At 71.3% G+C, this 55,887-nt stretch carries 54 protein-coding genes (2 of these 54 only partly in view); 26 read left to right on the top strand and 28 right to left on the bottom strand.

Annotation, left to right across the window (positions count from 1 at the left end; genetic code table 11):
* Positions 1-238, top strand: the 3' portion of a protein-coding gene (locus ACIPC1_RS01770) for a site-2 protease family protein (RefSeq protein WP_402512395.1). It extends 563 nt beyond the left edge of the window; 238 of the gene's 801 nt are visible here — the last part of the coding sequence; its start codon lies beyond the left edge, outside the window; it ends in the stop codon at positions 236-238.
* On the opposite strand, the gene ACIPC1_RS01775 is transcribed toward ACIPC1_RS01770, so the two are convergent.
* From ACIPC1_RS01775 to ACIPC1_RS01785, 3 genes are read right to left on the bottom strand one after another with little or no spacing between them, the layout of a single operon-like run.
* Positions 228-443, bottom strand: coding sequence for a hypothetical protein (locus tag ACIPC1_RS01775; protein ID WP_384384820.1), 216 nt, complete (start codon positions 441-443; stop codon positions 228-230). The genes ACIPC1_RS01770 and ACIPC1_RS01775 overlap by 11 nt on opposite strands.
* A gap of 53 nt (positions 444-496) precedes the next feature.
* Positions 497-1,216: an NADPH-dependent F420 reductase gene (gene npdG, locus ACIPC1_RS01780; protein WP_402512397.1), complete on the bottom strand. Its 720-nt coding sequence runs from the start codon at positions 1,214-1,216 to the stop codon at positions 497-499.
* A 54-nt stretch (positions 1,217-1,270) separates the two neighbouring features.
* Positions 1,271-2,422, bottom strand: a complete 1,152-nt coding sequence (locus tag ACIPC1_RS01785) for an exo-alpha-sialidase (RefSeq protein WP_402512399.1) — start codon at positions 2,420-2,422, stop codon at positions 1,271-1,273.
* 100 nt (positions 2,423-2,522) lie between these two features.
* On the opposite strand from ACIPC1_RS01785, the gene ACIPC1_RS01790 reads away from it, so the two are divergent.
* Complete coding sequence (locus ACIPC1_RS01790) at positions 2,523-3,125, top strand: hypothetical protein (protein ID WP_402512401.1); 603 nt, start codon at positions 2,523-2,525, stop codon at positions 3,123-3,125.
* Between the two features lie 250 nt (positions 3,126-3,375).
* Entirely contained in the window at positions 3,376-4,677 is a 1,302-nt protein-coding gene (locus ACIPC1_RS01795) for an MFS transporter (RefSeq protein ID WP_402512402.1), read from the top strand.
* Positions 4,678-4,820: 143 nt separating this feature from the next.
* Here the strand turns inward: ACIPC1_RS01795 and ACIPC1_RS01800 are convergent, their stop codons facing one another.
* Positions 4,821-5,057: a hypothetical protein gene (locus ACIPC1_RS01800; RefSeq protein ID WP_384384805.1), complete on the bottom strand. Its 237-nt coding sequence runs from the start codon at positions 5,055-5,057 to the stop codon at positions 4,821-4,823.
* A gap of 58 nt (positions 5,058-5,115) precedes the next feature.
* Here ACIPC1_RS01800 and map point away from each other — a divergent pair, with 58 nt between their 5' ends.
* Positions 5,116-5,973 (top strand): type I methionyl aminopeptidase, encoded by an 858-nt coding sequence (gene map / locus ACIPC1_RS01805; RefSeq protein ID WP_402512405.1) that lies wholly within the window; start codon positions 5,116-5,118, stop codon positions 5,971-5,973.
* 190 nt (positions 5,974-6,163) lie between these two features.
* Positions 6,164-6,823, top strand: coding sequence for a heme oxygenase (biliverdin-producing) (locus tag ACIPC1_RS01810; protein WP_402512406.1), 660 nt, complete (start codon positions 6,164-6,166; stop codon positions 6,821-6,823).
* Between the two features lie 162 nt (positions 6,824-6,985).
* On the opposite strand, the gene ACIPC1_RS01815 is transcribed toward ACIPC1_RS01810, so the two are convergent.
* The 3 genes from ACIPC1_RS01815 to ACIPC1_RS01825 all read right to left on the bottom strand — a co-directional run bounded on the left by ACIPC1_RS01815 (position 6,986) and on the right by ACIPC1_RS01825 (position 10,796).
* On the bottom strand, positions 6,986-7,633 hold the full coding sequence (locus ACIPC1_RS01815) for a PhzF family phenazine biosynthesis protein (protein WP_384384798.1): 648 nt from the start codon (positions 7,631-7,633) through the stop codon (positions 6,986-6,988).
* A 112-nt stretch (positions 7,634-7,745) separates the two neighbouring features.
* Positions 7,746-9,227 carry an HtaA domain-containing protein gene (locus ACIPC1_RS01820; protein WP_402512408.1) on the bottom strand — a complete coding sequence of 494 codons (1,482 nt, stop codon included), beginning with the start codon at positions 9,225-9,227 and terminating at the stop codon, positions 7,746-7,748.
* A 138-nt stretch (positions 9,228-9,365) separates the two neighbouring features.
* Positions 9,366-10,796, bottom strand: a complete 1,431-nt coding sequence (locus tag ACIPC1_RS01825) for an HtaA domain-containing protein (protein ID WP_402512410.1) — start codon at positions 10,794-10,796, stop codon at positions 9,366-9,368.
* A gap of 148 nt (positions 10,797-10,944) precedes the next feature.
* On the opposite strand from ACIPC1_RS01825, the gene ACIPC1_RS01830 reads away from it, so the two are divergent.
* The 7 genes from ACIPC1_RS01830 to ACIPC1_RS01860 all read left to right on the top strand — a co-directional run bounded on the left by ACIPC1_RS01830 (position 10,945) and on the right by ACIPC1_RS01860 (position 18,489).
* Positions 10,945-11,970 (top strand): hemin ABC transporter substrate-binding protein, encoded by a 1,026-nt coding sequence (locus tag ACIPC1_RS01830; RefSeq protein WP_402512411.1) that lies wholly within the window; start codon positions 10,945-10,947, stop codon positions 11,968-11,970.
* 107 nt (positions 11,971-12,077) lie between these two features.
* Positions 12,078-13,205: a FecCD family ABC transporter permease gene (locus ACIPC1_RS01835; protein ID WP_402513358.1), complete on the top strand. Its 1,128-nt coding sequence runs from the start codon at positions 12,078-12,080 to the stop codon at positions 13,203-13,205.
* On the top strand, positions 13,202-14,029 hold the full coding sequence (locus ACIPC1_RS01840; RefSeq protein ID WP_402512412.1) for a heme ABC transporter ATP-binding protein: 828 nt from the start codon (positions 13,202-13,204) through the stop codon (positions 14,027-14,029). The genes ACIPC1_RS01835 and ACIPC1_RS01840 overlap by 4 nt, the downstream gene beginning before the upstream one ends.
* A gap of 187 nt (positions 14,030-14,216) precedes the next feature.
* Positions 14,217-15,356, top strand: coding sequence for an iron uptake system protein EfeO (efeO, locus tag ACIPC1_RS01845; RefSeq protein WP_402512414.1), 1,140 nt, complete (start codon positions 14,217-14,219; stop codon positions 15,354-15,356).
* Between the two features lie 13 nt (positions 15,357-15,369).
* Positions 15,370-16,626 carry an iron uptake transporter deferrochelatase/peroxidase subunit gene (gene efeB / locus ACIPC1_RS01850; RefSeq protein ID WP_402512416.1) on the top strand — a complete coding sequence of 419 codons (1,257 nt, stop codon included), beginning with the start codon at positions 15,370-15,372 and terminating at the stop codon, positions 16,624-16,626.
* Between the two features lie 2 nt (positions 16,627-16,628).
* Entirely contained in the window at positions 16,629-17,519 is an 891-nt protein-coding gene (gene efeU / locus ACIPC1_RS01855; protein ID WP_402512418.1) for an iron uptake transporter permease EfeU, read from the top strand.
* The gene (locus ACIPC1_RS01860; RefSeq protein WP_402512420.1) at positions 17,467-18,489 is read left to right on the top strand and encodes a hypothetical protein; all 1,023 of its coding nucleotides are present in this window, start codon (positions 17,467-17,469) and stop codon (positions 18,487-18,489) included. Before efeU ends, ACIPC1_RS01860 begins: the two co-directional genes overlap by 53 nt.
* An 18-nt stretch (positions 18,490-18,507) precedes the next feature.
* On the opposite strand, the gene ACIPC1_RS01865 is transcribed toward ACIPC1_RS01860, so the two are convergent.
* The gene (locus tag ACIPC1_RS01865; protein ID WP_402512422.1) at positions 18,508-19,236 is read right to left on the bottom strand and encodes a bifunctional DNA primase/polymerase; all 729 of its coding nucleotides are present in this window, start codon (positions 19,234-19,236) and stop codon (positions 18,508-18,510) included.
* A gap of 188 nt (positions 19,237-19,424) precedes the next feature.
* Positions 19,425-20,102, bottom strand: a complete 678-nt coding sequence (locus ACIPC1_RS01870; protein ID WP_402512424.1) for a TetR/AcrR family transcriptional regulator — start codon at positions 20,100-20,102, stop codon at positions 19,425-19,427.
* A 103-nt stretch (positions 20,103-20,205) separates the two neighbouring features.
* On the opposite strand from ACIPC1_RS01870, the gene ACIPC1_RS01875 reads away from it, so the two are divergent.
* Positions 20,206-20,385 carry a DUF6243 family protein gene (locus tag ACIPC1_RS01875; RefSeq protein WP_384384776.1) on the top strand — a complete coding sequence of 60 codons (180 nt, stop codon included), beginning with the start codon at positions 20,206-20,208 and terminating at the stop codon, positions 20,383-20,385.
* A 56-nt stretch (positions 20,386-20,441) separates the two neighbouring features.
* On the opposite strand, the gene ACIPC1_RS01880 is transcribed toward ACIPC1_RS01875, so the two are convergent.
* From ACIPC1_RS01880 to ACIPC1_RS01890, 3 genes are all read right to left on the bottom strand, one after another.
* The gene (locus ACIPC1_RS01880; protein ID WP_402512426.1) at positions 20,442-21,425 is read right to left on the bottom strand and encodes a small ribosomal subunit Rsm22 family protein; all 984 of its coding nucleotides are present in this window, start codon (positions 21,423-21,425) and stop codon (positions 20,442-20,444) included.
* A gap of 265 nt (positions 21,426-21,690) precedes the next feature.
* Entirely contained in the window at positions 21,691-22,854 is a 1,164-nt protein-coding gene (locus tag ACIPC1_RS01885; protein WP_402512428.1) for a serine hydrolase domain-containing protein, read from the bottom strand.
* Positions 22,851-24,200: a multidrug effflux MFS transporter gene (locus tag ACIPC1_RS01890; RefSeq protein WP_402512430.1), complete on the bottom strand. Its 1,350-nt coding sequence runs from the start codon at positions 24,198-24,200 to the stop codon at positions 22,851-22,853. The genes ACIPC1_RS01885 and ACIPC1_RS01890 overlap by 4 nt, the downstream gene beginning before the upstream one ends.
* A gap of 129 nt (positions 24,201-24,329) precedes the next feature.
* Here ACIPC1_RS01890 and ACIPC1_RS01895 point away from each other — a divergent pair, with 129 nt between their 5' ends.
* Positions 24,330-25,358: a Gfo/Idh/MocA family protein gene (locus tag ACIPC1_RS01895; RefSeq protein ID WP_402512431.1), complete on the top strand. Its 1,029-nt coding sequence runs from the start codon at positions 24,330-24,332 to the stop codon at positions 25,356-25,358.
* Between the two features lie 113 nt (positions 25,359-25,471).
* On the opposite strand, the gene ACIPC1_RS01900 is transcribed toward ACIPC1_RS01895, so the two are convergent.
* Positions 25,472-27,118, bottom strand: a complete 1,647-nt coding sequence (locus ACIPC1_RS01900) for an alkaline phosphatase D family protein (RefSeq protein ID WP_402512433.1) — start codon at positions 27,116-27,118, stop codon at positions 25,472-25,474.
* A gap of 144 nt (positions 27,119-27,262) precedes the next feature.
* Between ACIPC1_RS01900 and ACIPC1_RS01905 the strand changes: the two genes are divergently transcribed.
* Positions 27,263-28,021 (top strand): SDR family oxidoreductase, encoded by a 759-nt coding sequence (locus ACIPC1_RS01905; protein WP_402512434.1) that lies wholly within the window; start codon positions 27,263-27,265, stop codon positions 28,019-28,021.
* 397 nt (positions 28,022-28,418) lie between these two features.
* Here ACIPC1_RS01905 and ACIPC1_RS01910 read toward each other — a convergent pair whose 3' ends face one another.
* Entirely contained in the window at positions 28,419-29,570 is a 1,152-nt protein-coding gene (locus ACIPC1_RS01910) for a D-alanyl-D-alanine carboxypeptidase family protein (protein ID WP_402512435.1), read from the bottom strand.
* Positions 29,571-29,969: 399 nt separating this feature from the next.
* On the opposite strand from ACIPC1_RS01910, the gene ACIPC1_RS01915 reads away from it, so the two are divergent.
* The gene (locus tag ACIPC1_RS01915; protein ID WP_402512436.1) at positions 29,970-31,412 is read left to right on the top strand and encodes an ABC transporter permease; all 1,443 of its coding nucleotides are present in this window, start codon (positions 29,970-29,972) and stop codon (positions 31,410-31,412) included.
* 128 nt (positions 31,413-31,540) lie between these two features.
* A complete protein-coding gene (locus ACIPC1_RS01920; protein WP_402512437.1) occupies positions 31,541-32,266 on the top strand; it encodes an ABC transporter ATP-binding protein in 726 nt (241 codons plus the stop codon).
* Between the two features lie 24 nt (positions 32,267-32,290).
* Here the strand turns inward: ACIPC1_RS01920 and ACIPC1_RS01925 are convergent, their stop codons facing one another.
* Both ACIPC1_RS01925 and ACIPC1_RS01930 read right to left on the bottom strand, forming a co-directional pair.
* Entirely contained in the window at positions 32,291-33,286 is a 996-nt protein-coding gene (locus ACIPC1_RS01925; RefSeq protein ID WP_402512438.1) for an aldo/keto reductase, read from the bottom strand.
* Positions 33,287-33,472: 186 nt separating this feature from the next.
* The gene (locus tag ACIPC1_RS01930) at positions 33,473-33,799 is read right to left on the bottom strand and encodes a nuclear transport factor 2 family protein (RefSeq protein ID WP_402512439.1); all 327 of its coding nucleotides are present in this window, start codon (positions 33,797-33,799) and stop codon (positions 33,473-33,475) included.
* Positions 33,800-33,920: 121 nt separating this feature from the next.
* Between ACIPC1_RS01930 and ACIPC1_RS01935 the strand changes: the two genes are divergently transcribed.
* The 3 genes from ACIPC1_RS01935 (at position 33,921) to ACIPC1_RS01945 (ending at position 35,492) form a co-directional block, all read left to right on the top strand.
* Complete coding sequence (locus ACIPC1_RS01935; protein WP_384384014.1) at positions 33,921-34,466, top strand: DoxX family protein; 546 nt, start codon at positions 33,921-33,923, stop codon at positions 34,464-34,466.
* 71 nt (positions 34,467-34,537) lie between these two features.
* Positions 34,538-34,918, top strand: a complete 381-nt coding sequence (locus tag ACIPC1_RS01940; protein ID WP_402512441.1) for a MazG-like family protein — start codon at positions 34,538-34,540, stop codon at positions 34,916-34,918.
* A gap of 64 nt (positions 34,919-34,982) precedes the next feature.
* Complete coding sequence (locus ACIPC1_RS01945; RefSeq protein WP_402512443.1) at positions 34,983-35,492, top strand: AAA family ATPase; 510 nt, start codon at positions 34,983-34,985, stop codon at positions 35,490-35,492.
* A 24-nt stretch (positions 35,493-35,516) separates the two neighbouring features.
* Here the strand turns inward: ACIPC1_RS01945 and ACIPC1_RS01950 are convergent, their stop codons facing one another.
* From ACIPC1_RS01950 to ACIPC1_RS01960, 3 genes are all read right to left on the bottom strand, one after another.
* On the bottom strand, positions 35,517-37,187 hold the full coding sequence (locus ACIPC1_RS01950; RefSeq protein WP_402512444.1) for a thiamine pyrophosphate-dependent enzyme: 1,671 nt from the start codon (positions 37,185-37,187) through the stop codon (positions 35,517-35,519).
* Positions 37,184-38,014 carry a FadR/GntR family transcriptional regulator gene (locus ACIPC1_RS01955; RefSeq protein ID WP_402512445.1) on the bottom strand — a complete coding sequence of 277 codons (831 nt, stop codon included), beginning with the start codon at positions 38,012-38,014 and terminating at the stop codon, positions 37,184-37,186. The genes ACIPC1_RS01950 and ACIPC1_RS01955 overlap by 4 nt, the downstream gene beginning before the upstream one ends.
* A 193-nt stretch (positions 38,015-38,207) precedes the next feature.
* The gene (locus ACIPC1_RS01960) at positions 38,208-38,966 is read right to left on the bottom strand and encodes an SDR family NAD(P)-dependent oxidoreductase (protein ID WP_384384024.1); all 759 of its coding nucleotides are present in this window, start codon (positions 38,964-38,966) and stop codon (positions 38,208-38,210) included.
* Between the two features lie 271 nt (positions 38,967-39,237).
* On the opposite strand from ACIPC1_RS01960, the gene ACIPC1_RS01965 reads away from it, so the two are divergent.
* From ACIPC1_RS01965 to ACIPC1_RS01990, 6 genes are all read left to right on the top strand, one after another.
* Entirely contained in the window at positions 39,238-40,089 is an 852-nt protein-coding gene (locus ACIPC1_RS01965; protein ID WP_402512447.1) for a hypothetical protein, read from the top strand.
* 575 nt (positions 40,090-40,664) lie between these two features.
* On the top strand, positions 40,665-41,600 hold the full coding sequence (locus tag ACIPC1_RS01970) for a fumarylacetoacetate hydrolase family protein (protein ID WP_402512448.1): 936 nt from the start codon (positions 40,665-40,667) through the stop codon (positions 41,598-41,600).
* A gap of 65 nt (positions 41,601-41,665) precedes the next feature.
* The gene (locus ACIPC1_RS01975) at positions 41,666-42,250 is read left to right on the top strand and encodes an NADPH-dependent FMN reductase (protein WP_402512450.1); all 585 of its coding nucleotides are present in this window, start codon (positions 41,666-41,668) and stop codon (positions 42,248-42,250) included.
* Positions 42,247-43,794 (top strand): MDR family MFS transporter, encoded by a 1,548-nt coding sequence (locus tag ACIPC1_RS01980; protein WP_402512452.1) that lies wholly within the window; start codon positions 42,247-42,249, stop codon positions 43,792-43,794. The genes ACIPC1_RS01975 and ACIPC1_RS01980 overlap by 4 nt, the downstream gene beginning before the upstream one ends.
* A 36-nt stretch (positions 43,795-43,830) precedes the next feature.
* Positions 43,831-44,262, top strand: coding sequence for a heme-binding protein (locus tag ACIPC1_RS01985; protein ID WP_402512453.1), 432 nt, complete (start codon positions 43,831-43,833; stop codon positions 44,260-44,262).
* 167 nt (positions 44,263-44,429) lie between these two features.
* Positions 44,430-45,926: an MFS transporter gene (locus tag ACIPC1_RS01990; RefSeq protein ID WP_402512455.1), complete on the top strand. Its 1,497-nt coding sequence runs from the start codon at positions 44,430-44,432 to the stop codon at positions 45,924-45,926.
* A 75-nt stretch (positions 45,927-46,001) separates the two neighbouring features.
* Here the strand turns inward: ACIPC1_RS01990 and ACIPC1_RS01995 are convergent, their stop codons facing one another.
* From ACIPC1_RS01995 to ACIPC1_RS02035, 9 genes are all read right to left on the bottom strand, one after another.
* Entirely contained in the window at positions 46,002-46,754 is a 753-nt protein-coding gene (locus ACIPC1_RS01995; protein WP_402513360.1) for an endo alpha-1,4 polygalactosaminidase, read from the bottom strand.
* Positions 46,755-46,795: 41 nt separating this feature from the next.
* Positions 46,796-47,491, bottom strand: coding sequence for a spherulation-specific family 4 protein (locus tag ACIPC1_RS02000; protein WP_402512456.1), 696 nt, complete (start codon positions 47,489-47,491; stop codon positions 46,796-46,798).
* On the bottom strand, positions 47,488-48,402 hold the full coding sequence (locus tag ACIPC1_RS02005) for an NAD-dependent epimerase/dehydratase family protein (protein ID WP_402512457.1): 915 nt from the start codon (positions 48,400-48,402) through the stop codon (positions 47,488-47,490). Before ACIPC1_RS02005 ends, ACIPC1_RS02000 begins: the two co-directional genes overlap by 4 nt.
* 9 nt (positions 48,403-48,411) lie before the next feature.
* A complete protein-coding gene (locus ACIPC1_RS02010) occupies positions 48,412-49,125 on the bottom strand; it encodes an NDP-sugar synthase (protein ID WP_402512459.1) in 714 nt (237 codons plus the stop codon).
* A 109-nt stretch (positions 49,126-49,234) separates the two neighbouring features.
* On the bottom strand, positions 49,235-50,248 hold the full coding sequence (locus ACIPC1_RS02015; RefSeq protein WP_402512460.1) for an SDR family NAD(P)-dependent oxidoreductase: 1,014 nt from the start codon (positions 50,246-50,248) through the stop codon (positions 49,235-49,237).
* A 49-nt stretch (positions 50,249-50,297) separates the two neighbouring features.
* Positions 50,298-51,794, bottom strand: a complete 1,497-nt coding sequence (locus ACIPC1_RS02020) for a hypothetical protein (RefSeq protein ID WP_402512461.1) — start codon at positions 51,792-51,794, stop codon at positions 50,298-50,300.
* Positions 51,791-52,162 (bottom strand): hypothetical protein, encoded by a 372-nt coding sequence (locus ACIPC1_RS02025; protein ID WP_402512463.1) that lies wholly within the window; start codon positions 52,160-52,162, stop codon positions 51,791-51,793. Before ACIPC1_RS02025 ends, ACIPC1_RS02020 begins: the two co-directional genes overlap by 4 nt.
* Entirely contained in the window at positions 52,159-53,784 is a 1,626-nt protein-coding gene (pelF, locus tag ACIPC1_RS02030; protein ID WP_402512465.1) for a GT4 family glycosyltransferase PelF, read from the bottom strand. The genes ACIPC1_RS02025 and pelF overlap by 4 nt, the downstream gene beginning before the upstream one ends.
* 95 nt (positions 53,785-53,879) lie before the next feature.
* Positions 53,880-55,887: the 3' portion of a hypothetical protein gene (locus ACIPC1_RS02035; RefSeq protein ID WP_402512466.1), read on the bottom strand. The gene runs 8 nt beyond the window's last position; only the last 2,008 of its 2,016 coding nucleotides appear in the window; its start codon lies off the right edge, out of view; its stop codon occupies positions 53,880-53,882.

The following is a 55,887-nucleotide window of genomic DNA, read 5'->3' on the forward strand; positions in this document are numbered from 1 at the left end:
CGGCGTCATCGAGCCCTGGCTGTCGTACGGCGTCCGCCGCCAGGTGGAGCCGTTCGCGCCGTTCGGTCTGCTCGCCGTGTTCGCGGTGCTGTGGATCCCGTCGGTGAACACCGCGTTCTTCGACGCGATCTACTGGATCCTCGGCGGCCTGGGCATCGACGACGTCGAGCGCTACTGCGGTCAGAACCTGTACCGCTTCTGGGACGGCGTCAACGAGTACTGCACCGTCACCCAGTGACGGACCCCGATCCCGTACGCGCCTTGCCGCGCCGCGCGTAGTACCACGTCATGTTGGACGACAGTCCGGCCAGCAGCACCCACACGATCCCCAGCAAGCTGCCCTGGACGAAGGAGACCACGGCCGCGGCGACGGCCAGGACGCAGACGGCGAGTGCGTAGAAGGCGAGTCGCCGGGCCGGGGCGGGTGGGGGCAAGAGGGACATGGGATCGGCTCCTGTCGGGGGACACTGATGGCCACCAGTGTCCCCCACGTGACTTATACGTCCGTCACCCGCAGGCCCGCGTGGGCCTTGTAGCGCCGGTTCACCGAGATGAGGTTGGCGACCAGGGACTCGACCTGGTGGGCGTTGCGCAGCCGCCCGGAGAAGACGCCGCGCATGCCGGGGATACGTCCGGCGAGCGCCTGGACGATCTCGACGTCCGCGCGCTCCTCGCCGAGGACCATCACGTCGGTGTCGATCTCCGCGATCTCCGGGTCCTGGAGGAGGACGGCCGAGAGGTGGTGGAAGGCCGCGGTGACCCGCGAGTCCGGCAGCAGGGTGGCGGCCTGTTCGGCGGCGCTGCCCTCTTCCGGCTTCAGCGCGTACGCGCCCTTCTTGTCGAAGCCGAGCGGGTTGACGCAGTCGACGACGAGCTTGCCGGCCAGTTCCTCGCGCAGGGACTCCAGGGTCTTGCCGTGTCCGTCCCACGGCACCGCGACGATCACGATGTCGCTGCGCCGCGCGCACTCGGCGTTGTCGGCGCCCTCGACGCCGTACCCGAGTTCCGCGGCGGCGCTCTGCGCACGGTCCGCGGCACGCGAGCCGATGATCACCTTCTGGCCGGCCTTGGCGAGCCGGTAGGCCAGGCCCTTGCCCTGAGGGCCGGTGCCGCCGAGTACGCCGACGACGAGCCCGGACACGTCGGGAAGGTCCCAGGGGTCCTTGGCGGGGGCCTTCTGTGCGCCGGCGGTGGAGGCGCTGTCGGTAGAGGTCATGAGCCGACTTTACGTGCGCGGATCCCTGGCGCGGATCCCGGGCATGCATGGGGGTCAGGTGAGGGCCGTCAGGGGGATGCGGCGGAAGACGATCGTCTCGTACGCGCCGAAGTCGCCCGTCTCGTAGAGGAGTCCGAGGGTCGTGGCGTCGACGCGTACGAGATCGGAGTACGCGGCCGGCAGTCCGTCGACCGTGTGCGCGGGGCGCCAGGTGACGCCGTCGTCGGTGGAGGCGCGGACGGTCATCAGGGCGCGGAAGCCGGGGTCGGCGGGACCGGAGTAGAGGAGCAGGTCGGGGTCTCGGAGCTGGAGGACGCTGCCCTGGACCACGGGGGCGGTGAGGCCTGCCTGCGGGCGGAAGGGCTTGACCAGGCTCTCGCCGCCGTCGTGGGAGTAGGCGTCGGCGCGGGTGCCGGGGGCGGGTGAGTCGTTGCGGGTGTTGAAGTAGACGCGTCCGTCGGGGAGTTCGGCGGCGGTGGTCTCGTTCGCGTTGATGTAGCCGCTGGGGTTGTCGTCGACGTATCCGATGCGCCAGGTCCGGCCGTCGTCGTCGCTCAGCAGGCAGTGGCCGCCGTCGTACTTGCCCTCGGTGCCAGTGTCCGTGCCGGTCGGCGGGAGGGAGTGGTTGGCGGGGACGACGACCCGGCCGGAGGTCAGCCGGAGGGCGTGGCCCGGCGTGGTGGCGTACCACCGCCAGGTCTCCACCTTGGTCTGCGCGGTGATGTCCGTGGGGCTCGACCAGCTGAGGCCTTCGTCGTCGCTGTGCTGGACCCAGACGCGGCGGCCGTCGGCGGCCGACACCTCGCCGCGGCGGATGGCGGCCTCGGTGGCGGCAGCCGCGTTGCGGACGTGGACGAGCAGGACGCGGCCGCTGTCGAGGACGACGGGGGCCGGGTTGCCCGCGAGGTGCTCACCGTTCTCGGCGGCGACCCGGAGCGGGCCCCAGGTGCGGCCGCCGTCCGTGGACCGCTTCAGCACGATGTCGATGTTCCCGAAGTCCTCCCGGGAGCCGACCCTCCCCTCACAGAAGGCGAGCAGGGTCCCGCCTGCGGTGGCGACGACGGCCGGGATGCGGAAGCTGGCGTAGCCTTCCCGGCCCGCCTCGAAGGGGACGGACGTCTCGATGCCCTCGGTGACCTCAGCGTCCTCGGTGACCTCTGCGTCCTCGATGCCCTTGGTGTCCTCGGTGCCCTTGGTGCTTGTCATGCGTCTCTTCTTACCGCTTGATTCGGCACCTTGCCCAACTTGGGCTAATTCGGGGTGAACTCCGTGTCCCGGGGGGCCGGTTGCGGCAGGATGCGTCCCCATGGATGCCGTACGGGTCGCGTTGCTGCGTGAAGTGCTCGCCGGGACCGAGTGGTTGGGGGCCACGCGGCGGTTCGCGGGGGTGCTGCGGGGGTCCGTGGTGTCGTACGGGGGCGGGTTGTTGCTGGTGGGGACGGAGGAGTACGAGCCCTGGCATCTCGCCGCGCATCTGGTCGACGAGGCGGCGTGGTCGGGGACGCCGGAGCTGTCGCCGACGCTGGTGCGGCATGCGGCGCGGGGGTCGGATCCGGCCCACCTGGCGGTGGGGCTCGGGCGTATCGAGGCCGCGCGGCGGGGGGAGACCTTGCTGGTGGTGTCGCCGGGTGCGACCGGGGCGCCGCTCCTGGAACGGGTTCATGACGCCCGTCGGGCCGGGGCGACGGTGCTGGCGCTGTCCGCGGGGGGTTCTGAGCTGTTGGGGCTGGCCCACGAGTCGCTTGCCGTGCCGGCCGATCCCGAGCTGGATCTCGATACCGTGCAGCATCTTGTGAGTGCGGGGGCTGGGGAGTGTGCGTTGCCTGCGCCGCGGGGGCGGCGCCGCTTTCGTGACCGGTTGTCCCGGCTGGCGGACCAGTTGACGGCTCCGCCGTCTGCGCGGTGGTGATCTCTATCCCGCCCGCCCGCTCACCACCCGCCCGACTCGGTCTCCCATCCCGCCTGCGGCGGCCACCCTCGAACCACCCTTCCCGACCGCCCACCCGACTCGCCACTCCTTCCCGCCTGCGGCGGCCACCCTCGAACCACCCTTCCCGTCCGCCCACCCGACTCGCCACCCCTTCCCACCCGCGGCGGGCCGGCTCCCGTAGCCGAAATGCAGTTGCCTCACACCGGGGCGTCGCCCAGCATGGCCCGTCGTGACTGATGACGACCTCGCACCGCTCCGTTCGCTGCTGCCGGATCTCGCGCCCTGGCGGGCCTCCGCCGAGTTCCGTCGGGTGTGGGTGGCCGGGCTGATCACGACGTTCGGGAGTTTCCTGACCTTCGTCGCACTGCCCGTGCAGATGAAGGAACTCACCGGATCCGTGGTGGCGGTGGGGGCGATCGGGGCCGTGGAACTGGTGCCGATGGTGGTGTTCGGGTTGTACGGCGGGGCGCTCGCCGACGCTCTGGACAAGCGGAAGCTGATCGTCTACACGGAGGCCGGGCAGGGGGTGCTGTGCGCCGCGCTGCTCGTCAACTCGGCTCTGCCGCACCCGACGGTGTGGCCGCTGTACGTGGTCGCCGGACTCAGCTCCGCGCTCGGCGCCGTCCAGCGCCCCGCGTTGGACTCGCTCCTGCCGCGGATCGTGGCGCACGAGCACCTGCCGGCCGCGGCCTCGCTCAACGCGCTGCGCTGGACCGTCGGCGGCGTCGCGGGCCCGGCGCTCGCGGGTGTCGTCGTGGCCTATGCCGGGCTCGGCTGGGCGTACGCCGTGGACCTCGTGACGTTCCTGGTGTCCGTGCTGCTGGTGGTCGGGCTGACGGCGTCACCCGCGGCGCGCGAGGCCGCGAAGCCGTCGCTGCGGTCGATCGCGGAGGGCGCCCGGTATGCGTGGAGCCGCAAGGAGCTTCTCGGCACGTACGCCATCGACCTCGCCGCGATGTTCTTCGCGATGCCGCTCGCCCTGCTGCCCTTCCTCGCGGACGAACTCGGGGCCCCGTGGTCGCTGGGGCTGATGTACGCGGCACTGCCGGCCGGGGCGCTGCTCGTGACCCTCACCAGCGGGTGGACCTCTCGGATCCACCGGCACGGGCGGATGGTGGTCCTCGCGGCGGCCGGCTGGGGATTCGCCATGGTCGCCGCGGGTGTGATGGGCAATGTCTGGCTGGTGTTGCTCTGCCTCGTCCTCGGCGGCGCCTTCGATATGGTCAGCGGGATCTTCCGGGCCGCCATGTGGAACCAGACGATCCCGGACGAGCTGCGGGGCCGGCTCGCCGGGATCGAGCTGCTGTCCTACTCCGCCGGGCCGCAGCTGGGGCAGGTCCGCGCGGGCGGGATGGCGGCGTGGACGAGTGTCCGGGCCTCGATCTGGGCAGGCGGGCTGCTCTGCGTGGGCGCGGTGGGACTGCTGGCGCTCTGCCTCCCCAAGCTGATGACGTACGACGTACGGACGAATCCGCATGCGCTGCGGATGCGGGACGCGCGGCGGTCGGTCAGCGGGGTTTCGTCAGGTTGACGCCGGTGGGGGGGGTAGACCCGGCCTACGGCCGGAGTCCTTTCCCACCCGCACGACCCATGACTGTCGGCCGACAGTCGCCGGCCCCCAGCGTCGGCCGAGCACCATGGGCGGCTGCTGCGGGTCACCAGCCGCCCGCGCGCTCAGTCCTCGTCAGGGCCCGGCTCCGTCCCCTTCGCGTCGTGCCACTTCGGGTCCGTCTCCCATTCGAGGTTGCGCTCGCGGGCGATTTCCATCGCGCGCTGGGCCTCGGCTCGGGAGGCGTACGGACCGAAGCGGTCCTTGCCGGGGCAGTCGGGGCCTTCCTCGACGGTCTTGTGTTCCAGGCAGTAGTACCACTCGCCGGGCTTGCCGACGGTGCGCTTCTTGAAGAGGGCCATGACCGGCTCCTTTCGCCACGGACATGGTCCCCCACGTCCGCTGGTTAGACTCGCTGGCATGTCTGGCCAGTCGCTGCTCGTACCAGGGGAGCTCTCTCCCACCCGTCCCGTCCCGGGAAACATCAGGCGCCCCGAGTACGTGGGCAAGCCCGCCCCCACGCCGTACACCGGCCCGGAGGTGCAGACGCCCGCGACGATCGAGGCGATGCGGATCGCCGGGCGGATCGCCGCGCGGGCGATGGCCGAGGCCGCGAAGCTCATCGCGCCGGGCGTCACGACGGACGAGCTGGACCGGGTCGCGCACGCCTATATGTGTGACCACGGCGCCTATCCGTCGACCCTCGGCTACCGCGACTTCCCCAAGTCGCTGTGCACCTCCGTGAACGAGGTCATCTGCCACGGCATCCCCGACTCCACGGTGCTGCGCGACGGCGACATCATCAACCTCGACGTGACGGCGTACATCGGCGGTGTGCACGGCGACAACAACGCCACCTATCTCGTCGGCGACGTGGACGAGGAGAGCAAACTGCTCGTCGACCGGACCCGCGAGTCGCTGGAGCGCGCCATCAAGGCGGTCAAGCCGGGCCGCCAGATCAACATCATCGGCCGCGTCATCGAGTCGTACGCGAAACGCTTCGGGTACGGGGTGGTCCGGGACTTCACGGGGCACGGGATCAACTCCTCCTTCCACTCCGGGCTGATCATTCCGCACTACGACAGCCCCCACGCGACGACCGTCATCCAGCCCGGGATGACCTTCACCATCGAGCCGATGCTGACGCTCGGTACGCACGAGTACGACATGTGGGACGACGGCTGGACGGTCGTGACGAAGGACCGCAGGCGGACGGCGCAGTTCGAACACACGCTGGTCGTCACGGACAGCGGCGCCGACATCCTCACGCTGCCGTAACCCCCGATCCTCCGGTACTTCCGAGCCTCACAGCCCGCCCTGTTCCCGGGGCGGGCTTTTTCATGTGGATCTGATCGGGATCCAGGGTACGTTTTTACCGACAGGACGTCGGGAACCAGTTGACTTAGGTAAGGCTAACCATAGAAAATCCGACTGCTGCTGTCTTCCCCTTCACCACCGGAGGTCCACCATGAACTCGTCGGGTACGGCGTTCTCGACGCTCATCCGCACCGCTTCGCACGAGCAGCACACGGAGGCGGAGACCTCGACGTTCATGAGCGACCTACTCGGCGGCAGGCTCGGTGTGGAGGCGTACGCGCGCTACACCGAGCAGCTGTGGTTCGTGTACGAGTCGTTGGAGACGGACGCCGGAAAGCTGGCGTCCGATCCGGTGGCCGGGCCCTTCATCCAGCCCGAACTGTCGCGCCGCGCCGCGCTGGAGGCCGACCTCGCCCACCTCCGTGGCCCCGACTGGCGCACGACCCTCACCGCCCTGCCGGCGACCCGGGCCTACGCGGCCCGCGTCGCCGAGTGCGCCCACACCTGGCCCGGCGGCTACGTCGCCCACCACTACACCCGCTACCTCGGCGACCTCTCCGGCGGCCAGATCATCCGCGGCAAGGCCGAACAGACCTGGGGCTTCGTCCGCAAGGGCGACGGCGTCCGGTTCTACGTCTTCGAGGACATCACCAACCCCGCCGCCTTCAAGCGCACCTACCGCGAACTCCTCGACGCCATCCACGCCGACGACCTGGAGAAGCAACGGATCGTGACGGAGTGCAAGCGGGCTTTCGCCCTGAACACCGATGTCTTCCGTGCCCTCGGGGAGGAGTTTCCCCTCACCGCGTGATGTTCCAGCCCGTCCGGCGTCTGAGGACGAGCGCGTTCGGCGCGTTCGGGGCGATCTGGGGGTCTGGGGGCGGAGCCCCCGGGGGACGGGCATGGGCAGGGGCGGAGGGGGCGAGCTGCATCCCTCAGCGGCTTCGCCGCGACCCCACCCGCCCCACCCACCTCACCCGCGCATCAACCGCACCCGACCCCCCACCTCGACCCATCCCCCCGGCTGCGGCGCCGTAAGGATCTGAGACCCGGCCCCCTGGACGATGTTGAGCGCCCGCCCGAGCCGAGCCGTCAGCTGGAGGGCCGCCGCCCCCGTGGCCTCGTCCTCCTCGATGGCGTCCCCGCGCCCGGGGAACCCACGGGCTCGGACCCGCCCCGCGGCCTCGTCCTCCCACGCCCAGGCGTAGATCCACTCCCCGGAGGGCGGCACGGGCAGCGCATCCACCTCGTCAGCCGTGGCGTACTGACGCAGTGTGCGCGGCTCCGGCCACTCCGGACGGGCCTCGATCCAGCTGAACTCACCGTCCAGCCGAACCCCCACCACCCCGGCAGGCGTGACCAGTTCGGGCACGTCGAGCAGCCAGCCCGTCCCGACACACGGATGTCCGGCGAAGGGCAGTCGCAGCGTGGGCGTGTAGATGTCGATGACCCCGCGCTCGGGGTCGTCCACGAACACGGTCTCGCTGAACCCGAGTTTCGCGGCGAAAGCCAGCCGGTCCTCGCTGTCCGGCATGACGGAGCCCTCACGGACGACCCCGAGTTCGTTGCCGTATCGCCCGCCGGAACCGCAGAAGACCCGCAGCACGTCATATTCAGTCACTCCGGCATTCAAACACCACTCGCGCCACAAGCCCGCCCCAGCCCACCGGACCGCCGAAGGCGACCGGGGCCGGGGCCGGGGTGGGTTGCCGCACCAGTGCGGGTGAACCGGGCTACGCCGTACGTCGCCTGCGCATCGCGAGCACCACACCCGCGCCCGCCGCGACGATCACCGCGGACGCGGCGCCGAGCGCATCGACCGGTACGTCCGAGCCGGTCGAGGCGAGCGAACCGCTCGTGCCGCCGGTCGTGGAGCCGGTCGTGCCGGTGCCGCCCGTCGTACCGGACGTGCCCGAGCCGCCCGTCGTACCGGAGCCGCCCGTGGTCGACTCGTCGTCATCGTCGGGCAGTTGGGCGCCCTCGTCCACCGCGACGGCCAGGTCCACCGGGTCCAGTTCGGTGCCCGCCGTGTAGAATCCGCCGAAGGCCTTCGCACCGGAGTCCGTCAGCGTGGCCGTGACGTCGTCGAGCTCGATCACGCCGTCCTGGACGGTGAGTTGACCCGTGGCGGCCTTGAGCTCGGCGAGGACGACGTCCTCGGACTTCTCGCCGAGGCTGTCGACGTCGGCGGTCAGTTCGCCGGAGCCATCGTCGAGTTCCGTCCTGAGGTCACTGAAGGTGAGGTCGAGGCCGTACTCGCCGTTCGTCTCGTGGCCCTTGAAGTTCACCGCGCCCGCGAAGGCGGCGGAGACGGTGTCGGCATCGGTGTCGTAGGTACCGGTGCCGTCGACGAAGGTGAAGACGCCGTTGCCGGTGGCCTGGGTCGCGCCGCCGGACGCGGCGATCCTGCCCTGGGCGACGCTTCCCACGACGTACGAACGGAAGGACTCCTTCACGCCCCAGCCGAGCGTGCCGTCGACGATCTCGCCCTTCGTGGCGGAGCTCTCGGAGGGCGAGGGGCTCGTCGTCTGTGTGGGCGACGGCGTCGTGGTCCGCGTGGCCGTCGGCGTCGGCGTCGTGGTCTTCGTTGCGGTGGGCGTCGGGGTCGGCGTCGGGGTCGGCGTCGGGGTCGGCGTCGTCTTCTGGACCAGCGTCAGCGGGTCCCCGGCCGCGTTCTCGTAGCTCGCGCTGCCGAGGACGTCCGCCGCCTCAGCCGTCAGCTTGGTCGCCATGTCCTTCATGTCGCGGGTGACGGTGGCCGTGGCGAGCGGCACGTCGTCCGTCGTCGTCGTACCCGTCGCGGTGGTCTTCGTCACGTCGGCGGTGATCTCGGTGGTGGCGCTGTCGAACCGCACGTCGGACAGCGTGATGTCGAAGCCGTGCGCCTTGGAGGCGATGTTCAGGCTGCCCTTGAAGCCGAGGTCCAGGGTGTGCGCCTCGGTGTCGTAGGTGCCGCTGCCGTCCACGAAGGTGAACGCGCCGTTGCCCGTGGCCTGCGTGGCGCCGTCCGCGGGCGTGAAGGTACCGGCCGCCATCCCGGTCACGTACGTGCGGTACGACTGTTTGATCCCCCACGTCAACTCGTAGCCGGTGAGGGGGGTTTCGGCCGCCGCGGCGGTGGTCGCGCCAACGGTGGCGAGCGCGGTGGCGCCCAGTGCGGCGGCCGTGGCGACGGCTGCGGTGAGGGCGAGGGGGCGGCGTGCTCTGACGGGCATGGTGGCGGTTCTCCTTGGTGGGTGATCCGGACAAGCGGCGGACGGTGTAAGGGGGCTCAGCCCTCGTCTGGGACTGCGGCGGACGATGTAAGGGAGTTCAGTCCACGTCCGACACTGCGGCGGACGACGTAACGGAGTTCAGTCCTCGTCGGCGACCGCGGCGGCCGTTCGGGCTCTGCGCCTGCGGACGACGAACGCGTAGGCCGCGCCCGCCACCAGCAGGGCGCCGGTCACCAGGCCGATGGGCAGGACCGGTGCGCCGTCGGAGGTGCTCGCGGCGGCCTCGGCCGTGTCGGTCCTGGTTTCGGTCGCCGCCTCCGGGGTGACCGAGGGCGATGCGCTCTCGGTGGCCGAACTGCCCAGGTCGGGCAGGGCGGGCAACGCCGCGTCGTCGGTGAGGGCGACGGCGAGCGAGAGGGGATCCATCGCCGTGCCCGTCTGGTACATCCCGCCGAAGGCCTTGGCGCCCTGGGCGGTGAGCTTCGTCGGCACCTCGGTCAGCTCGACGAGGTCGCCCTTCGGGGTGAAGTCCTTCGCAGTGAAGGTGGCGAGCGCGACCTTCCTGCCGGTGAAGCCCACGCTCGTCACATCGGCGTACAGCGTGCCCTTGGCGTCCTCGACGGTCACCCGGACGCCGCTCAGCTTCAGGTCGAGACCCTGTTCGCCGGTGAAGCGCACCGCGCCGTCGAACTCCGCCTCCAGCGAGCGTGCGTCCTTCTTGTACGTCCCCTCACCGGCGGGGAAGCGGAAGAGCGCGCCGCCGTCCTGGGCTCCCGACGACAGGGTCCACCCGCCCTGGGCGATATCCCCGGTGACGTACTCGCGGAAGGTGCGGCGCACGCCCCAGTCGACGGCGCCGTTCGCGATGGTGCCCGAAGTCTCCTTCTTCGCGGCGGACTTGGTGGGCGTGGGGGTGCTCGACGCCTTCGGCGCGGCCGCCGCCTGTACGTCCGCGGACAGGCTCACCGGGTCCAGCGCGGTGCCGGCCGTGTAGTACCCGGCGAAGGACTGTGCACCTTGTGAAGTCAGCGTGGCGGGAAGGCTGTTGAGCTGGACGGCGTTGCCGCCGCCCCTCATGTCGATCCCGCCCAGGGAGAGGGAGGCGAAGGGCACCTGCGGGGACGTCGTGACCGTCCCCGTGCCCTTCGCCTTGCTGATGATGTCGACGTAGAGGGTGCCGCTGCCGCCGGAGATGCGGACGGTGGGGCGGCTGATCGTGAGGTCGAGCTGGTACGTGCCGTCGTCCTCCTTGTGCCCGACGAAGTGGACCCCGCCGGAGAAGGAGGCCGAGAAGGCGCCACTGTCGCCGTCGTACGTACCCGTCGCCGAGTGGAAGCGGAACTGGCTTGCGCCGACCGTGGCCGCCCCTCCGGTGAGGGAGTAACTCCCCTTGGCGATGGGCCCGGTGACATAGCTCTGGAAGGAGGACTTGATGCCCCAGTCGAGCCGGCCGCCCTGCACACTGCGGCCGGCGGCGTGCGCGGCGGTGGCGGGGAGCAGCGCCCCCAGCAGAGCTCCGAGCGCGGCGACACAGACCGCGGTGATCAGGGCCCTCAGGCGCACGGGCATGGGTGTCCTCCGGGTACGAACTCAGGATCCGGCCGCTTCTGGCGAGAAAGGTAAGGCTAACCTAAGCTATGCCCGCATGTGTCGGAAGAGGCCGGATGAAGACCGAGAGCCGGTTGAAGACCGAGAGGACGGATGGACGAGGATGAGGATGAGGGACGGGACAGCGCATCGTCGGCGCACACGAACGGCGGGCGCCCTGCTCTCCGCGCTCGCCCTCCTCACGGCCGCGACCGGGTGCGGCGGCTCCGCCGAGAACGCGGAGTCGCCCGACAAGACCTCTGTCTCCGCCACCGCCGACCGCGTCGAACCCCTCGCGGATCCCGCGAAGCCCCAACTCCCCGTCACCGTCGGCTCGTCCGACGGCAAGAAGGTGACGGTCCGGGCCGCCGAGCGGATCGTCCCGCTCTCCGGCAGTCTCAGCGAGATCGTCTTCACGCTCGGGCTCGGTGACCGGGTCGTCGCCCGTGACATCACCGCCACCTTCGCGCAGGCGGAGAAGCTGCCGGTCGTCACCCGCAACCACGACGTCTCGGCGGAGAGCGTCCTCTCCCTCAAGCCGGACCTCGTCCTCGCCGAGACGACGACCGGGCCCGACGAGGCCATGGAGCAGATCCGCGACGCGGGTGTCCCCGTCCTCGTCGTCGACCCGGCGCTCGGCCTCGACGACGTGGGCCCGCGCATCCAGGCGGTGGCCGACGCCCTCGGCGTACCGGCCGACGGAAAACGGCTCACCCAGCGCTCAGAGGACCGGATCGCCGCCGTACGCAAGGCGATTCCGGCCCACGAGGAGCATCCGCGCGTCGCCTTCCTCTACCTCCGCGGCTCCGCCTCCGTCTATCTCATCGGCGGCAGGGGCTCGGGAGCCACCTCGCTGCTGGAGGCCGCCGGAGCGGTCGACGCGGGCGCCGAGTCGGGCCTGGAGAAGGACTTCACGACCATCACCACCGAGGCCTTGGCGCAGGCCGCGCCGGACGCGATCCTCGTGATGACCAAGGGACTCGAATCGGTCGGCGGGATCGACGGCCTGGTCAAGATCCCTGGCGTCGCACAGACCCCTGCCGGGATGGAGCGCCGGGTCGTCTCGATCGAGGACGGGGTGCTCCTCAACTACGGGCCTCGCACGGACGAAGTCCTCAAGTCGATCGTCGACCAGCTGTACGGGGACGCCAAGTGACGGTGCGCGAGGAGGCGATGCCCGAACGGGCGGAACCCGAAGAGACGGTAGCCGAGCAGGCCGTGCCCGAAGAGCCCGCAGTCGAGCGAGCCGTGCCCGAAGAGCCCATGGCCAAAGAGCCCGTCCTCGGAAAACCCGTACGCGGAAAGGCCGTTGGAGCCCCCACGGACTCCCCCGCCTCCCCCGCTTCCCCGGCCCCTCCCGCCCGCAGCACCCCCTGGCTCCTCACCGCCGTCCTCCTTGCCGCCCTCCTCGTGCTGGTGCCCGTCGCCGCGGGACTCGGTGCCTATCCGATTCCCACCGGTGACGTACTGGGCTCCGTGCTGCACCGGATCGGTCTGGGTGGCGCCGAGTTGGACCGGGTCGCCGAGTCGGTGCTGTGGAACGTCCGTTTCCCGCGGATCGTGCTCGCGCTGCTCGTCGGTGCCTCGCTGGGCTGTGCGGGCGCGCTGATGCAGGGCGTGTTCGGCAATCCGCTCGCCGAGCCGGGGGTCATCGGCGTCTCTTCGGGCGCGGCGGTCGGCGCGGTCGCCGCGATCTCGCTCGGTCTCCACTTCCTCGGTACGTGGACCGTCCCGGCCTTCGCCTTCGTCTCGGGGCTCGGCACGGTGCTGGTCGTGTACGCGATGTCGCGCTCGGGCGGACGGACGGAGGTGGTGACGCTGATCCTCACCGGTATCGCGCTGAACGCCTTCGCGGGTGCGCTGATCGGGCTGTTCATCTTCTTCGCGGAGAGCACCGCGGCGGTCAACCAGATCACCTTCTGGCAGCTCGGCTCGCTCTCCCAGGCCACCTGGCCCAAGGTGCTCGCCGTACTGCCGTGCGCGGTCGCCGGTCTGGCCCTCGCGCCGTTGTACGCCCGGCGGTTGGATCTCCTGTCGCTCGGCGAGCGGCCTGCCCGGCATCTGGGCGTGGACGTGGAGCGGCTGCGGATCATCCTGGTGTTCGTCATCGCCCTGCTGACCGCGGCGGCCGTGAGCGTCTCCGGGATCATCAGCTTCGTCGGTCTGGTCGTGCCGCATCTGCTGCGGATGGCGGCGGGGCCGGGGCACCGCTTCCTGGTTCCGGCCAGCGCGCTGTGCGGCGCGCTCGTACTGCTCGGCGCCGACCTCACGGCCCGTACCGTTGCCGCCCCCGCCGAACTCCCGCTCGGCGTCCTCACCGCCCTGCTCGGCAGCCCGTTCTTCCTCTGGCTGCTGCGCAGGACCCGTCGCAGGCAAGGAGGCTGGGCATGAGGTTCCCGCGTACGGGGCGCCCCACGCCCCCTCCCCCGGCCGCGCCCGGCGACGTACTCGCCGAGGCCGAGGGGCTCCATGTCCGGCTCGGCGCCCGCGAGGTGCTGTGCGGCGTGGACGTCACCGCCCGGGCCGGCGAGGTCCTCGCCCTGGTCGGCCCCAACGGTGCGGGAAAGTCGACCCTGTTAAGCGCGCTGGCCGCCGATCTGCGGCCCTCCGCCGGAGTCGTACGCGTCCACGGCCGCCCGGCCGCACAGTGGTCGGCGCCCGAACTCGCCCTGCGCCGTGCCGTGCTCCCCCAGTCGGCCGCGCTCTCCTTCCCGTTCACGGTCGACGAGGTCGTACGGATGGGCCGGGCGCCCTGGGCCGGACAGTCCGACGCCGCCGACGACGATGCGGCCGTGGCCGATGCCATGGCGGCGACGGAGGTCGCGGCGTTCGCGGGCCGTCCCTTCTCGGCGCTGAGCGGCGGTGAGCGGGCGCGGGTCGCGCTCGCCCGGGTGCTCGCCCAGCGCGCTCCCCTGCTGCTGCTCGACGAGCCGACCGCCGCGCTCGACCTGCGGCACCAGGAGCTGGTGCTCCGGGTCTGCCGGGAAAGGGCGCACGCGGGGGACGCCGTGGTCGTGGTGCTGCACGATCTGGGGCTCGCGGCGGCGTACGCGCACCGGGTGGTGATTCTGTGCGCCGGGCGCGCGGTGGCCGACGGGCCGCCGGCCGGGATCTTCACCGACGCGTTGCTCTCGGATGTCTACAAGCAGCAGGTCGAGGTGTTTCCGCATCCGCGCACCGGCGAGGTCCTGATCGCCCCCCGCCGCCGATCTTGACCCACTCTTTACCATCCCGTGGGCTGCGGATTGAGCCACCGTGATCACCTCGCGCTCATACACCGTCCATGAGAGCTGAATCACTGGACGGACGGGTACCACTCAGGTAAGCCTCAGATAAGTTAGGTCTGCCTCACCTGGATCTTTGCCGTTTCTGTGAACCCGTCGAGCCCCGCCTGGAGCCTTAATGCGTCCCGTCCGACTCTCCGTCGCCACAGCCGTCGCCGGCGCGGCGGTTCTGACCGCCGTCACGGGCTGCACCGAGAAGAGCGATACGTCGAGCAGTGACAACCTCGTCGAGGTGACCGCCACCGACTCCAAGTGCGAGGTGTCCAGGACGGAGTTCCCCGCCGGGCACGTCAAGATCTCCGTGGAGAACAAGGGCTCCAAGGTGACCGAGGTCTACCTCCTCTTCCCGGACGACCGGATCGTCACCGAGCGCGAGAACATCGGGCCGGGCACCAAGCAGACGGTCACCGCCGAGGTGAAGGCCGGTGACTACCGGATCGCCTGCAAGCCCGGCATGACGGGCGACGGCATCCGCCAGGACGTCAAGGCCACCGGCGGCACGGTCGCCAAGCGTGACCCGCGGCTCGACAAGGCCGTCGCCGCCTACCGCTCGTACGCGCAGGCGCAGGCCGACGCGACGCTGCCGAAGGTCAAGGTCTTCACCGACGCCGTCAAGGCCGGCGATCTGGAGGCCGCGAAGAAGGCGTACGCGCCCTCGCGGATCGGCTGGGAGCGCACCGAGCCGGTCGCCGAGTCCTTCGGCAACATCGACCCGAAGGTCGACGTCCGCGCGGACGGTCTGGAGCCCGGCCAGGAATTCACCGGCTGGCACCGCCTGGAGAAGTCCCTCTGGCAGGACAAGAAGATCACCGCCGAGGACAAGACCCTCGCCGACCAGCTGGTGACGGACCTGACCGACTGGCAGACGCGGGTGGGCAAGGCCGACATCACCCCGACCTCCATGGCCAACGGCGCCAAGGAACTCCTCGACGAGGTCGCCACCGGCAAGGTCACCGGCGAGGAGGAGCGCTACTCGCACACCGACCTGGTCGACTTCAAGGCCAACGTCGAGGGCGCACAGGAGTCGTACACGCTCCTCAAGCCGGTCGCCGGCGAGAACGACGCGGCGCTGACGAAGGAACTGGACAAGCAGTTCGCGGCGCTGAACACGCTGCTCGACAAGTACCGCGCGGACAAGACGTCCTACGAGTTCACCTCGTACGACAAGGTCGGTGACGCCGACCGCAAGGAGCTCTCGGACGCGGTCAACGCGCTCGCCGAGCCCCTGTCCAAGCTCGCCGCCGCTGTCGTGAAGTAGACGAGGGGTCACCATGACGGACACCTCCACCGGTTCCACTCCCTCCCGGCGTTCGCTGATCAGCTGGGGCGGGGCGGGTCTCGCGCTCGGTGCCGCCGCTGCCGGTGGCGCGGTGGCGATGACCCAGGCGGGCAGCGACGTGGAACCGGCCGCCGAGTCCGGCGCCGCGATCGCCTTCCACGGAGCGAACCAGGCCGGCATCGCGACACCCGTGCAGGACCGGCTGCACTTCGCCGCGTTCGACGTGAAGACGGACGACCGCGCCGAGTTCGTCCAGCTCCTCAAGGACTGGACCGAGGCGGCACGGCGGGTCACCGCCGGGCAGGCGGTCGGTGAGGGCGCGTACGGCGGCCTGGCCGAGGCGCCGCCGGACGACACCGGTGAGGCGCTGGGCCTCAGCCCCTCGCGGCTGACGCTGACGATCGGCTTCGGGCCGTCGCTCTTCGCGAAGTTCGGTCTGGCGGGCCAGCGGCCGGCGGCCCTCGTCGACCTGCCGAAGTTCGCGGGCGACAACCTGGATGGGAACCGCAGCGGCGGCGACCTGTGCATCCAGGCCTGCGCGGACGACCCGCAGGTCGCGGTGCACGCGATCCGCAACCTCGCCCGGATCGGCTTCGGCAAGGTCGTCATGCGCTGGTCCCAACTGGGCTTCGGCAAGACCTCCTCGACGACGCCGGACGCGCAGACCCCTCGTAACCTCATGGGCTTCAAGGACGGCACCCGCAACATCGCGGGGACGGAGACCGACCGGCTGAAGAAGTTCGTGTGGGTGGAGGAGGGGGACGAGAAGGACGCTGCGGCCTGGATGGCCGGGGGCTCGTACCTCGTCGCCCGGCGGATCCGGATGAACATCGAGACCTGGGACCGGACTTCGCTCCAGGAGCAGGAGGACATCTTCGGCCGCGACAAGGCCGAGGGCGCCCCGGTCGGCAAGGCGAAGGAGCGCGACGAGCCGTTCCTGAAGGCGATGAAGCCCGACGCGCACGTACGGCTCGCGCACCCCGACTCCAACCACGGGGCGACGCTCCTGCGCCGCGGCTACTCCTTCACCGACGGCACGGACAGCCTCGGCCGCCTGGAGGCGGGCCTGTTCTTCCTCGCCTACCAGCGCGATGTGCGCACCGGCTTCATCCCGGTGCAGCGCAGCCTGGCCGTCGACACGCTCAACGAGTACATCCAGCACGTGGGTTCGGCGGTCTTCGCGATCCCACCAGGCGTCCGCGACAAGGACGACTGGTGGGGCCGGGCACTGTTCACCAAGGAGGCATAGCCGTGTTCGCGAACTATCTGATCGGTCTGCGCGAGGGCCTTGAAGCCAGCCTGGTCGTCTGCATCCTGGTCGCCTACCTGGTGAAGACCGAGCACCGCGAGGCTCTGCGGCCGATCTGGATCGGCATCGCCGTCGCGGTGCTGATCTCGCTCGGTTTCGGCTTCGGCCTGGAGTACGGCTCGCAGGAGATGACGTTCAAGGCGCAGGAGGCGCTGGGCGGTTCGCTGTCGGTCGTGGCCGTGGTCCTGGTGACCTGGATGGTCTTCTGGATGCGGCGCACGGCACGGCATCTGAAGACGGACCTGCACGGCAAGCTGGACTCGGCGCTGCTGATGGGCACCGGGGCGCTGGTGGCCACGGCGTTCCTGGCGGTCGGCCGGGAGGGCCTGGAGACCTCGCTGTTCGTGTGGACGTCGGTGCATGCGGCCGGTTCCGAGGACGGCACGTTCAGGCCGCTGCTCGGCGCGCTGCTCGGTCTCGCGACGGCGGTGGTGCTCGGCTGGCTGTTCTACCGTGGCGCGCTGCGCATCAACCTGGCCAAGTTCTTCACCTGGACCGGCGGCATGCTGGTCGTCGTCGCCGCGGGTGTGCTGGCGTACGGCTTCCATGATCTCCAGGAGGCCGACTTCCTGCCGGGCCTGACGAACAAGGCCTTCGACATCAGCGGTGCCATTCCGCCGGACAGTTGGTACGGCACCCTCCTCAAGGGCGTCTTCAACTTCCAGCCCGACCCGACCGTCCTCCAGATCACGGTGTGGGCGCTCTATCTGATCCCGACGCTCGCGATTTTTCTCGCCCCGGTAGGGTTCGCCTCCGGGAAGGGGAAGGTGAAGACACCTGATGAGCAGGGATCGCAGGGTTCGCGGGGATCGCAGCACTCGAAGACTCCGTAGTCGCAGTCGATTCGCCCTGGCAACGGGCGCGGTGACGGTTCTGTCCTTGACGGCGAGCGGCTGCATGGTGGTGCACGGGGAGCGGGAGATCGTGCCGACGGCGACCCGGACGGAGGCCGCCCGCGCGCTCAGCGACTTCACCACCGCGTACAACAAGGCGGACAAGGCGTACGACCGCTCGCTGGACGCCGGCCATGTCACCGGCCCGCTCTCCGACATCGACGGCGCGAAGCTGGACGCCGGGCACGAGAACAGCCCGGCCGGCAACCCGGCGCCCGCTCCGCTGGAGCTGACCGACGCGAAGTTCACCATCCCCGAGAAGGCGGGCTGGCCGCGCTGGTTCCTGGCGGACACTCAGGCCAACAAGGGCTCGGGCGACACCCGTTGGCTGCTGGTGTTCACCCGGGGCAGCGCGAACGACGTGTGGCAGGCCTCGTATCTGACCGTCCTGGCCACCGACGACGTACCGGAGTTCGAGAAGGACGCGGACGGCTGGGCGCAGCCGGTCACGGCGGACGACGCGGCCCTCGCGGTCGCGCCGGACAAACTGGGCCAGGCGTACGCGACGTATCTGGCGAGCGGCGGCGACACCTTCGCGCCCGGCGCCCACACCACCGAGTGGCGGGCCCTGCGCGAGAAGAACGCGAGCAAGCCGGGCCTGGCCCGGCAGTACGTCGACGAGCCGCTCAACTCCGGTGACTACGCCCCCGTCGGGCTGCGCACCACGGACGGCAGCGCGCTGGTCTTCTTCACCACCCGCCACTACGAGAAGCAGACCGCCGCACAGGGCGTCGACCTCAACGTCACCGACGCGAACATCAAGGCCCTGATGACCGGCGAGCTGAAGCAGTCCCTCACGCTGGAGTTCGTCTCCAACGAGGCGGTGCTTGACCCGGCGAAGGGGTCGGGGGACCAGCAGGTGGAGTTCCTGAGCCGGGTGCAGGGGCTGACGGGGGCGAAGGGCGAGTAGCCCCGGCCCCGCAGGGGTTCAGCCCCGGTGGGGCCAGGCCGCCAGTTGGTCCGAACCGTCTCCCACGTAGCGGGCACAGGCGTCGGTCAGCATTTCGAGGATGGTGAGCGGGTCCGGCAGAGGGTGCTCGGGGCCCCGTACCCAGTCGACCGTCAGATCACCGGGGAGCTGGGCCGGCGGCACGAGGACGTAGGACCCGCGACAGTGCCAGCGCAGCCCCGGGTGCTCGTCCATCGTCTCGGGGTGGCAGTCCAGCTCGCAGGGCCACCACTCGTCCGGGTCCTCGGGCGTACCGCGGGTGGCCGTGAAGAAGAGCATCCGGTCGGCGCCGGACTGGGCGACGGGTCCGACCTCGATCCCGGAGGCCAGCAGCCGCTCCAGCGCCTCGCGCCCCGCCTCCAGCGGCACGTCCAGGACGTCGTGCACCATGCCGGTCGCGGTGATGAAGTTGGCCCGCGGCTGGTGGCGGGCCCAACGCTCGATCTGGGCGCGGTCGGTGGTGGACTGCGTCTGCCAGGCGAAGGAGATGGGGTGGCGCGCGGGGGTGGGACAGCCCACGCGGTCACAGGAACACCGGTACCCGGAGGGGTACGCGGCCTGCGCGAGCGGCAACCCGGCTGCGGCAGCGGCGAGCAGCAGGGCTTCACGCCCGCTGCCGTCGTCGGCGGTCTCCTTGGGGCGGCGGCCACGCAGCCACTGGGAGATCCTGCCCTGCGCGCCGGAGCGGCTGCCGGACTCTGCGCTCATGTATCGCCTCGCCTCGCCGTAGTGGCCACGTGTTGCGTCCTGCCCATGGTCCCACCATCCTGCGCCCCAGGTGGCCAGAGCTGACATCCGGGGTGGGCGGGGGCGATGCGCCTGTGGCAGGAATCAGGCATGTTCGCGCCTTTTGGTGTGATATATGTCGCCGCCATCCCGCGTTGAGCGGCTGCCGGTCAGCGCGGGGCGAGGCCGTGGAGGGCGTAGTCGACGAGGGCGTCCGTGTAGGCGTAGTCGATCGGGCCGGTGCGCTGGAGCCAGCGCTGGGCGAGCGGGGAGACCCAGAGCTCCAGGGCGATGCGCAGGTCGACGCCCTGGCGGACCTGGCCGACGTCCTGGGCGGAGCGCAGCCGCTTCACATACAGCTGGAGCTGGGGTTCGAGGAGTTTCGTCACGAACTCGACGCCGACCTGCTCGTTGACGACACCCTCGGCAGCCAGCGCGCGCGAGGGGATCTCGAACTTGGGGTCGAGGAGCTCGTCGACGGTGCCGCGCAGGACCAGCTTGAGGTCGGCCTCCAGATCGCCGGTGTCCGGGATCTCGTACGCCGCCTGCTCCCCCAGGATCTCGGGCCGGGACGCGGCCTCCGCCGCCTGGGCACTGAGATCGATGAACGCCTCCAGGAGCACGTCCGCCTTCGACGACCACCAGCGGTAGATCGTCTGCTTGCCGACGCCGGCGCGGGCGGCGATGCCCTCGATGGTGGTCTTCGGATAGCCGACCTCGCTGACGAGGGAAAGGGCGGCGTCATAGATGGCGCGGCGGGACCTCTCGCTGCGGCGGGTGGAGTCGGGGGTGGGTTTGGTTGGGGACGGGGCGGGATTACCCAAGGACTGAGAGGGCTTCTGGACCATGGGGTGAATTTACCAGGTTGACAAGACGGTGCGTCTCGCTGGACAGTGGTAGGTATCTGGCGAGACGAATCGTCTCGCCGTGAACCGAAGAGGGAGACCCGAGATGAGCCGAGGCGGAAACATGCTGGGCGTCGGCGGAGGCCGCAGCAACCTGGGCCGCAAGGCGCTGCGCGGCGGGGGCCGGGGCAAGCAGGTCGGCGTGAGCCAGGACCCCCAGGCTCAGAAACGTGAACTGCTGCGCAAGCTGCAGGAAGAGCGCCGCAGTGCGGAGGAGCAGAGTTAGTCCCCCTGAAGCGGAGTCAGCCTCCCTGGGGCGGAGTCAGTCCCCCAGGGACGGAGTCAGTCCCCCTGGGGCGGCGGCCATGCGTCGCCCCAGACCGCGTCGCGGGCCGCCTTGTACAGGAGCCCGTGGCGCTTGCTGACCGTTTCCCGGCGGAGGGAGGGCTCGGTCTCGCACAGGTCCAGGAGCACCTGGCCCTTGCGGATCTGCGGCTTGCGGACGACGCGGGACGGAGCCGGGGCCGACGGGAAGCGGGTCGCGGCGACATAGCTGAACTTCTCGTCCTCGTACGGCAGGGAGCCGCCCTTGACCTGGCGGTGCAGCGAGGAACGGCTGACCCGGGCCGAGAAGTGACACCAGTCCTCGCCGGGGACGATGGGGCAGCCCGCGCTGTGCGGACAGGGCGCGGCGACCTGGAACCCGGCGCCGGTCAGCCGGTCGCGGGCCTCGATGACACGGGCGTAGCCGTCCGGGGTGCCCGGCTCGATAATCACGACGGCCTGGGCGGCGGACGCGGCGGCGTCGACGACGTGGGCGCGGTCGGCGTCGGTCAGTTCGCCCAGGACGTAGGAGACGGTGACGAGAGCGGTGCTCTCGATGGTGAGCGCTGCTCCGATACGAGAGCGGTGCCACTCGGCGGACTTCAACTCCGGGTTCGCCGCGGCGATTTCCCGGCCCAGCGCGAGCGCCGGTTCCGCCCAGTCGAGCACCCTGACCGGGCGCGTGCCCTCCCAGGTCGCGTTCACCGCCCAGGTCGCCGCGCCGGTGCCGCCGCCGACGTCCACGTGGCTGTCCGGCGCCCAGCCGGGGGCCGCGTCCGCGAACGCGTCCAGCGCGGTGCGTACCGCCTCGAAGGTCGCGGGCATCCGGTACGCCGCGTACGCGACCACGTCCGAGCGGTCGCGCAGGACCGGGGTGTGCGTCGGGGTGCGACCCCGGTAGTTCGCGATCAGCCGCTCCACCGCCTGCGTGGCCGCCTTCGGGGGGAGGCCGTCGAGAAGGCCGGCGAGGGCGGTGCGGAGGGTTTCGGCGGGGGCGGTCACGTCGTGATTCTACGGTTGGTGGGGTGGGGGTTGGTTTCTTCGCCCCCGCCGCCCCTGCCCGTCCCGTTTCTGGGGACTGCCGCCCCCAGACCCCCGCTGTCGGCCTGAACGGCCTCGTCCTCAAACGCCGGACGGGCTAAAGGGGTTCAGCCCCTCCGGCGTTTGAGGAGCGGGGGTGCAGGGGGCGGCGCCCCCTGGCGGGGTCTGGGGCGGAGCCCCAGAAACAAGGGACGGGCAGGGGCGGAGGGGGCGAAAAAACTCCCCCTCAAGCCCCCCGCACCGCCCGGGCCATCCGCGTCCCCGCCGCCGCCCGCGGCCCGTTGTCGGCCGGCCGGCGCCGCGGATGCACCGTGTTCGCCAGCAACACCACGAACGTGTCCGTCGCCGGGTCGAGTACCAGCGACGTCCCCGTGAACCCCGTATGGCCCGCGGCACCGCGCCCCGCGAGGTCGCCCATGAACCAGGCCTGGTCGAGGGCGAAGCCGAGGCCGGGCGGGGTGAGCATGAGTTCGACGAAGTCGGGGCCGAGGATGCGGGCGGGGCCGTAGGAGCCGCCGGCGAGGAGGGTGCGGCAGAAGACGGCGAGGTCGCGGCCCGTGGAGAAGAGGCCGGCGTGACCCGCCACACCGCCGAGGGCCCAGGCGTTCTCGTCGTGGACCACACCCCGCAGCATGCCCCGATCGGCCTTCGCCCACGGCCACCGCTGGTCCTCCGTGGCCGCCGCCCCGGGACACGGCCCGAAGCCCGTGGCCGTCATCCCGAGCGGCCGGGTGATCCCGTCACGCACGAGGACGTCCAGCGTGCGCCCGGTGACGCGCTCGAGGACATGCTGGAGGAGGAGCAGGTTCACGTCCGAGTAGACGTACTCCCCCGGCTCCGACTCGGGCGCCTCCGCCCGGAGCATCGCGAGCCGCGCCCGGTCGTCCGGGCAGCTGTACAGCGCGACTTCGGGCCGCAACCCGGAGGTGTGGGTGAGCAACTGCCGTACGGTCAGGCCGTGTTCGACGACCGCGCGGAAGTCCGGCAGATACGCGCCGACACGCGCGTCGATACCGAGCGTGCCCCGCTCCAACTGCTGCACCGCGGCGACCGCCGTGAACAGTTTGGTGAGGGAGGCCAGATCGAAGGGTGTGTCGACGGTCGCGGGCACCCGTGCCCCGGGCGGCAGTTCGACCCCCGTCTCCGCCTCCTGGTCGTACGACGCGTAGCGGACCGCCCACCCCGCCGCCTCCTCGACGGCGATGACCGGACCGCGCCCGGCGACCAGGACGAGGCCCGCCGCCCAGGGGTCCGCCCCGCCGGTGAGAGCGCGTACCTCCCGTACGAGGTGCTTCAGTTCTCCGGGGTCGAGCCCGGCCCGTTCCGGTGAGTCGATGCGCAGTCTCGGCGCGCTCAGCTGTCCGCCGCCTTTCCGTCCGATGTGCGTCATCCCCCGCTCTCGGCTCCGATCGAGCGGGGGGACCCCCATTGCCAGGGACGGCACAGTCCCACGAAGCAGGCGGCGGCCACCAGTACCGCCACCAGTTGGACGACGGCCATCGGGACGGCCGTGTGCTCCCCGGCGATGCCGACGAGGGGCGAGGCGATCGCACCGATGAGGAAGGAGGAGGTACCCAGGAGCGCGGAAGCGGAACCCGCGGCGTGCTTGACCCGCATCAGGGCCATCGCCTGGGTGTTGGGCATGGCCACGCCCATCGCCGACATCAGCACGAACAGCGCGGCGGCGACCGGAACGAGCCCGGGCTCGCCGAAGACACCCGTGGACATCAGCAGCAGCGCGGTCGCGGCGAGCGTGACGACCGCCAGGCCGACGGCGAGAACTTTGTCGAGACTGACCCGGCCGACCAGGATCTTGCCGTTGATCTGGCCGACGATCACCAGGCCGACGGAGTTGATGCCGAAGAGCAGGCTGAAGGTCTGCGGGGAGGCGCCGTAGATCTCCTGGATCACGAAGGGCGAGGCGGAGATGTACGCGAACAGCGCGGCGAAGGTGAAGCTGCCCGCGAGCATGTAACCGGTGAAGACCCGGTCGGCCAGCAGTCCGCGCATCGAGCGCAGCGCCTCGGCCACGCCGCCGCTGTGCCGGTCGGCGGGCGCGAGGGTCTCGGGCAGCCGGAACCAGACGACCGCCGTCAACGCGATACCGACCCCGGTGAGGACCACGAACACACCCCGCCAGTCGGTGATCCGCAGGATCTGCCCGCCGATGAGCGGCGCGATGACCGGGGCGACGCCGGAGATCAGCATGAGGGAGGAGAAGAAGCGGGCCATCTCCACGCCGTCGTACAGATCGCGGACGACCGCCCGCGCGATGACGATCCCGGCCGCGCCCGCCAGGCCCTGGGCGAGGCGGAAGGTGACGAGGAGTTCGATGTTCGGGGCGGTGGCGCACACCGCGGTGGCCAGGATGTAGATGAGCAGGCCCACGAGCAGCGGCCTGCGCCGTCCCCATCGGTCGCTCATCGGGCCGACGACCAGCTGCCCGAGCGCCATGCCCGCGAGGCAGGCGGTGAGGGTGAGCTGCACGGTCGCGGCGGGGGCGTGCAGGGATCTGGTGACCTCCGGCAGCGAGGGGAGGTACATGTCCATCGCCAGCGGGGGTGTGGCGGTGAGGCCGCCGAGGATCAGGGTGACGAGGAGTCCGGTGCGGCGGAGGGCGGCGGTGCCGCGTGCACCGGGCAACGCGGCGACGACCGTGTCCGATATGCGCCCCTCCCCGCCTTCCCGTCCCTCCCGGCCCTCCTGCTCCCGCGCGGTAGTGCCACGCTCGGGCATGCGCCCCTCCCTCTCCGAGTGATTCGCCACCTATGCTCTCAGTTCGAACAGCGTGTTCGGGGCCATGGAGGCCGCAGAGGTCACAGAGGGTCACAGAAGTCACAGGGGTCACAGAGCGAGGGGCCGGAGATGGCAGTGGATCGCGTGCGGTGGGGGATTCTGGCGACGGGCGGGATCGCCGCGGCGTTCACGGCGGACCTGGTGGACCTGCCGGACGCCGAGGTGGTGGCCGTGGCCTCGCGGACGGACGCCTCGGCGAAGGCGTTCGCGGAACGGTTCGGGATTCCCAGGGCGTACGGGGACTGGGCCTCGCTCGCCGAGGACGCGGACGTGGATGTGGTGTACGTCGCCACCCCGCACTCGGCGCACCGGGCCGCGGCCGGGATGTGCCTGGAGGCGGGGCGTCATGTGCTGTGCGAGAAGGCGTTCACGCTGAACTCACGGGAGGCGGAGGAGCTGGTCGCACTCGCGCGCCGGCACGACCGTTTCCTGATGGAGGCCATGTGGACGTACTGCAATCCGCTGATCCGGCGGCTCAAGGCGCTCGTCGAGGACGGTGCGGTCGGTGAAGTGCGCACGGTCCAGGCCGACTTCGGGATAGCCGGACACCTCTTGCCGGGGGCGAGGAATGGGACACTGCCGCCCTCGCACCGGCTGCGCGACCCGGCGCAGGGCGGTGGCGCGCTTCTCGATCTGGGGGTCTATCCGGTGTCGTTCGCGCAGCTGCTGCTCGGGGAGCCCTCGGACGTTGTCGCGAGAGCAGTGCTCTCCGACGAGGGCATCGATCTCCAGACTGGAGCAGTGCTCTCCTTCGAGAGCGGCGCTCTCGCTTCGGTGCACTGCTCTCTCACCGGTGGCACGCCCACCGCCGCCTCGGTCACCGGCTCCGAGGGCCGCATCGACGTCCCGGACGGTTTCTTCTTCGCGGACCGCTTCGTCCTGCACCGTGACGGCCGCGACCCCGAGGAGTTCACGGCCGACCCGGCACACGGCCCCCGCAACAGCCTCAAACACGAGGCCGCCGAGGTCATGCGCGCCCTGCGAGCCGGCGAGACCGAGTCCCCGCTGGTCCCCCTCGACGGCACCCTCGCCGTGATGCGGACGCTCGACGCGATCCGGGACCGCATCGGCGTCCGCTATCCCTCGGAGACGAACTGATCAGAACCGAACCGATTCAGAGCCGACCCGAACCGATTCAGAGCCGAACCGAACCGATCGGAGCCGAGCCGAACCGATCGGAGCGAGCCGATCAGAGCCGAACCGGCCGGGGATCAGGCAGGCTTGAGGCCCTGGTCGCCCACCTCCGTCACGAACGACGCCGCCGTCGTGATCGGAGCGCCCGGCGTCGACACCCCGGACACCGTCTTGAAGTCCGCCCGCGCCGCCTCCCGCCCCAGCTCGACCGTCACATAGCCGCGCCGCCCGTTGTAGAACTTCATGTGCGGGTTGGCCCCGGTGTACGTGTCCCAGGTGGTGGGCCTGTCGGCGCCGTCCCTGCCGCTGGAGATCGACGTGGCGACGATCTCCGTACCGAGCGTCGCCGACGACGGGTCGTCGAAGTCGTCCTTGATGTCGTAGGCGTACGCCACGTGCACATCGCCGGTGAGGACCATCAGGTTCTCGATCCCGGCCGCCTTCGCCCCGTCCAGGACGCGCCGGCGCGAGGCGCGGTAGCCGTCCCAGGCGTCCATCGACAGCCGGGCGACCGGAGCGATGTCCAACTTCCGCTGGGCGAAGTTGACCTGCTGCGGGACGACGTTCCACAGCGCCGGTGAGCCGCGCCAGCCGTCGAGCAGCCATCGCTCCTGCGTCTCACCGGTCATCGTGCGCGCCGGGTCGTCGATCTCGGGGCCGGGGAGGTCGAGTCCGTCGCCGTACGCCTGGTCGGAGCGGTACTGCCGGGTGTCGAGGATGTCGAACTGGGCGAGCCGGCCCCAGCCCAGCCGCCGGTAGAGCTGCATGTCGGGCCCCGCCGGCTGCTGCGGTCGGCGCAGCGGCTGGTTCTCCCAGTACGCGCGGTACGCGGCGGCGCGGCGCAGCAGGAACTCCTCCGGCGGTACGTCGTTCTCGGGGATGTCGTCGGCGTAGTTGTTCTCGGTCTCGTGGTCGTCCCAGGTGACGACGAAGGGGTGCGCGGCGTGTGCGGCGCGCAGGTCCGGGTCGGACTTGTAGAGGGCGTACCGCAGGCGGTAGTCCTCCAGGGTCAGGGTCTCGTGGTTGAAGAGGGCGGGGATGACCCGGTCGGTGTAGTTGCGGTAGCCGCCGACGGAGTTGACCGCGTACTCGTACAGGTAGTCGCCGAGGTGGAAGACCACGTCGACATCGTCCTCGGCGAGATGGCCGTACGCGGTGAAGTAACCGTCCGTGTAGGACTGGCAGGAGACGGCGGCGAAGGTGAGGGCCGACGCCTGGGTGTGAGGGGCGGGCGTCGTGCGCGTGCGGCCCGTCTCGCTGATCCAACCGCCCGTCCGGAAGCGGTAGTAGAAGACCCGGTCGGCGGCGAGGTGGCCGACCTCGACATGCACGGTGTGGTCGAACTCGGGGTGTGCGGTGGCCGTTCCGCGTCTCACGATCCGGCGGAAGCGGTCGTCGTGGGCCAACTCCCAGTGCACGGTGACGCGTTCGGCGGGCAGACCGCCGTCGGGCTGGTACGGGGCCGGCGCGAGCCGCGTCCACAGGAGGACGGAGCCGGGCAGCGGATCGCCCGAGGCGACCCCGAGCGTGAAGGGGTCCTCGGTGATTTTCGAGGCGTCGAGTTCGGCGGCGCTCGCCACGCCCGCGGTCGGCAGGTTGACGGCGAACGCCACCGCGGCGGCCGCCGCGGTGTGGGTGAGGAAGCTGCGGCGGCCGATGTGGCGGGCGACGGCGCGGAGTTCGGGGGTGTGCTGCGACGGATGCGTGTGGGCTGCGGATGTCATCTGGCCCTCCCCTGACGGTGGTGGTGCCTGCCATTGGAGTGGTCGCGATCAACGTCAGCTTGGCGCGTACACAACAGCAGGATGGCGGACGCGTGAGTTCCGCATGACGGAGTCCGCCCGGGGCCTCCCGTACGCTGCGGGGCCATGAATGCCATGCAAACGAAGATCGCGGTGGTCACCGGAGCAGGATCGGGCATCGGACGTGCCGTGGCCGTGGAACTGCTGCGCACCGGCTGGTCGGTGGCGCTCGCCGGACGCCGGCCTCAGCTGCTGGACGAGACGGCCGCCCTCGCCCCCGAGGGGCCCTCCATCGCCGTACGGACCGACGTCGCACGCCCCGACGACGTCGAGGCCCTCTTCGCGGCCGTGCACGACCGCTTCGGGCGGCTCGACCTGCTCTTCAACAACGCCGGCACGTTCGGCCCCGGCGGCGTCCCGTTCGAGGAGCTGCCGTACGAGGCCTGGCGGCACGTCGTGGACACCAACCTCAACGGGGCGTTCCTGTGCGCGCAGGCGGCGTACCGGCAGATGAAGGGGCAGGACCCGCAGGGCGGCCGGATCATCAACAACGGCTCGATCTCCGCGCACACCCCGCGCCCGCACTCGGCCCCGTACACGGCGACCAAGCACGCGCTGACCGGACTGACCAAGTCACTGTCCCTGGACGGGCGTCCGTACCGGATCGCCTGCGGTCAGATCGACATCGGCAACGCGGCGACCGACATGACCGAACGCATGCGAACCGGAACCCTCCAGGCGAACGGGGAGACGGCGGTCGAGCCGGTGATGGACGTGGCCGACGTGGCGCGCACCGTGCGGCACATGGCGGAGCTGCCCCTGGAGGCGAACGTGCAGTTCGCGACCGTGCTGGCGACGGCGATGCCGTACGCGGGGCGCGGCTGAGAGGGCCGCGCAGGCCCGCGCCCGCCGCGTCACATCCTCAACCTGCACAAACGGAAGCTGAACCTCCGGACCATAAAGGCCGGTGGCGGGCATATGCTCAACCTCTCCTCCATCAGAGCTTCACACTTGGAGCGCAGGACTTCGGTACGGCCACGGTGTACACCACGGTCCGCGCCGAGGGGGGAGGAGCAGCCGTCCGCGGCCCGGAGGGGGCGGACCTCGCGCAGGACCGCGGGGTATGCACCGGGCCTCGGACGGCTGCTACCGCACATCTGCCGGCCGACGGTGGCCGTCGCCACCCCGCACGCGCACACGGTGGTTGCCCACCACGCACACGTCGCTCAACGGCGGTGGTTGCCCCGCTCGAGGGCGATGGTTGCCGCACCACACACACCACTCAACGGCGGTGGTTGCCGCCCCCGGATCCGCGTCCGCGGTTGCGCAGGGCGAGTGTGCCGCCCGCGAGCAGCGCCACCGCTCCCCCGGCCCCGCCCGCCATCCCCCACGAGGACTTGTTCGCGGCGCTGGAGGCGGAAGCGCCTGCCACCCCCTGCCGTGCGGGCGTCGCGCTCGCACCGCCCGTGCCACCCGCACCGAGCGGCTCGACCAGCGTGCCCACGGACTTGGCCTTCGTGCCCTCCCCGAACCCCCAGTCCAGCAGCGCGGCCGTCTCCTCGTAGACGCCACCGCCGCCGCTCTTCGGGTGCAGCACGGTGACGAGGAGGGTCCGCCCGTCGCGGGTCGCGGCGCCTGTGAAGGTGTTGCCGGCGTTGCTCGTATAACCGTTCTTGACACCGATCAGGCCGTCGTACACCGCCACGCCGTCCGCGCCGGTCAGCAGGCGGTCGGTGTTCTGGATCTGGAAGGTCTTCTTGCCGCCGGCCGGGAAGTCCGCGGTCCTCGTCGCGCAGTAGGCGCGGAAGTCGGCGTCGGCGAGCCCGTGCCGGGCGAAGAGCGTCAGGTCGTACGCCGACGACAGCTGACCCTCGTGGTCGAAGCCGTCGGGGCTGACCACCTTGGTGTCCAGGGCCTGTAGATCCTCGGCCTTGGCCTGCATCTGCGCGACCGTCTCGTCGACGCCGCCGTTCATGTGGCTGAGCACGTGCACGGCGTCGTTGCCGGAGCGCAGGAAGACGCCGAGCCACAACTCCTCGACGGTGTACGTGATTCCGGCCCGGACGCCGACGAGGCTGGAGCCGGAGGGGATCCCCGCCAGGTCGGCGGCGGTCACCGTGTGCTTCTCGGTCCGCTCGAACCTGTCCAGCACGGTGTCCGCGAACAGCATCTTGAGGGTGGACGCGGGCGCGAGGCGCCGGTGCGCGTCGTACGAGGCGAGCACCTCGCCGCTGTCGTGGTCCGCGACGAGCCAGGAGCGGGCGGTGAGCCCCTTGGGCAGACCGGAGGCGCCACTCACCTGAACACCGCCGCGGGTGAGCCGCTCACCGCCGATCGTGGTCGCGGCGGCAGCGGGGACGGCCGCGGCAAGCGGAACGGCAGCCGCGGCGAGGCCGAGGGCGGCACGACGGGAGAGCCGGGTGGAATCACGCACCCCGGGACCGTACAGAGGCAGTCTGTGACACCACACGGCGGGGTGACAAAGAAAATCCACCGCGTTCCCAAAGGGAGCGCAAAGGCAACGGACGGGAACGCGCCGACGACGCGTGCGCGACATGCCGAAAGAGGCGCGGACCCGCCCCGTACACCCATCCACCGTCCCACCGGGAGATACGTACCGGACGGGCCCGCCGTTCTTCACCAAGAAGCCACTCAACAGGCACTACCTGGCAGTCACCCCTAGGGAACTTAGGAATCAGCTGTCTGATGAAATATTGATATCGGGCCTCACATTCTCAGCCCTTACACATCCCTTACTCAGCCTGACTCAAAGCTTCCGTCCATAGCTTGTGGCCGCGCCCACAGCGGGCGCCAAGAACCTTTGAGGAACGGGATGTTTGGCATCTATCTCAAGCGTGAGCTGAGCCGGCGCAAGAAGGCGGCCCTGGTCATCGCCCTGGGTCTGGCGCTCGGTATTGCGCTGGTCATCACCGTCAACTCGGTGTCGGCCGGCATGACGCAGGCCCAGGACAAGGTCCTGACCTCGCTGTACGGGCTCGGCACCGACATGACGGTCACCAAGGCACAGGCAGCACCCACGGACGGAGCGTCGGGCCGGCCCAAGTTCGACTTCAACGCAGGCTCGGACAGCAGCGAAACCCAGAGCTCGGACCGCGTGATGCCTCAGGGCGGGCAGGCCCTCAAGGCCTCGCTCGTCACCGAGGTCGCCGATCAGGCGGGCGTGGCGAGCGCGGTCGGCGCGCTGAGCCTGAACGTCACCAAGGTCGACGGCTCCTTCACCCAGGGCACCGCGGAGTCCGCGGCGCCCTCCGGCCAGGGCGGCGGTGCCGGCCAGGGCGGCGGCCAGCCCCGCGTACAGGGCGGCGGCGCGTCCTTCGACGTGAACTCGTACACCGTCGCGGGCGTCGACGTCACCAACCAGGATCTCGGCCCGCTCGCCACGTCGAAGATCACCACGGGCACGACCTTCACGACGGCGCAGTCCAACTCCAAGGTCGCGGTGGTCAGCGCGTCGTACGCCAAGGAGAACGAGCTCACCACCGCCAAGACGATCACGATCTCGGACACCAAGTACGACATCATCGGCATCGCGACACCGGACAGCAGCGAGTCGACCACCGACGTCTACCTGCCGCTGAAGCAGGCACAGACGCTGGGCGACTCGGCCGACGAGGTCACCACCATCTACGTCACCGCGACCGACTCGAAGCAGATCGACACGGTCAAGGCGGCCATCCAGAAGAACATCTCGGGTACGACGGTCACCACCTCCGCCGACCTCGCGGACACCGTCTCGGGTTCGCTGTCCACCGCCTCCAACCTCGCGACCAGCGTGGGCAAGTGGCTGTCCATCGCGGTGCTCATCGCCGCGTTCCTGGTGGCGGCGCTGCTCACCTCCTCCGCCGTCTCCCGCCGGGTGCGTGAGTTCGGCACCCTCAAGGCGCTCGGCTGGCCGTCCCGCAAGGTCACCCGGCAGGTCGTCGGCGAGTCCATCGTGAACGGTCTGATCGGCGGCGCGCTCGGCATCGCCATCGGTCTCGGCGCGGCGTACACCGTGACGGCGATCAGCCCGACGCTGACCGCGGAGCTCGGCTCCACGGCCGGCGCGGGTGGAGGCGGCGGCGGTCGCATGGGCGGCGGCGCCCAGCAGGCGGCCACCAACACCATGGACATCGCGCTCTCCGCACCGGTCTCGCTCACCACCATCGCGCTCGCTGCGGGCCTGGCCATCGCCGGCGGTCTGATCGCCGGCGCGATGGGCGGCTGGCGCGCCTCCCGGATGCGCCCGGCGGACGCGCTGCGCAGCGTTCAGTAACAGGCCCTCGGGCAACCGGCCTTCGGGTCGGCCCCTTGAGCTGGGGCGCCGCGTCCGTTCCCCCCGGGTCGCGGCGCCCCGCCCCCCTTTCCTCACCTCACCTCACCTGCTTCATCTTCGGAGAACTCATGTACAAGCTCACCGGCGTCACCAAGCGCTACACGCGGGGCAAGGACACGGTGGAGGCGCTGCGCGGCATCGACCTCACCATCGAGGACGGCGACCAGCTCGTCATCCAGGGCCCCACGGGTGGCGGCAAGTCCACCCTGCTGCAGATGATCGGCGGCCTTGACCGCCCTTCCTCGGGCAGCGTCGAGCTGGACGGCGTGGACCTCGCCTCCATCAGCGAGGCCAAGCTGACCCGGCTGCGCGCCGAGAAGATCGGCATCATCTTCCAGTCGTTCAACCTCATCCCGACCCTGACCGCGCAGGAGAACGTCGAGACGGCGCTCGTCCCGCTCGGCGTGAAGCCCAAGGAGCGGCGCGAGCGGGCCGCCGAGGCGCTGGCCTCGGTCGCCCTCGGCGACCGGCTGACCCATGCGCCGTCGGAGCTGTCCGGCGGCCAGCAGCAGCGTGTCGCCATCGCGCGTGCCCTGGTCAAGAAGCCGAAGGTGCTCCTCGCCGACGAGCCGACCGGCAACCTCGACGAGGGCACCCGCGACGACATCATGGGCCTGCTCGACGGGCTGTGGCACGAGTACGGGCTGACTTTCATCATGGTCACCCACGACTCGTCCATCGCCCGCCGTGCGCCGCGCCTCGCGACCATCAAGAAGGGGCAGATCTCACTGAAGGAGCAGGGCGGCCCGGCACGGCACGCCGCGGCTCCGACTCCCCAGCAGTTCGTCCAGTAGCCGTTCGGCGGTCCCTGGGGCCGCTTACCGTCCGAGAACCCGGTCGACCTCGGTCAACTGCTCGGCGGTGAGCGGCCCTTCGGCGATCGCGCCCGCGTTCTCCTCGACCTGGGCGACCGAGCGGAAACCGGGGATCGGGACGGTACGCGGGCTGCGCGCCCAGATCCAGGCGAGGGCGCCCTGCGCGAGCGTACGGCCGTTGCTGGTGAGGATGTCCCTGAGGGCGTCGACCCTGGCGAGCCAGTCCGGGTCTGCGCCGCTGCTCTCGTTGAAGCCCGGCAGCCAGGCGGGCGGCGCGTTGCGGATGTCGCCCGCTTCGAGGGCGCGCCCCGGCGCGTGCTTGCCGGTCAGCAGACCCATCGCGAGCGGGCTGCGGTTGATGCTCGCGAGGTTCGACTCCTCGCAGAGCGCCAGGAGTTCGGGGGCGTCCTGGAGGATGTTCAGACAGTGCTGTACGGCGGCGCAGTGCTCGCCCGCCGCGAAGACCGCCGCCCGCTCGGGGTCGTCGGTGCTCCAGGCGTACGCGCGGATCAGCCCCTCGCTCACGAACTCCTCGCAGGCGTCGCGGAGTTCGACGGCGCGGTCAGGGTCGGCGTCGGAGATGTGCAGTTGGTAGAGGTCGATGTAGTCGGTGTCCAGGCGGCGCAGGGAGGCGGTCAGCGCGCGTCGGGCGTACGCCGGTGAGTCGTCACTCCCGAGCGCGACGCGGCGCTCCTCGTCGATCAGGTTGCCCCACTTGGTGGCGACGACGACATCGGCGCGGCGCTTGCCGAGGGCGCGCGCGAGAACCCGCTCGCTGTGCCCGGTGCCGTACGCGTCGGCGGTGTCGAAGAACGTCACGCCGAGGTCGAGGGCGCGGCGTACGGCCCGTACGGACTCCTCGTCGTCGACCTTGCCCCAGCCCAGGGGCTGCCCGTCGGGGGTCCCCCACTCGCCGCCGATCGCCCAGCAGCCGAAGCCGAGGGCGCTGACCTCGATGCCGCTGCGGCCCAGTGTCCTGTGGTGCTCGAAGGTCTCCATAGTGTGGACGCTAGGAGTTGGAGTGCACGCAAGGGCAAGACCCTGGCGGCGAGTTGTGACGCAGGGCGCGCGCCCGAGCGCCCGGCCGCGAGTGGTGACGGTCTAACCCCGGCGGCGGGTGGTGACGGTCGAACCCCGCCCGCGAGTAGTGACGGTCGAACCCCGCCCGCGGGTTGTGACGGTTGGTTACGCCTGACCCGTCTCGAAGCGGGAGATCCTGCCGCCGTCGTCGACGGTGAAGCTCCACCTCGTCTTCATCTCGCCCCAGGCGTCGTTGCTGTAGCGGGCGATGAGGGAGCGGCCGCCCTTGGACTCGTTGTCCACGTCCATGTGGCCGTGCGAGGAGAAGATCTCCCGGTCGGTCCAGTCGGCGAGGTCACGGTCGGAACCGTCGTCGGACATAGTGGCGCCCGAGGCGAGAACGGCCTGGAAGGCGTCGCGGTCGTGGGCGTTCACAGCGGTGACGAACGCCCGGACGGCCGGGTCGCTGAGTTTGGCTACCTGAATCGTCATGCCAGCCAGACTCACACCGCTGTCCGGGGGCCGCCACCCGAACGGCGGCACGGGCGCGCCGGGTGGGGGTTATCGGTGCGACGGTGGAGGTCCCTCCACCCCGTCCGTTCCGGGAGTAACCGTGACCTGTTTCGACCGACGTGATCTGGGACTGCTGCTGCTCCGCCTGGGCACCGGCGGCGTGCTGGCCGCGCACGGGGCGCAGAAGCTGTTCGGCTGGTTCGGCGGGGGCGGGCTCCGGAACACCGGGATGGCCATGGAGTCCATGGGCTACTCACCCGGGAGGACGAGTGCGACGGCGGCGGGGCTCGCCGAGGCGGGCGGCGGCGCACTGCTCGCGCTGGGCCTCGCGACCCCCGCGGCCGGGGCGGCGGCGGCCGGCGCGATGGCGGGCGCGGCGGCGGTGCACGTGCCGAACGGGTTCTTCGCGCAGGGCGGCGGCTACGAGTACGCGGCGAGCCTGGGCCTGACGGCGGCGGGTCTCGCCGTGACGGGACCCGGCAGGCTCTCCCTCGACCAGGTGCTGGGGCACGCGGTGAACCGCGGCTGGATGGTGCCGGCCGCGCTGGGCGTGACGGCGGCGGTCACCGCGGCGGTCGTGGGCGCACGGAACCAGCGGGTACGGAAGGCGGCGGAGGGCGAGCAGGAAACGCTGTTCGACGAGTAGGCGTCCGGACTCGACGAGTAGGCGTCCGGCCGCCGTCCCAGGGGTGCTCCCGGGGGTGGCAAGCTGCTCGCATGGCTGACCGCGCTGCCGAAGACGCTGAAAATGCTGAAAACGCTGACGACGCTGACGACGTCGTCTGGGACTCGATCGACCGCCTGCACACCTGGCTGGACACCAACCAGGCAGTCGCCGGGCGGGAGTTGCTGCTCCTGCGCATGCTGAAACTCTCCGAGGAGGTCGGCGAGGTCGCGCAGGCGGTGATCGGCGCGACCGGCCAGAACCCTCGCAAGGGGACGAGCCACACCTGGGACGACGTACGGTCCGAACTCTGCGACGTCGTCATCACGGCCCTGGTGGCCCTGCGCACGCTGGCTCCGGACGCCCGCGAGGTCTTCACCGCCCACCTGGCCGAGGTCACGGAGCGCTCACTCGGCCCGGCCCGGACCCCGTGACCCACACAGCAGACGCCGCGAAGGTGACCCGCCTGTGCGGCACCCGTGCGGCACACTGAGCCTCGTGCTGATCATCCTCGGCGGCCTTCCCGCCACCGGAAAGACGACGCTCGCCCGGCTCCTCGCCCTCCGCACAGGGGCGGTCCACGTCCGCGTCGACACCATCGAACAGGCCTTGGTCCGCTCGGGGTTGACCACCCACCCGGTCGGCCCGGCGGGCTACGTCGTCGGGTACGCCCTCGCCGAGGAGCACCTCAGGCAGGGGCACACCGTGATCGCCGAGTCGGTGAACCCACTGCCGGTCACCCGGGCCGCCTGGCGCGAGGCGGCCGCCCGGGCCGGCGTGACCGCCGTCGAGGTGGAGGTGGTCTGCTCGGACCCCGCCGAGCACCGCGAGCGTGCGGCGACCCGCGTGACGGACATCCCCGGTCTACCGCTGCCGGACTGGGGGCAGATCGCGCGTATCGCCTACGAGCCGTGGGACGGCGGGCAGTTGACCGTCGACACGGCGGGCCGGACCGAGGAGGAGTCCCTGGCGGCTCTGCTCCGCGGCCTGCCGGGCATCAGGGCTTGAACGCCCTCCGCGGTCCGCCGGGCATCAGGGCTTGAACTCGCCCTGCGCGCTCACGGTCACCTGGAGAACGAGCGGCTCGGTGCGGTCGGCCAGCCCGGGGCAGAGCGCGTCGAGTGTCTCGCACAGGTCCGTGTAGTCGTCGATCCTGCGGACGGGGCAGCCGAAGGACTCGGCGAGGCCGGCCACGTCGACCTCCTCGAAGGACGGCCACGGCGGCTTGCCCCCCTGCTGCTCCGCGAGCCGGTCCATCACCGCGTAGCGGCCGTTGGCGAGGACGACGAAGACGGCGCCCACGCCGTAGTGCGCGGCGGTCCACAGGGACTGGATCTGGTAGAGCGAGGATCCGTCACCGACGACGGCGACCACCGGGCGGCGCGGCTGTCCCATGCGTACGCCGATCGCGGCGGGCATCGCGAACCCGAGCCCGCCCATGGCGGCGCTGAGGAAGCCGAGCGGCCGCCGGGCGGGCAGCAGGGCGTGCAGGTCCGGGCGGGAAGAAGGGGTCTCCTCCACGATCACCGTGTCCGCGGGCAGCCGCTGCGCGAGCGCCGCCAGGACGTGGGAGGGGCTCAACGGCTCCCCGGCGGCGGGGGGTTCGGGGTGCGGAGCCCTCGGTACAGGCTCGGTCGTCGCGGGCCGGGGCGGGGTGCGGCGGGCGAGCCGGTCGCAGAAGTCGGGCAGCGCGGCGACCACGGCGAGTTCGGCGGGAGCACGGTGCGCCTCGGCCGGGTCGTCGGTGACGACCACCACTCGGGCTCCGGTCAACTCTCCCGGTGCGTAAGGGTATTGGCGCAGGAACGGCGCGCCCACGCAGAGCAACAGGTCGTACGGGTCGAGCACGGCGCGCAGCCGGGGCCGGTCGGAGGGCAGGTGTCCGGCGAACAGCCGGTGGTCCTGCGGGAATCCGGCGCGTGCCCCGAAGGGCTCCTGCCACACCGGGCAGTCGAGCCGCTCGGCGAGGGAGGTGAGCGCGGTCCACGTGCCCTCGTTGTCCGCGCCCGCTCCGACCACGAGGGCCGGTGCGGTGGCTCCGGCGAGCAGTGCGGTGACCTCGGCGACGACCGAGATGTCCGCCGACGCCGCCCGGCGCAGTGCGACGGGCGCGGGAACGGGCAGGTCCTCGGCGGGCTCCGCCCAGTCGTTCATGGGGACGAGGACCAGCGCGGGGCCTCTTCCCTCGCGGGCGGCGTGCACGGCCCGTGCGATCGCGCCGGGCACGTCCTGGGCGCGTACCGGTGACTCCACCCGGACCGGGTAGTCCCCGGCCAGGCCGTCCAACCGCCCTGCGAGGAAGGGCTCCTGGGCGAGGTGCCGGCGGTCCTGCTGGCCCACCAGGACCACGAGGGGTGCCCGGTTGACGCGGGCGGTGGCCAGCGCGCCCACCGCGTTGCCGAGGCCGGCCGTGGTGTGCAGCAGGACCAGCGCGGGCTGCTCGCGTGACAGGGCCCAGCCGGTGGCCGCTCCGACCACCGAGCCCTCGTGCAGGGCCAGTACGAACTCCAGGTCCTCGGGCAGGTCGGTGAGCAGGGACACCTCCGTCGAGCCCGGGTTGGCGAACAGTGTGGTCAGCCCGTGCAGCCGCAGGACGTCGAAGGCGGCGTCGCGGACGGTGCGGATCGCGGCCGCGCTAGCCGCGGCGCTGGTTGGTCCGGCTGTGCTGGTTCCGGCTGTGCTGGTCTCCAGTACATACGTCACGACAGCGTGCTCCTTCGGTTCGCGACCTGCCCGCCAAGACCCACGTTGGCGCGCAGCCACGCGGTGAGGGCCTCGGTGAGCCCGACGTCGGATCCAGCGGTCTCGTCGCCCTTGCGGACGGAGATGATCCGCTCCACCGCGCTCTGGTGGTACGCGCGGACCGCGGACGCGGCGACGGCGGGATCGCGGCCCGCGATGGCGTCCACGATGTGCAGGCGCTCCGTCTGGAGGGCGCCCGCGATACGCCCCCAGTCCCTGCCCTCGCTGCCGGCCAGCTTGACCGCGAGGCCGATCTGGACCTCGGTGATGAACCGGCACAGCGCGGCCAGCAGCGGGTTGTGGGAGATCTCGGAGAGGGTGACGAAGAACTGCTGGAGCGCGGCGGCGGACTGTTCGACGCCCTCGGCCGCCGCGCTCGTCTCGGCCGCGGCCCGCAGGCCGGCGATCTCCTCGTCGGAGGCTTTTTCGGCGGCGAGTTCGGCGGCGTACGCGTTGAGGGCGCCGAGCAGGCCGAACACCTCGCGGGCGCCGACCTTCTCGAACTGCACGACGGAGGCGATGGACATGGCGAGCAGGGTGTCGCCCTGCGCGTTGACCGTCGCCCGGCTGCCGTTGCGGGTGGTGACCAGGCCCATCGCGGTGAGTACGCGGATCGCCTCACGGATGGTGGGCGCGCTGACGTCGTACGACGCCGCCAGTTCCCGTTCGGAGGGCAGCCGCGAGCCGTCCGGAAGGGCACCGCTGAGGATCTGCTCGCGGAGGTCCTCGACGATCTGGTCGGCCACCCGGCCGCGGTAGATCTTCGCGGGGGTATGGGGCACGGACATGACACTCCCAAAGGGGTTCCTGGACCTCGCTCCCCGGACTGGCGTGCCCAAGGGACTTCGACGGCCTATCCAACCAGTAAGTTAACCTACTAGGTAGGTTCTTTCAAGGGCCTCAGGATTACGGGGATGACAGGGATGACAGTGACTACTGGGGATTACAGGGACTACAGGCCTGCAAGCCTTGAAGCGGTGCTCAACGCTCCGACTCGCTGGGGCGGATGAGCAGTTGACTCACCGCGGCGTGCGCGGGCCGCGTCACGACGTACTCCACGGCGTCGGCGACGTCCATGGCGCTCAGCCGTTCGTAGGAGCCGATCTGGGAGGCCATCGCCTCCCGCGCCTCGCGGGGGAACAAGTCGGTGGTCACCGCGGAGGGTTCGAGGACCGAGACACGGACCCGGCGGCCCGCCACCTCCTGGCGCAGCGCCTCGCTGTACGCGTTGAGCCCGAACTTGCTCGCGTTGTACACGCTCGTGGTCTTGTGAACGACGTGCCCCGCCACCGAGCTGACATTGACCAGGTCGGCGACCCGACGGGGCTCACTCGCGGCCGCCTCGACCAGATACGGCAGGGCGGCGTGCGCGCAGTACAGGCTGCCGAGCAGATTCACCCCCACCACCCGGTCGAACTCCGCGGGTGAGGAGTCCATCAGCGGGCCCCGCTGGGGCACGCCGGCGTTGTTGACGAGGATGTCGAGCCGCCCCCACTCCTCCACGGCGCGCTCCACGGCCGCGCGGGCCTGCTCCGCGTCGGTCACGTCGGCCTCCACGGGCAGGGCTCGCCCGCCCGCCGCCGTCAGCTCCTCGGCCAGCGCGACGAGCCGGTCCTCGCGCCTGGCGACCAGGGCCACAGCCGAACCTCGTGCCGCCAGGACGCGCGCCACGGCGGCGCCTATCCCGCTGGAAGCACCGGTCACCACGGTGACGGTTCCCTTCAGATCCATGCCGGCCATCTCAGACTCCTTCGCCCCATGACGCTTCGTTCCGATGAAAAGCTCACGACCTACCTTGACACAAACCTACCAAGAAGGTTTCGTGGATACAGCGACAACCGGATGTCATCTGGACGAGTGCGCCGCGGTGGGACCCGTGGCAGGACCCGTGGCAGGACTGCCCGGCCGGTCGCGAACAGTCATCAGGCCCCTCGCGAGAAGGCCGACCGGACCGGGTCACCGGACGCGCCGGCCCCGCAGGGGCATACACCTGAACCTACGGAGGACCGCGATGAAGATCGCACCGTTCGACGAGAACGCGTTCAAGATGGACCACCCCAGGGGGACGGTCTCGTTCAACTATCTGCTCATGGGTGACCGGAGCAAGCCCATGGAGAACTACCGCTACATCCTGGGCCGCCAGGAGGCCGACTTCCGCATGCCCCGGCACTGCCACACCTTCGAGCAGATCCGGCTGCCGCTGGTGGGCGACATGAACCTGGGCGAGCAGGGGATCCTGCGCGAGGGCGAGGTCGGCTACTTCCCCGAGGGCCAGACCTACGGCCCGCAGGACGACCCGCTGACCGACCCCAAGCAGATCCAGCTCGTGCTGCAGTTCGCCGGCGCCTCCGCGCTCGGCATGAGCGCGGGCCGCGGCCGTGGCCCGGACAACAAGGAGGCACAGGCCGAGCGCCGCCCCCGGCGGGAGCACAAGTTCCCCAAGCCGCGTTACAACGGCGTGGTCATCAGCAACCCGGACCACCTCAACTGGCTGCCGGTCGCGGGCTGGTCGGGCGTCAAGCGCAAGCCGATCGGCACGTACACCGAGCGCGAGTTCTGGATCGAGTTCGTCAAGATCGAGGCCGGCGCCGAGTGGGTGTCGCAGAGCGAGGACGCCCGTCGCCTGACGGTGGTCCTGTCCGGCGCGGGCACGGTCGAGGACACCGAGGTCGGCAAGCTCGGCGCGGTGGAGGCCGACCCCGGGGAGAAGGTCCGTTACGCGGCCACCGAGGAGCTGGTCCTGTTCACCGTGGGCCTGCCCCCGATCCAGCAGCCGGTCGAGCCCGACGACGACAAGTTCGTCACCGTCGTCACCGACGGCGGCATCAACTTCGAGAACGCGAAGGACGCCGCCGGGGGCTGAGCCGGCGGCGTGCGGCCGACGTGGGCAGAGCGAGGCGGCTGCACTCCCTCGCCGGCCGAGTCGGCGAGGGGCTGCACGGGCGGAAACGGATACGCAGCCGATCCGGCCGTACGCCGACACCGGCCCGGCCCGGTCCCGGCCGACACGGTCAGGACATGGCCGTACGCGTGGACGTGTCCAGCCCGTATCCGTGCACGCGTACGGGCTGTTCACCGCCGTACCGCCTGTACCGGCTGGTCGGCAGCCGCACGGCCCCGCCCGCAGGGCGCGGCCGGCCGGACGCCGACGCCGCCCCGGCCCGCTCCCCGGGCCCACCGGCCGACAGCTCCCCGCATCGGGCGGCCTCCTCGCAGCCAAGGCCGCCGCCCGCGCCGGGTACGGCCAGCCGGCCCGAGCGGCTGCCAGGGCAGGCGGGGCTCGGGCGGCCCCCTTCCCGAGTCCCGCCGCCGGATCACCCCGTCCCCGCGGTCTCCCGGCCCAGCCGTCCGAGTCACCTCGACCCCGGACGGACCACCCCGGTGGGACCCTCCCCGCCAGCCGGAGGGTCCCACCCACCCGCACCCACGGAGAGTCCAGTGAAAATCGCCACCCGGCGGACCCCCTTCGGCGACCGGCTCTGCTTCGCCGAAGTGATTCCGCACCACCTCATCGACATCCAGGCCGCGTTCGTGCGGCGGCTGGAGAGCCTGGGCGTCCACCGGGACGACGCGGTGGCCCGCTCCCGCCTCGACGTGCCCGGTGATCTGCCCGCGCTTCTCCAGGCGGATCCCGAACTCACCGCCGTCCGGACGGCGTTCGACTGGGCCGTCGACAACGCCGACACGGGCGAGCTGCACGAGGACTGCCTCTGGTCCGACAAGCCCGAACGGCTCGGCCCGGCGGTCGGGCGGCCGCAGACCATCTGGTGCATGCTCGCCAACTACCCCCGTTCGCCCGTCACTTCCGCACCGCCGCAGCCCCGGCGAGGTCTCCAGGGCTGTCTGAAGCCCCCCAGTTCCCTCGCGGGCCCCTACGACGCGCTCCGCTATCCGGCGATCAGCGAGAAGGTCGACCCGGAGATGGAGCTGGCGGCGGTCATCGGCCCGCGCTCACGGTTCCTCACACCGGACAACGCGCTGCGGGCGGTGGCCGGTTACGTCGCCTTCTGCGACACCGGCTCGCGGGACGTCTCCGATCTGGACAACAACCGCATGGACCGTGCCAAGGGCTTCGACACGTACGGGATCACCGGCCCCTGGTTCGTCACCGCCGACGAGATCCCCGACCCGCACCGGCTGCGCATCCGCTCCTGGGTCAACGGCGAACTCCGCCAGGACGGCAGCACCGCCGACATGTTCCACAGCCTCCCCGAGCAACTGGCCTGGCTCACCGAGGCGCTCACCCTGGCCCCCGGCGACGTGCTGTCGACCGGAACACCCCTCGGCCACGGCAACGTGCTGCCGGGCGACGTGGTCCGCGGCGAGGTCGAAGGACTCGGAGTCATCGAGAACAAAGTCGTCCTCGACGACTGAGCCACTGAACCACTGAGCCCAGAGAGTCCACGCCCACAGAGCCGCTGCGCAACCGGAGGTCAGTCATGTCCGTACCCCACCTGCAGATCATCGTCGGCAGCACCCGCCCGGGCCGGCGCGGCCACGCCGTCGGCACCTGGTTCCACAACCTCGCGGTACGGCACGAGGGCTTCGGCATCGAGTTCGTCGACCTCGCCGAGGTCGGCCTGCCGCTCCTCGACGAGCCGCGTCCCCCACAGCGCGGCCAGTACGACCACGACCACACCCGGCGCTGGAGCGAGACCGTGCGCGCCGCCGACGCCTTTGTGTTCGTCGTCCCCGAGTACAACCACAGCTACAACGCGGCGACCAAGAACGCCCTGGACTTCCTGGCGAAGGAATGGGCCGGCAAACCGGCCGCCTTCGTCGCCTACGGCGGTGTCTCCGCCGGCGCCAGAGCCGTCACCGCGCTGATCCCGGTCGTGTCCGCGCTGAAGATGGTGCCGCTCTCGCACTCCGTGCACATCCCGTCCATCCGGACGGCGGTGACCCCCGGCGGGACGTTCGAGTCCTCCGCCGGGCTGGACGCGGACGCGTCGAGCATGCTGGACGAGCTGCTCCGGCTGACCGCCGCGCTCTCCGCGCTCCGGCTCGGCGACCCGGTCGGGTGAGCGGGGGCCCGGTCGCGCAGTCCACCGGTGGCGAGCCGGACGGGCGGCGCGGCCCACGGATCGTCATCAGCCAGAAGGTGGCCGTGGGCGTCGTCTACGTGGCCGGGCTCTTCCTGAGCACGCTGGACATGACCATCGTCAACGTCGCACTGCCGTCGATCGGCCGTGCCTTCTCGGTGCCGTCCACCGGCGTCGACACGGTATCGATCTCCTACCTGGTGAGCCTGGCCGTCTTCGTCCCGGCCTCCGGCTGGCTCGGCGACCGCTTCGGCGGCAAACGCACCCTGCTGACCGCCGTCGCCGTCTTCACGCTCGGCTCGGCCCTCTGCGGGATGGCGACGAGCCTCGGCGAACTGGTCGCGTTCCGGATCCTCCAGGGCGCGGGCGGCGGCATGCTCGCCTCGGTCGGCATGGCGATGCTGCTGCGCGCCTTCGCCCCCGGGGAACGGGTGCGGGCCTCGGCGATCCTGAGCATCGCCAACGGCCTCGCCCCCACCCTCGGCCCGGTGGTCGGCGGTCTGCTGGTCACCTCGGTCTCCTGGCGGGCGATCTTCTACGTCAATGTGCCGGTCGGCGTCTTCGCGACCGTGTTCGGCCTGCTGTATCTGCGCAACGAACCCGCTCGGCCCGCCGAACGCTTCGACCTCACCGGGTTCCTGCTCGCGGGGACCGGCCTCGGCCTGCTGATGTACGGCGTCTCGGAGGGACCCGAGCGGGGCTGGACCACGGCTCCCCTCACCGCCTGTCTGGCCTGCGGTGCCGTCCTGGTCGTCTCGATGATCGTCGTCGAGCTCCGCAAGGAGTTCCCGATGATGGACGTACGGCTGCTGGCGAACCGTCTGTTCGCCTCCGGCACCGCGGTCATGACGGTGGAGTCGGTGGCCTTCCTCGGCACCCTTTTCACCCTCACTCTCTACCTCCAGGACGAGCGGGGAATGACCCCACTGGCCGCGGGACTGACCATCTTCGCCGAGGCCATGGGCGTGGTCATCGGCTCGCAGCTCGCCAGCCGGTTCCTCTACCGCGGGCTCGGCCCCCGTAGGCACCTGATGCTCGGCACGGTGGGGACGAGCACGGCCATCGCGCTGATGAGCCTGTGGCACGAGGACACCGGCCTGTGGTGGGTCCGGCTGCTGCTCTTCTTCATGGGGCTCGCCGTCGGGCAGGTGTTCGTGGCCACCCAGTCCGCGTCCTTCGCCACGGTCACCTCGTCCTCCTCCGGCCGGGCCTCGACCCTGTTCAACGTCGGCCGCAGGCTCGGCGGCGCCACCGGCGTCGCGGTGGCCACCACCGTCCTCGTGTCGGCCACGGGCGGCTCTGCCGGGGCCGGGGGCGCCCCGGACATGTCCGGCTACCGGGCGGCCTTCCTCACCGCCGCCGCGATCAACCTGCTGGGCCTATACGCGGCCACGCGGGTCAGCGACGCCGACGCGGCGAGCACGATCCCCGCTCCCCGCACCGGTCGGCGCAAGCATCAACTCCGCCGCAAAAGGAGACCCCCTGCCCTCACCCGACCCGTTGACCACACTCCAGAAAACGCATAACACCCAGAACAGCAAGAAAGCAGAGGAGCCACAGACATGACCGGTCTGAGCCTGAACCAGGCATCCGAGATCGTCGACGCCGCGCTGAGCCACGCGCGCGAGCTGGGACTGCGACCTTTGACGATCACCGTGCTCGACCCGGGCGGCCACCCCCAGGTCGTCAAGCGGGAGGACGGCGCGGGCATCCTGCGTCCGCAGATCGCGCACGCCAAGGCATGGGGCTGCCTCGGCACCGGCTCGGGCGGCGCGGCCGGGGCCCGGCACGCCACCCGTGACCCCGCCTTCTTCGCCGCCCTGGCCGCCATCTCCGAGGGCCGCGTCGCCTCCTCCCGGGGCGGTGTGCTCGTCCGCGACAAGGACGGCGAGCTGCTCGGTTCGGTGGGCGTCAGCGGAGAGCGGCCCGAGAACGACGAGATCGTCGCCGTCTTCGGAGTGGAGAAGGCGGGCCTGGTGGCCGACGTGGGCTGACCCGGATCCAGACGGCCGTGGCCCGCTCCCGGGACGGAGCGGGCCACGGCATCACCACCGGAGACGGATGTACTCCCACGTCGGAGCCACATTCCCGGCGGGGCGCCGCCGCGCCCCCACGGCATCGAAAGGCCGCTACAGACAGCCGATGGGAACTGAGGTACGCCATGGCAAAGACGCCTGAAGACCTCGAAACAACCGCTGTACCCACACCCCCCTACCTGACCTCGAAGCGACGCACGCAGGCCCTGCTCATCTGCATAGCCGCCGCGTTCCTCACCCTCCTCGACGTGAGCATCGTGACCGTCGCGCTGCCCTCGATGGAGGAGCACCTGCACCTGACGCCCGCCGACGTCACCTGGTCGCTCGCCGGATACACCCTGACCTTCGGCCTGATGCTGGTGCCGGCCGGCCGGCTCGGGGACGAGTTCGGCCGCCGGAAGATCTTCGTCATCGGCATGGTGCTGTTCATCATCACCGGCGTGCTGTGCGGAGTCGCACCCGACGCCACATTCCTGGACGCGGCACGGCTCGCCAGAGGGGTCGCGGCCGGCCTGGTCGCCCCTCAGGTCGTCGGCATGCTGCACCAGATGTACCCGGCGCGCGAACGGGGCCGGGCCTTCGGCTACTACGGCGCGACGGTGAGCCTGTCGACGGCGATCGGCCCGCTCTTCGGCGGCATCATCCTGCACGTCTTCGGCACCGGCGAGGGCTGGCGCTGGGTCTTCCTGGCGTTCATCCCGGTGGACGTCGTCGTCCTCTTCCTCGCCGTGCGCCTGCTGCCTGAGGGCCGGCGCGTCGGGGCGCGCCGCACCCTCGACCTGGTCGGTGTCCTGCTGCTCGGCCTCGCCGTCACGGCCGTGATGCTGCCGCTGCTGCAGAGCGGGGGCTGGGTCGACCGCCGGTGGTGGCTGACGTGGACCGGCCTCGCACTCCTGGCCGTCTTCGTCCTGCACGAACGCTCCGTCGCACGACAGGGCCGGCAGCCACTGGTCGACCTGAACCTGTTCCGTGAGCGCCACTACTGGGTGGGCACGCTCATCGCGGCCTCCCTGTATGGCGGGTTCACCGGCATCTTCCTGGTGCTCACCCAGTTCCTCCAGCAGGGCCTCGGCTACACGGCACTGCACGCGGCGCTGTCCATCGTGGCGTTCACCGTCGGTTCGGCGGTCTGCGGCGTCATCAGCGGCCGTATCGTGCACCGCGTCGGCGCTCCGCTGGTGATCGTCGGCACCGCCGTGACCGCCCTCGGGCTGGCCGGCACGGCCCTGGTCGTCGACACCTCCTCGGGCGCTCCCATGGCCTTGCTGCTCGCCGGGCCGCTGCTGGTGGCCGGCTGCGGCGCCGGCCTCGTCATCGCCGCCAACCAGACGCTCGCCCTGCACCGCGTACCGCGCAAGGAGGGCAGCACCGCGGCCGGGATCTACCAGACCGGCATGAAGATCGGCACCTCGCTCGGCACGGCGCTGGCGACCTCGTTGTACTTCAGTGAGATGACCGCCAGTCACGGCGACTTCGCCGCCGCCGCCCGGGTCGGTCTCCTCGGCGGCGCCGCCCTCGCCGCCGTGGCCTTCCTGGTGGCCCTGCCGGGCCTCACGCTCGGCGGGCGCCGGAACACACCGGCCAACCTTGGCCAGGAAGAGCCGGAGATGGTGGCCAGGTGAGGTGATCCATGCAGGGGCGGCCGACTGACCCCCGACGGCCGCCCCTCGTGGTGCCCGTAAGAGGTCGTGTCCGGCTCAGCACGGCCGGCGCCACGCGTCCAGCGAGAGCCGCTTCAGCATCGAGTCGAGGCCCAGCCGGTCGGCGGTGGGACAGAACTTCCCGGTGGGCACGTCGTACTCCACATGGAAGACGGCCTTGCGTGCCTTGACGAACGGTGTCAGTGACGCGCATTCGCTGAATTCCGCGCACTGTTCGTTCACCGCGAAGTCGAAGTCCCCGACCAGCTGCGGGATCTGCTCCAGGTCGTTCTTGAGCCCGACGGCCAGGCCTCGGTCGTGTGCCAGATCCGCGATCATGCGGTTGTACGCGAGTTGGTGAGCGGCGGTGAGCGGGAAGCCGGTCTTGTTGGTGTAGCCGTCGAGGAGGTCGGGCTCGACGGCGTCGAACCCCTTCGAGCGGCACATGTCCATGCGCTTGGCCATGAGGGGGCGCAGCACGTCGAGTTGGCGGATGTCGAGCCACCGTTCGCCCTCCCAGCCGTTGCCTTTACCGAGGACGGAGGCGGGGAAGTCCTTCTGGTCGGGGCGGTAGTCCTCCCAGGAACCGGCGTTGATGTAGCAGATCACCTTGCGCCCGTCGGCGTGCAGGGACTTGACCACCGCGGCACTGTTCTCGAAGCCGTCGATGTCGTACACCGGGACCTGCACGGAGGTGTCGATCCGGCCGCTGAGCTGCCACTGCCAGGCGGTGCCGGGGCGCGGCTGCCAACGGCGCGGCGCGTCAGGGGTGTTGGTGGAGCAGCCCGCAAGGAGCAGGGCAAGCAGCATGAGGGTGAGGGCGGTTGCGGGTCCTGGCCGTGCGGCGAGCCTCAAGACGCCTCCTTCTCCAGGGTCGGCGGCAGGCCGCTCCACGGGTTCGCGCCACTGCCGGGGACGGCGCAGTGCACGGCCGCTCCGCGCATCCGGGCGGTGCGCGCGGCGAGCGGACAGAGCCCGTCCGGGACGCCGTGCACCAGGTGGCAGAACCGGTCGGGCGGATGCGCGCCGGTCCAGGCGGGCACGGTGAAGTCGGTGTGGCGGTACGTCTTCCAGGTGCCCTCGAAGGTGACCAGCAGGTCGGCGAACTCGGCGTAGCCCGGGGCCGGATGGACGCCCGGGTTGAGGACGACGGTGTCGGCCCCGCAGAGACGGGCCGCCCGAGTCAGCCGGCGGTAGTGGCGCAGGGCCTCGGCGCCGGAGGCCGTACGGTCCAGGAAGGCGCCGTCGGTGTCGTACCAGCGGCGGTGTCTGCGCAGGTCGCCGACGACCGCGCGGACCGACCGCGCGCCGTAGGCCGTGTCCACGTATCCGAGCACCCGCACGCCCGCCTCCCGTAGTTGGGCGGCGGCCGTGACGAAGGCCGGGTCGGGTGTGTCGCCGGGTCCGTCGGCGATGTTGAGGACGACGCCGTAGAGCTGTGGTCCGGCGCGGATCAGGGCGCGCCAGGCGGCCGGGTCCACGGCCGGGTGCACGTAGAGCGGGACGAGCAGTCGGCCGCGGGCGGGGTCCGTCGCCGCGTCGGTCACGCCGGGACCCCGGTGTGCTCGGCCCACAGGCCGGCGAGCGAGTCGGGCAGCGTCAGTTCGGGCCGCCAGCCGAGCGCGTCCGCGGCGGCGCTCACGTCGGCCCGCTGCCAGGACACGGCCGAGGAGCGCTGCGACCCGGCGCCGCGTTCCTCGATCGGGCCCCGGTATCCGGCGGTCCGCGCCAGTTCCTCCGCGAGGTCCCGGGCGCGGGTGGCCGTGCCGCTGCCGATGTTGAGCACGGCAGGCAGCGGGCCGGGGGTGGTCACCGCGAGCACGGCGGCCCGCGCCACGTCCCGTACGTCGACGAAGTCGCGGTAGGCCGAGAGGTCGCCGACGGTGACCGTGCCGTCGGGCAGGGCACGCCGCAGTTCGTCGGCGAGGCGTCCGGGCAGGCTGGCGGCGGGTGAGCCGGGGCCGAGCGGGTTGAACACCCGCAGGACGACGGTGTCCAGGCCGGTCCGCCCGGCTTCGGTCACCGCGTACGAACCGGCCAGTTTGGTCGCCCCGTATGTGCCCTGCGGGCTGGCCGGCGAGCTCTCGGTGAGGGTCTGCCCGGCGGGCGTCGGCCCGTACTCCGCGGCCGACCCGAGGTGGACGAGGCGGGCACCGGGGGCCGCCTCGCGCAGCGCCTCGCACAGTACGGCGGGTCCGCGGGCGTTGGTCTCGGCCATGCGTACGGGGTCGCCGCTGACGGCGCCCGCGCAGTTGACGACCGCGTCGGGGGCGAGGGCCCGCAGGGACCGGGTGAGTCCGGCGACGGAGACGGCGGCGAGGTCGACGGGGAGGTTCACGGGCAGACCGGGGTCCATCGTGCGGCCGCCGCCGAGCACCCGCACACCCGGGAGGGTGCGCAGCTGCCCGGCGACGTGGCCGCCCAGGAATCCGGTGGAGCCCAGGACGAGGATGCGCATGATGCCGGGTCACACTCCCTTGAGCAGGGCGGGGCGGCGCGTGGTGAACTCCGCGTTGGCCCTGTCGTAGTCGTCCGGGCGCCCTATGTCGAGCCAGTAGCCGTCGAACTCGTAGGCGGCAGGCGGGGTTTCGGCTTTGAGCAGGTCCAGGACCAGTTCGTCGAAGCCGAGCGGCAGACCGGGGGTGTAGCCGTTGAGTGTGGAGCGGGAGAGTCCGTAGACGCCCATGGAGACCCGGTAGTCCATGCTCGGCTTCTCGGCGAAGCCGACGACCTTGCCGCCTTCGGTGGTGAGTACGCCGAAGTCGATGGCGACTGTACGCGCGTAGGTGGCGATGGTGAGCGGCGAGTCGGATCTCTCGTGACTGCGCAGTACGGCGCTGAAGTCGAGGTCGGTGAGGATGTCGCCGTTCATGACGAGGAAGTGCTCGGGCAGCCGGTCGAGCATGGTCAGCAGGGGACCCATGGTGCCCAGCGGGCTGTCCTCGGTGGCGTAGCCGACGCGCAGGCCCCACTGGGAGCCGTTGCCGACGTAGGCCCGGATGATGTGGCCGAGGTGCCCGATGGCGATGGTGCAGGTGGTGAAGCCGGCGCCGGCGAGCTGCCGCATCACGATCTCCAGGATCGCGTGCTGGTCGCCGATGGGAACGAGCGGCTTGGGCAGGGCGGTCGTGTAGGGCCGCAACCGCACGCCTTTGCCTCCGGCCAGGATGACTGCATGCATCGTGGGGGTTTCCTTCCGACTGTCGTCAGGTGTCGCCGATTCGGTGTCACCGATTTCCTGGGTTCAGGGACTCGGTAGGTCGTGGAGCCAGGGACAGGTCAGGGAGCCGTCAGATGTTGTAGACGGACGTCTTGTAGCGGGCGAGGTTCGCCGGGTCGCGGAAGAAGTCGATGGTGGCCTCAAGGCCCTCTTCGAGGCTGTGGGCGGGCGCCCAGCCGGTGGCGGCGCGCAGCCGTGACGCGTCGCAGACCAGCCGCATCACCTCCGATCCGGCCGGGCGGATGCGCTGCGGGTCCTCGCGGACCTCCAGGTCGGCGGCCATCAGCTTGCCGATCAGGGTGACGAGGTCGCCGACCGAGATCTCGCCGCCGGTACCGGCGTTGAAGGTGCGGCCGACGACGGCCTCGGCGGGCGCGGTGCCCACCGCGAGGAAGGCCCGGGCGGTGTCCTTGGCGAAGGTGAAATCACGGGTGGGCCGCAGATCGCCGAGGGTGATGGTCCGTTCCCCGGCGGCGACCTGCCCGATGACGGTCGGGATCACCGCGCGCATGGATTGGCGCGGCCCGAAGGTGTTGAACGGCCGCAGGGTGACCACCTGAGTGCCGAAGCTCGCGTGGTAGCTGTCGGCCAGCCGGTCGCCGCCCGCCTTCGAAGCGGCGTACGGGGACTGGGTGTTGATGGGGTGGTCCTCGGTGATCGGCACCGTCTGGGCCGTCCCGTACGTCTCACTGGTGGAGGTGTGCACCAGGCGCGGGATGTCGAGCCGGCGGACCGTTTCCAGGACGTTGAGGGTGCCGGTGACGTTGGTGTCCACGTAGCTGTGCGGGGCCTGGTAGGAGTACGGGATCGCGATCAGCGCGGCCAGGTGGTAGACGGCCTCCGTGCCGGCCAGCAGCCGGTCCACCGAGCCGGGGTCGCGTACGTCGCCGAGGACGACCTCGACGCTGTCCATCACGTCCTCGGGCAGCGTCTCCAGCCAGCCGTAGGAGGAGAAGGAGTTGTACTGGGCCATCGCGCGCACCCGGTGCCCGGCGGCGACGAGCGCCTCCACCAGGTGCGAGCCGATGAAGCCCTCCGCTCCGGTGACGGCGACGGGTCCGGTTACGGGTCCGGATTCGGTCACGGGTCTGTCTCCTCTGGTGTCAGGGGTCATGCGGATGATTGAGCTGTTGTCAGCGGTGGGCCGTGGCCCGGCCGAGCAGGGCGTACGAGACGATCACCAGCGCGGCGGCGGCGCAGCCGCAGACGAGCGGGCGGACGGCGGAGGGGCCCAGGGCCGCGCCGGCGGCGGCGGCCAGACAGACGACGGCGGGGGGCCAGGCCGTGCCGAAGGCCTGGAGCAGCAGAGCGGTCCACAGGACGGCTCCCAGCGCCAGCAGCGGTCCGGGCGAGTCCCCGCGGATCAGGGCGGGCGTGGCCAGCAGCGCCAGGTATCCGGCGAGACACAGCAACAGCGCGCGCCCGGCCCGGAGTTGGAAGCCCCTGGGCGTGGTGCTGTGCCGCAACGCGGCGAGGCCCAGGCTCCGGTAGCGGTAGAGCAGCCATTCGGCGACGCCCATGCTCAGGGTGAGCACGACCACGGCGGCCCCGTCGGCGGACGCGGCCATCAGCGTCAGCGACCCCGCCGCGAGGCCGAACAGCCCGTACGGAAGGGAGGCGGCGAGCGGTGGCCCGGTGCCGGGACCTGTCGCACCGTCCGTGCGCAGCGACCGTACGATCTCGCGGGCCGCCAGCAGCACCGCCGCCGCGACGGTGACAAGGAGCAGCGCGGTGACGGTCAGTGGTCCGGGGTGCCAGAGGAGCAGGGAGGCCGCTCCGGCGACCGTCGGGGTGAGCGCGAGCAGCAGATCCCGTTCGCGGCCCAGCACCAGGAGCACCGTGCCCGCCGCGAGATAGAGCGCCTGCCCGGCGGCGAACGCGGCCATGGTGCCCTGCCCCGACAGCAGCAGCCCGGCCGACACCGCGCCCAGCGCCCCGACCGGGGCCCCGACGCGCAGAGTGCGCGCGGCGGCGCGTCGGCCGCCCGCCGCGAGCCGTACGTAGGCGCGGTGGGCCAGGCCCTGGTTCCACGCCCAGGCGACCAGCGCCGAGGCGGCAAGACCGGCGATCGCGCCGGTACCGCTCGCGAGGAGCCCGGCGCCCAACACGTAGGCCAGGCCCGGGAGTCCGAAGACCGCCCCGCGCAGTACGCACCGCCAGGGGCTGGTGCGCCAGGGGTCGGGCGGCGGTTCCGGGTCGGGGAAGCGGCGCGGTACCCGCTCGTACAGTTCCTCGGCGACCTCGAACAGGTCCCGCCGTCCGTAGCGGCCGGTGATCTGTTCCTGCGTCAGCCCGTCCGACTCCAGTACGGCGGCGATCTCGTCGGGGTGCACGGCCGCGCCGCACACATCCGCCAGCCGTTCGGCGAGTTCGTCGAACGGGTCCTCGGCCCAGGACGGCCGACGGCGACGGACCGGGCGCGGGCCGAGGGCAGGCAGCGCGTCGGTGCCACGGGACCCGGCCGGACCGGTCCGGCCCGCCGTACGGCCCGCCGTACGGCCCGCCGTACGGCCCGAACCGCCTTGCCCGGCAGTCGTGTTGCCCGGCCATCCCGCCGGGAACCGCCGCCGCTCGCCGCGTTCCTGATCGATGCCACCGTCGCCCGGCAGCAGACGCAGGGGGCCGCTCACTCCTCCTCACCGGCCTGCCGTACACGGGCCACGCGGTCCATGTGGGCCATGTGGGCAACGCGGTCCATGTGGGCCACGCGGGTCTGCTGGCACCGCAGCCACCCGGCGGCCGGCACCTCGGAGCACTGCTCGTGCCTAGCAGCCCGCACCACGACGCCCCGCCCGCCCCCGGCAGCCGGCACCTCGGAGCGCTGCTCGTGCCCGGCGGCCGGCACCACGGTGTGCCGCCCACGCCCAACCACCCGCACCACGACGCCCCGCCCATTCCCAGCAGCCCGCACCACAGCGCCCCGCTCGTGCCCGGCGGCGAACCCCGTGTCGAGCCGGCCGTGGATCCCGCGGAAAGTGTCGGTCGTCCGCCCGCTCACCCCACCTCACCGGCCTGCCCCGCTCCGTGTCCGGCGAACTCCTGCTGCCGTACGCCGTGCCCGGCGAACTCCGGCTGCGGCTCGCGCCGGCCGACGGACGCCGGGGCGAATTCCTGGGCGTACTCCTCGGCGTACCGCTCGCGGCCGGTGGCGGCGTGCGTGGCGAGTTCGCCGTAGATTCCCCGGAAGGTGTCGATGGTCTGGCGGAGGGTGAACTGCTCGATCACCCTCAGTCGTGCGGCCTCGCCCATCCGGGCGCGGCGTGCCGGGTCGCGCAGGAGTTCCAGTGCCGCGCGCGCCATCGCCTGCGGCTCGCGGGGCGGTACGACGAGGCCGGTGTCACCGACCGCCTCGTGCACTCCGCCCACGTCGGTGGAGACGGTGGCCCGCCCGCAGGACATGGCCTCGATGAGGGTGAAGGGGAAGCCCTCGCTGATGCTGGACAGCATCACCACGTTGCCCGCCGCGTACGCGTCGCGGATGTCCTCCACCCGGCCCTCGAAGACCACCGCGTCGCCGGCCCCCAACTCCGCGGCGAGGGCCTCGCAGCGCTCCCGGTAGGCCTCTCCGCCGCGTGGTGTGCCGCCGAACAGCCGCAGCCGCGCCTGCGGCAACTCCTCGCGTACGAGGACGAAGGCGCGGATCAGTGTCTCCAGGTCCTTGATCGGGTCGACGCGTCCCGCCCAGGTGAGGGTGGGCACTTCGGGTTCAGGACCGGCGGGCGGGAAGGCGCCGGGGTCGACTCCGTTGTAGACGGTGCGTATCCGGTCGGGCGCCGTGCCGCCGTGCTCCTCCCAGCGCCGGTTGTAGCGGTTGCCTGGGGTGACGAGCGCGGCGCGGGCGTAGGTCTCCCGGGCCAGCTGCCGGAAGAAGCCGAGGAGCAGCGACTTCACCGGCCAGCGGTAACCGCCCGTGCGATAGCCGAGGTAGCGCTCACGGAGGTAGACGCCGTGCTCGGTCAACAGCAGTGGCGTTCCGTGCAGTTGATGGGCCATCAGCCCGGGAAGTGCGGCAAGACCTCCGCTGACGGCGTGTGCGACCCCGCCCTCCGAGGGGGTGACCGCGAGCGGCCGCAGCGCGTGCTCGAGGAGTTCGGTGGCGGTCAGCGCGTCGTGCAGGGTCGGCCGGGCCGCCGCCACGGGTATGTGCGGCCGGTTCCACACCGCGGTCAGGGTGCGCAGCGCCTCCTCGGTGCGCATGGCCGCCGACAGCTCCCCCTTGCGGGCCCGGGCCGCGAGGGCGTACAGGCCGTCGGCGAAGTCCGCCCCGGCGGTCGGCGAGCCGGGCTCGAGGAGCGAGAGCAGGAACCGCTCGTACGTACCCAGGAAGCGGCGCAGCCGCCTGCCCCGGGGCGCGCGTCCGTCCGGAGCGGGTCCCCAGAGCGGGACGGAGACCACCGAGCCGACGTTCAGGGGCAGTTCCCAGGCGAGCGGCTCCTGGCCGGTCCCGGTGATCGCGACGACCTGGAAGCCGACCTCGGGCATCCCCTGCACCAACTGGTCGCACCACACGCTCACCCCACCGTGCTGGTGCGGATACGTTCCTTCGGTGAGCAGTGTCACCACCGCCCGGTCGTCCGTGCCCGATGGTGGCACGGCGTGCAGGATCTCTCGCGTGGACATGCGTCTCATTCCCCCCAAGGAACGGTTGGTTCAGGCCGCGGCCGTGGTCAGGAGCGCGGTCGGGCCCCGGCGGCCGATGCCGCCGGGGCGCGCGGCTAACCGGCCGTCGCCACTGCGGCCGCCTCCAGCGAGCCGGCCGCGGTCCATCCCGACCTCGCTCCGGCGTACGGGCTGCCGAAGCCGTTCGTAGCGGCGGGCAGGGTCACCGGGGCCTGCACCCCGCTGGGCGCGTCGATGGTGACGGTGTTCCCGATCCGGTAGGCGGTGACCTGTCCGCCGTCGACGGCGGCGTCCCAGGCGGCCCGGTGCGCCAGTTCGGCGCCGGTCTCGCTCATCCCCTGGTTGACCAGCGGGGTGTTGTCGGCGAAGAGGCCCGCGTAGTCGCTCAGGACCTTCTCCAGGACCGGGTAGGCGATCCGCTCCTCGGCCAGGTTCGACTGGTGGATGTAGTGCGGGCGCGGGTTGTTCGACAGTGCGTGGCCGAGCGCGATCCGGCTCTCGGTCGGTACGAGGTACGAGGTGTAGCCGGTCGCGGTGTCCAGCGGGGCGGCCAGGCAGGTGGTCGTCGTGGAGTTGTCGCAGATACCGCTGCCGCCGTCGGCCGCGCTGGTGTAGATCCAGTTGTACTCGTCGACCTGCTCCGCCTGCTTGCCCGCGTTGTAGAAGATGTTCACCGGGAAGCGCGGCACCGTCAGCGCCGCGCCGACCTGCCGCTGCTGCGGGTCACGCGAGTTGTCGCTGCCCAGCGCGGTCACCCCGGTCGCGGCGAGCGCGGGCGCCAGGTTCGGGTTGTCGTCGGGCTGCTGCGGAAGCACCTTCATGCCGGAGTGCTCACCCGTGACCAGTTCCGTGTTGTCGAGGGCAAGTCCCTTGGCCGTGGCCCAGTTCCGGTTGTCCACGATCTGCGCGGTGATGTCCGCCTGGCTGACCCACTGCACGTTCCCGGCCGCGTCGGTGGAACACACCCACGGCACCACGGTCACGTTCTGCACGCAGCCCAGGAACGGGTGGTCGTAGGTGTGGTTCACCCACCGGAAGGCGCCCTTGTCCGCGACCAGTTGATCGGTCAGCGCGTCCGCCCCGCCGTTCTCCTCCTTGTAGGTCTCACTGCCCGCGCCGTTGAACATGAAGTCGAGCGTCAGACCGTGCTCCTGGGACCACTGCTTCGCGTACTGCGCGTCCGCGACCGTCATCCGGATCGGGTCCGCCGTGCCCTGACCCTCGGGGCAGTCCACGTCTCCGGGGGTGCAGTTCAGCACGGTGTCCCACCGGTCGTCCGCGCCGAAGACGTCGTCCACGTGCACCGCGAAGTAGTTCCGGTCGGCGCCGAGATGGACGCCCTGCGTCATCCACTCCACGATTCCGCGCGCAAGCAGCCGGTACTGCTGCTGGGCCTGGTTGTAGACGAACGTCACCACCAGTTCGCGGCGGCCGTCGTGCGCGTACTCCCCGATGAGCGAGCCGTTCACCGCGGTGCCGGGAATGGGCGCCTCCACGTAGCTCGTGAACGTGGCACCCTCCGCCTGCTGGGCGAGCGGCACGGCCAGATAGCCGTAACTCTCGGACACATCGGCCGCGTTGTCCTCGAACGGCACCGGACCGTCGAGATACCCGAAGGGTCCCGCGAGACCGGCGGCGGTCACCTGCGCCGTCACACCGTCCAGCGACCCCATGTACCCGGGGTTCTCGGCCCAGTTCAGCCCGACGGCCGGCTGGGCGTACGTGTAGGCGTCGACCTGTCGGATTCCGTACGTCTGCTCGTACGAGGTCAGCGCCGCCATCTCCGCCGAGCCCGCGCCGAAGGGGTTGTCGTTCGGCAGCACCACGGCCTGGTACTTCGCCCTCGGCCGCCCGTCGACGGTGTCGCTCAGAAACGCCGCGTCGATCTGCGGTCTACCCGCGTCACTCAAATCGACTTCGGTGTAAGGCGTCCCCGCTCCGTCGAGCTCCGCCGCGACGGCGGCCGTGGCCTCGCCGCCGTCATCGACCACCAGCACTCTGAGGTCGATTCTCGGTTCCGTGTCGGCGGCTCTCGCCCCGGCCACCGGCGCCAGGAACGTGAGCAACAACGACGCCGCGCAGACCGCGGCTCTACGCGAAAGA

The sequence above is a fragment of the Streptomyces sp. NPDC087263 genome (assembly GCF_044744645.1).
Classification (GTDB): Bacteria; Actinomycetota; Actinomycetes; order Streptomycetales; family Streptomycetaceae; genus Streptomyces.

Coding starts and splice junctions, on each gene's coding strand:
- pelF (WP_402512465.1), bottom strand. CDS start 53,784: ATGTCCACGCGAGAGATCCTGCACGCCGTGCCACCATCGGGCACGGAC.
- ACIPC1_RS01955 (WP_402512445.1), bottom strand. CDS start 38,014: ATGTCCGTGCCCCATACCCCCGCGAAGATCTACCGCGGCCGGGTGGCC.
- npdG (WP_402512397.1), bottom strand. CDS start 1,216: ATGACCTCTACCGACAGCGCCTCCACCGCCGGCGCACAGAAGGCCCCC.
- ACIPC1_RS01960 (WP_384384024.1), bottom strand. CDS start 38,966: ATGGCCGGCATGGATCTGAAGGGAACCGTCACCGTGGTGACCGGTGCT.
- efeB (WP_402512416.1), top strand. CDS start 15,370: ATGACGGACACCTCCACCGGTTCCACTCCCTCCCGGCGTTCGCTGATC.
- ACIPC1_RS01790 (WP_402512401.1), top strand. CDS start 2,523: ATGGATGCCGTACGGGTCGCGTTGCTGCGTGAAGTGCTCGCCGGGACC.
- map (WP_402512405.1), top strand. CDS start 5,116: ATGTCTGGCCAGTCGCTGCTCGTACCAGGGGAGCTCTCTCCCACCCGT.
- ACIPC1_RS01785 (WP_402512399.1), bottom strand. CDS start 2,422: ATGACAAGCACCAAGGGCACCGAGGACACCAAGGGCATCGAGGACGCA.
- ACIPC1_RS01860 (WP_402512420.1), top strand. CDS start 17,467: ATGAGCAGGGATCGCAGGGTTCGCGGGGATCGCAGCACTCGAAGACTC.
- ACIPC1_RS01905 (WP_402512434.1), top strand. CDS start 27,263: ATGAATGCCATGCAAACGAAGATCGCGGTGGTCACCGGAGCAGGATCG.
- ACIPC1_RS01870 (WP_402512424.1), bottom strand. CDS start 20,102: ATGGTCCAGAAGCCCTCTCAGTCCTTGGGTAATCCCGCCCCGTCCCCA.
- ACIPC1_RS01920 (WP_402512437.1), top strand. CDS start 31,541: ATGTACAAGCTCACCGGCGTCACCAAGCGCTACACGCGGGGCAAGGAC.
- ACIPC1_RS01885 (WP_402512428.1), bottom strand. CDS start 22,854: ATGACGCACATCGGACGGAAAGGCGGCGGACAGCTGAGCGCGCCGAGA.
- ACIPC1_RS01830 (WP_402512411.1), top strand. CDS start 10,945: ATGAGGGACGGGACAGCGCATCGTCGGCGCACACGAACGGCGGGCGCC.
- ACIPC1_RS01975 (WP_402512450.1), top strand. CDS start 41,666: ATGTCCGTACCCCACCTGCAGATCATCGTCGGCAGCACCCGCCCGGGC.
- ACIPC1_RS01775 (WP_384384820.1), bottom strand. CDS start 443: ATGTCCCTCTTGCCCCCACCCGCCCCGGCCCGGCGACTCGCCTTCTAC.
- ACIPC1_RS01900 (WP_402512433.1), bottom strand. CDS start 27,118: ATGACATCCGCAGCCCACACGCATCCGTCGCAGCACACCCCCGAACTC.
- ACIPC1_RS01965 (WP_402512447.1), top strand. CDS start 39,238: ATGAAGATCGCACCGTTCGACGAGAACGCGTTCAAGATGGACCACCCC.
- ACIPC1_RS01995 (WP_402513360.1), bottom strand. CDS start 46,754: ATGCTGCTTGCCCTGCTCCTTGCGGGCTGCTCCACCAACACCCCTGAC.
- ACIPC1_RS01865 (WP_402512422.1), bottom strand. CDS start 19,236: ATGAGCGCAGAGTCCGGCAGCCGCTCCGGCGCGCAGGGCAGGATCTCC.
- ACIPC1_RS02005 (WP_402512457.1), bottom strand. CDS start 48,402: ATGCGCATCCTCGTCCTGGGCTCCACCGGATTCCTGGGCGGCCACGTC.
- ACIPC1_RS01820 (WP_402512408.1), bottom strand. CDS start 9,227: ATGCCCGTCAGAGCACGCCGCCCCCTCGCCCTCACCGCAGCCGTCGCC.
- ACIPC1_RS01890 (WP_402512430.1), bottom strand. CDS start 24,200: ATGCCCGAGCGTGGCACTACCGCGCGGGAGCAGGAGGGCCGGGAGGGA.
- ACIPC1_RS01990 (WP_402512455.1), top strand. CDS start 44,430: ATGGCAAAGACGCCTGAAGACCTCGAAACAACCGCTGTACCCACACCC.
- ACIPC1_RS02010 (WP_402512459.1), bottom strand. CDS start 49,125: ATGCATGCAGTCATCCTGGCCGGAGGCAAAGGCGTGCGGTTGCGGCCC.
- ACIPC1_RS01895 (WP_402512431.1), top strand. CDS start 24,330: ATGGCAGTGGATCGCGTGCGGTGGGGGATTCTGGCGACGGGCGGGATC.
- ACIPC1_RS01810 (WP_402512406.1), top strand. CDS start 6,164: ATGAACTCGTCGGGTACGGCGTTCTCGACGCTCATCCGCACCGCTTCG.
- ACIPC1_RS01825 (WP_402512410.1), bottom strand. CDS start 10,796: ATGCCCGTGCGCCTGAGGGCCCTGATCACCGCGGTCTGTGTCGCCGCG.
- ACIPC1_RS01875 (WP_384384776.1), top strand. CDS start 20,206: ATGAGCCGAGGCGGAAACATGCTGGGCGTCGGCGGAGGCCGCAGCAAC.
- ACIPC1_RS01925 (WP_402512438.1), bottom strand. CDS start 33,286: ATGGAGACCTTCGAGCACCACAGGACACTGGGCCGCAGCGGCATCGAG.
- ACIPC1_RS01915 (WP_402512436.1), top strand. CDS start 29,970: ATGTTTGGCATCTATCTCAAGCGTGAGCTGAGCCGGCGCAAGAAGGCG.
- ACIPC1_RS01835 (WP_402513358.1), top strand. CDS start 12,078: ATGGCCAAAGAGCCCGTCCTCGGAAAACCCGTACGCGGAAAGGCCGTT.
- ACIPC1_RS01800 (WP_384384805.1), bottom strand. CDS start 5,057: ATGGCCCTCTTCAAGAAGCGCACCGTCGGCAAGCCCGGCGAGTGGTAC.
- ACIPC1_RS01840 (WP_402512412.1), top strand. CDS start 13,202: ATGAGGTTCCCGCGTACGGGGCGCCCCACGCCCCCTCCCCCGGCCGCG.
- efeO (WP_402512414.1), top strand. CDS start 14,217: ATGCGTCCCGTCCGACTCTCCGTCGCCACAGCCGTCGCCGGCGCGGCG.
- ACIPC1_RS01930 (WP_402512439.1), bottom strand. CDS start 33,799: ATGACGATTCAGGTAGCCAAACTCAGCGACCCGGCCGTCCGGGCGTTC.
- ACIPC1_RS01985 (WP_402512453.1), top strand. CDS start 43,831: ATGACCGGTCTGAGCCTGAACCAGGCATCCGAGATCGTCGACGCCGCG.
- ACIPC1_RS01940 (WP_402512441.1), top strand. CDS start 34,538: ATGGCTGACCGCGCTGCCGAAGACGCTGAAAATGCTGAAAACGCTGAC.